The sequence below is a fragment of the Pseudoalteromonas sp. SG44-5 genome (genome assembly GCF_014164175.1).
Classification (GTDB): Bacteria; Pseudomonadota; Gammaproteobacteria; order Enterobacterales; family Alteromonadaceae; genus Pseudoalteromonas; species Pseudoalteromonas nigrifaciens.
Genome location: NZ_JACJES010000001.1, coordinates 54,014 through 95,000 on the forward strand (window position 1 = coordinate 54,014; position 40,987 = coordinate 95,000).

General features: G+C 39.8%; 36 protein-coding genes and 14 tRNA genes. 28 read left to right on the top strand and 22 right to left on the bottom strand.

Going from position 1 to position 40,987, the window contains the following annotated elements:
- Positions 1 to 38: 38 nt before the first annotated feature.
- The 13 genes from H5079_RS00275 to lolB all read right to left on the bottom strand — a co-directional run bounded on the left by H5079_RS00275 (position 39) and on the right by lolB (position 6,249).
- Positions 39 to 123 (bottom strand) — tRNA-Leu (locus H5079_RS00275).
- A gap of 84 nt (positions 124 to 207) precedes the next feature.
- A tRNA-Gln gene (locus tag H5079_RS00280) sits at positions 208 to 282 on the bottom strand.
- A 38-nt stretch (positions 283 to 320) separates the two neighbouring features.
- Positions 321 to 405: transfer RNA gene (locus H5079_RS00285), tRNA-Leu, on the bottom strand.
- A gap of 92 nt (positions 406 to 497) precedes the next feature.
- Positions 498 to 574, bottom strand: a tRNA-Met gene (locus tag H5079_RS00290).
- A gap of 5 nt (positions 575 to 579) precedes the next feature.
- Positions 580 to 654: transfer RNA gene (locus H5079_RS00295), tRNA-Gln, on the bottom strand.
- 36 nt (positions 655 to 690) lie between these two features.
- Positions 691 to 775: transfer RNA gene (locus tag H5079_RS00300), tRNA-Leu, on the bottom strand.
- A gap of 66 nt (positions 776 to 841) precedes the next feature.
- A tRNA-Met gene (locus H5079_RS00305) sits at positions 842 to 918 on the bottom strand.
- A gap of 319 nt (positions 919 to 1,237) precedes the next feature.
- A complete protein-coding gene (ychF, locus tag H5079_RS00310) occupies positions 1,238 to 2,329 on the bottom strand; it encodes a redox-regulated ATPase YchF (RefSeq protein WP_011327737.1) in 1,092 nt (363 codons plus the stop codon).
- Positions 2,330 to 2,381: 52 nt separating this feature from the next.
- Complete coding sequence (gene pth, locus H5079_RS00315; RefSeq protein WP_011327738.1) at positions 2,382 to 2,966, bottom strand: aminoacyl-tRNA hydrolase; 585 nt, start codon at positions 2,964 to 2,966, stop codon at positions 2,382 to 2,384.
- Between the two features lie 18 nt (positions 2,967 to 2,984).
- Positions 2,985 to 3,599: a 50S ribosomal protein L25/general stress protein Ctc gene (locus H5079_RS00320; RefSeq protein WP_011327739.1), complete on the bottom strand. Its 615-nt coding sequence runs from the start codon at positions 3,597 to 3,599 to the stop codon at positions 2,985 to 2,987.
- A 170-nt stretch (positions 3,600 to 3,769) separates the two neighbouring features.
- Positions 3,770 to 4,717 carry a ribose-phosphate pyrophosphokinase gene (locus tag H5079_RS00325; protein WP_011327740.1) on the bottom strand — a complete coding sequence of 316 codons (948 nt, stop codon included), beginning with the start codon at positions 4,715 to 4,717 and terminating at the stop codon, positions 3,770 to 3,772.
- An 87-nt stretch (positions 4,718 to 4,804) separates the two neighbouring features.
- On the bottom strand, positions 4,805 to 5,659 hold the full coding sequence (gene ispE, locus H5079_RS00330) for a 4-(cytidine 5'-diphospho)-2-C-methyl-D-erythritol kinase (protein ID WP_011327741.1): 855 nt from the start codon (positions 5,657 to 5,659) through the stop codon (positions 4,805 to 4,807).
- A gap of 2 nt (positions 5,660 to 5,661) precedes the next feature.
- Positions 5,662 to 6,249, bottom strand: coding sequence for a lipoprotein insertase outer membrane protein LolB (lolB, locus tag H5079_RS00335; RefSeq protein ID WP_086998003.1), 588 nt, complete (start codon positions 6,247 to 6,249; stop codon positions 5,662 to 5,664).
- Between the two features lie 83 nt (positions 6,250 to 6,332).
- On the opposite strand from lolB, the gene hemA reads away from it, so the two are divergent.
- The 11 genes from hemA (at position 6,333) to rlmM (ending at position 16,216) form a co-directional block, all read left to right on the top strand.
- Positions 6,333 to 7,589: a glutamyl-tRNA reductase gene (hemA, locus tag H5079_RS00340; RefSeq protein WP_041454381.1), complete on the top strand. Its 1,257-nt coding sequence runs from the start codon at positions 6,333 to 6,335 to the stop codon at positions 7,587 to 7,589.
- 6 nt (positions 7,590 to 7,595) lie between these two features.
- Positions 7,596 to 8,681, top strand: coding sequence for a peptide chain release factor 1 (gene prfA / locus H5079_RS00345; protein ID WP_011327744.1), 1,086 nt, complete (start codon positions 7,596 to 7,598; stop codon positions 8,679 to 8,681).
- A 5-nt stretch (positions 8,682 to 8,686) separates the two neighbouring features.
- Entirely contained in the window at positions 8,687 to 9,526 is an 840-nt protein-coding gene (prmC, locus tag H5079_RS00350; protein WP_086997954.1) for a peptide chain release factor N(5)-glutamine methyltransferase, read from the top strand.
- An 83-nt stretch (positions 9,527 to 9,609) separates the two neighbouring features.
- Complete coding sequence (locus H5079_RS00355; RefSeq protein ID WP_179808147.1) at positions 9,610 to 9,984, top strand: SirB2 family protein; 375 nt, start codon at positions 9,610 to 9,612, stop codon at positions 9,982 to 9,984.
- Between the two features lie 148 nt (positions 9,985 to 10,132).
- Positions 10,133 to 10,963 (top strand): tetratricopeptide repeat protein, encoded by an 831-nt coding sequence (locus H5079_RS00360; protein ID WP_011327747.1) that lies wholly within the window; start codon positions 10,133 to 10,135, stop codon positions 10,961 to 10,963.
- A gap of 14 nt (positions 10,964 to 10,977) precedes the next feature.
- On the top strand, positions 10,978 to 12,231 hold the full coding sequence (locus tag H5079_RS00365) for a DUF819 domain-containing protein (RefSeq protein ID WP_011327748.1): 1,254 nt from the start codon (positions 10,978 to 10,980) through the stop codon (positions 12,229 to 12,231).
- Between the two features lie 9 nt (positions 12,232 to 12,240).
- Positions 12,241 to 13,095, top strand: coding sequence for a 3-deoxy-8-phosphooctulonate synthase (gene kdsA, locus H5079_RS00370; protein WP_011327749.1), 855 nt, complete (start codon positions 12,241 to 12,243; stop codon positions 13,093 to 13,095).
- A 110-nt stretch (positions 13,096 to 13,205) separates the two neighbouring features.
- A complete protein-coding gene (locus tag H5079_RS00375) occupies positions 13,206 to 14,102 on the top strand; it encodes a transcriptional regulator GcvA (RefSeq protein ID WP_011327750.1) in 897 nt (298 codons plus the stop codon).
- Position 14,103: 1 nt separating this feature from the next.
- Positions 14,104 to 14,733, top strand: coding sequence for an alpha/beta family hydrolase (locus H5079_RS00380; protein WP_182683214.1), 630 nt, complete (start codon positions 14,104 to 14,106; stop codon positions 14,731 to 14,733).
- A gap of 19 nt (positions 14,734 to 14,752) precedes the next feature.
- On the top strand, positions 14,753 to 15,121 hold the full coding sequence (locus H5079_RS00385) for a DUF423 domain-containing protein (protein WP_041454382.1): 369 nt from the start codon (positions 14,753 to 14,755) through the stop codon (positions 15,119 to 15,121).
- Between the two features lie 9 nt (positions 15,122 to 15,130).
- Positions 15,131 to 16,216, top strand: a complete 1,086-nt coding sequence (gene rlmM, locus H5079_RS00390) for a 23S rRNA (cytidine(2498)-2'-O)-methyltransferase RlmM (RefSeq protein ID WP_011327753.1) — start codon at positions 15,131 to 15,133, stop codon at positions 16,214 to 16,216.
- Positions 16,217 to 16,288: 72 nt separating this feature from the next.
- Here the strand turns inward: rlmM and cysZ are convergent, their stop codons facing one another.
- Entirely contained in the window at positions 16,289 to 17,002 is a 714-nt protein-coding gene (cysZ, locus tag H5079_RS00395) for a sulfate transporter CysZ (RefSeq protein WP_182676878.1), read from the bottom strand.
- A 352-nt stretch (positions 17,003 to 17,354) separates the two neighbouring features.
- Here cysZ and H5079_RS00400 point away from each other — a divergent pair, with 352 nt between their 5' ends.
- The 17 genes from H5079_RS00400 (at position 17,355) to msrB (ending at position 37,597) form a co-directional block, all read left to right on the top strand.
- Positions 17,355 to 17,708 carry a YkgJ family cysteine cluster protein gene (locus tag H5079_RS00400; RefSeq protein WP_011327756.1) on the top strand — a complete coding sequence of 118 codons (354 nt, stop codon included), beginning with the start codon at positions 17,355 to 17,357 and terminating at the stop codon, positions 17,706 to 17,708.
- A 569-nt stretch (positions 17,709 to 18,277) separates the two neighbouring features.
- Positions 18,278 to 19,843 carry a BCCT family transporter gene (locus tag H5079_RS00405; protein WP_089367978.1) on the top strand — a complete coding sequence of 522 codons (1,566 nt, stop codon included), beginning with the start codon at positions 18,278 to 18,280 and terminating at the stop codon, positions 19,841 to 19,843.
- 1,354 nt (positions 19,844 to 21,197) lie between these two features.
- Complete coding sequence (locus H5079_RS00410; protein ID WP_167376930.1) at positions 21,198 to 21,368, top strand: hypothetical protein; 171 nt, start codon at positions 21,198 to 21,200, stop codon at positions 21,366 to 21,368.
- Between the two features lie 201 nt (positions 21,369 to 21,569).
- On the top strand, positions 21,570 to 22,013 hold the full coding sequence (locus tag H5079_RS00415; protein WP_011327760.1) for a hypothetical protein: 444 nt from the start codon (positions 21,570 to 21,572) through the stop codon (positions 22,011 to 22,013).
- Positions 22,014 to 22,387: 374 nt separating this feature from the next.
- Complete coding sequence (gene speA, locus H5079_RS00420; protein ID WP_011327761.1) at positions 22,388 to 24,301, top strand: biosynthetic arginine decarboxylase; 1,914 nt, start codon at positions 22,388 to 22,390, stop codon at positions 24,299 to 24,301.
- A 2-nt stretch (positions 24,302 to 24,303) separates the two neighbouring features.
- The gene (gene speB / locus H5079_RS00425; RefSeq protein ID WP_011327762.1) at positions 24,304 to 25,227 is read left to right on the top strand and encodes an agmatinase; all 924 of its coding nucleotides are present in this window, start codon (positions 24,304 to 24,306) and stop codon (positions 25,225 to 25,227) included.
- A 244-nt stretch (positions 25,228 to 25,471) separates the two neighbouring features.
- Positions 25,472 to 25,681: a DUF1656 domain-containing protein gene (locus H5079_RS00430; protein ID WP_011327763.1), complete on the top strand. Its 210-nt coding sequence runs from the start codon at positions 25,472 to 25,474 to the stop codon at positions 25,679 to 25,681.
- A complete protein-coding gene (locus H5079_RS00435) occupies positions 25,681 to 26,541 on the top strand; it encodes an HlyD family secretion protein (protein WP_182683215.1) in 861 nt (286 codons plus the stop codon). The genes H5079_RS00430 and H5079_RS00435 overlap by 1 nt, the downstream gene beginning before the upstream one ends.
- Positions 26,541 to 28,592 carry an FUSC family protein gene (locus tag H5079_RS00440; protein ID WP_089367979.1) on the top strand — a complete coding sequence of 684 codons (2,052 nt, stop codon included), beginning with the start codon at positions 26,541 to 26,543 and terminating at the stop codon, positions 28,590 to 28,592. The genes H5079_RS00435 and H5079_RS00440 overlap by 1 nt, the downstream gene beginning before the upstream one ends.
- Before the next feature lie 67 nt (positions 28,593 to 28,659).
- Positions 28,660 to 29,391 carry an RNA methyltransferase gene (locus tag H5079_RS00445; RefSeq protein ID WP_182683216.1) on the top strand — a complete coding sequence of 244 codons (732 nt, stop codon included), beginning with the start codon at positions 28,660 to 28,662 and terminating at the stop codon, positions 29,389 to 29,391.
- 53 nt (positions 29,392 to 29,444) lie between these two features.
- On the top strand, positions 29,445 to 32,858 hold the full coding sequence (smc, locus tag H5079_RS00450) for a chromosome segregation protein SMC (RefSeq protein WP_182683217.1): 3,414 nt from the start codon (positions 29,445 to 29,447) through the stop codon (positions 32,856 to 32,858).
- Between the two features lie 68 nt (positions 32,859 to 32,926).
- Positions 32,927 to 33,673: a cell division protein ZipA gene (gene zipA / locus H5079_RS00455; RefSeq protein WP_179808210.1), complete on the top strand. Its 747-nt coding sequence runs from the start codon at positions 32,927 to 32,929 to the stop codon at positions 33,671 to 33,673.
- Positions 33,674 to 33,754: 81 nt separating this feature from the next.
- Entirely contained in the window at positions 33,755 to 35,776 is a 2,022-nt protein-coding gene (gene ligA, locus H5079_RS00460) for an NAD-dependent DNA ligase LigA (protein ID WP_182683334.1), read from the top strand.
- Positions 35,769 to 36,113 (top strand): DUF3392 family protein, encoded by a 345-nt coding sequence (locus H5079_RS00465; protein ID WP_089367983.1) that lies wholly within the window; start codon positions 35,769 to 35,771, stop codon positions 36,111 to 36,113. Before ligA ends, H5079_RS00465 begins: the two co-directional genes overlap by 8 nt.
- Complete coding sequence (locus H5079_RS00470; protein WP_011327771.1) at positions 36,110 to 36,625, top strand: DUF2919 domain-containing protein; 516 nt, start codon at positions 36,110 to 36,112, stop codon at positions 36,623 to 36,625. The genes H5079_RS00465 and H5079_RS00470 overlap by 4 nt, the downstream gene beginning before the upstream one ends.
- A gap of 2 nt (positions 36,626 to 36,627) precedes the next feature.
- A complete protein-coding gene (locus tag H5079_RS00475; RefSeq protein WP_182683218.1) occupies positions 36,628 to 37,068 on the top strand; it encodes a hypothetical protein in 441 nt (146 codons plus the stop codon).
- An 88-nt stretch (positions 37,069 to 37,156) separates the two neighbouring features.
- Positions 37,157 to 37,597 (top strand): peptide-methionine (R)-S-oxide reductase MsrB, encoded by a 441-nt coding sequence (gene msrB / locus H5079_RS00480; RefSeq protein WP_011327773.1) that lies wholly within the window; start codon positions 37,157 to 37,159, stop codon positions 37,595 to 37,597.
- 5 nt (positions 37,598 to 37,602) lie between these two features.
- Here msrB and H5079_RS00485 read toward each other — a convergent pair whose 3' ends face one another.
- The 8 genes from H5079_RS00485 to H5079_RS00520 all read right to left on the bottom strand — a co-directional run bounded on the left by H5079_RS00485 (position 37,603) and on the right by H5079_RS00520 (position 40,947).
- Positions 37,603 to 39,243 (bottom strand): tetratricopeptide repeat-containing response regulator, encoded by a 1,641-nt coding sequence (locus tag H5079_RS00485; protein ID WP_182683219.1) that lies wholly within the window; start codon positions 39,241 to 39,243, stop codon positions 37,603 to 37,605.
- A gap of 428 nt (positions 39,244 to 39,671) precedes the next feature.
- A tRNA-OTHER gene (locus H5079_RS00490) sits at positions 39,672 to 39,762 on the bottom strand.
- 57 nt (positions 39,763 to 39,819) lie between these two features.
- Positions 39,820 to 39,895: transfer RNA gene (locus H5079_RS00495), tRNA-Val, on the bottom strand.
- A 56-nt stretch (positions 39,896 to 39,951) separates the two neighbouring features.
- Positions 39,952 to 40,027, bottom strand: a tRNA-Val gene (locus H5079_RS00500).
- Between the two features lie 151 nt (positions 40,028 to 40,178).
- Positions 40,179 to 40,254 (bottom strand) — tRNA-Val (locus tag H5079_RS00505).
- Between the two features lie 158 nt (positions 40,255 to 40,412).
- Positions 40,413 to 40,488, bottom strand: a tRNA-Val gene (locus H5079_RS00510).
- A gap of 151 nt (positions 40,489 to 40,639) precedes the next feature.
- Positions 40,640 to 40,715, bottom strand: a tRNA-Val gene (locus H5079_RS00515).
- Between the two features lie 156 nt (positions 40,716 to 40,871).
- Positions 40,872 to 40,947 (bottom strand) — tRNA-Val (locus tag H5079_RS00520).
- Positions 40,948 to 40,987 lie beyond the last annotated feature (40 nt).

Genomic DNA, 40,987 nt, shown 5'->3' on the forward strand with positions numbered 1-40,987 from the left:
ACAAAGAATAATTGATAGTTTTATTTCTTATCAAGAAATGGTGCGGAAAGAGAGACTTGAACTCTCACAACCGAAGTTACTGGAACCTAAATCCAGCGCGTCTACCAATTCCGCCACTCCCGCATCGTTTGTGTAATAAAACACAGTTTGCAATTTTAAGCTCTTAGCTGAGCTATTCTTTAAACAACTTTCCTTGGTAGAAGAAGTTGGCTGGGATACCAGGATTTGAACCTGGGAATGCCAGGATCAAAACCTGGTGCCTTACCGCTTGGCGATATCCCAACAAAGAATAATTGATAGTTTTATTTCTTATCAAGAAATGGTGCGGAAAGAGAGACTTGAACTCTCACAACCGAAGTTACTGGAACCTAAATCCAGCGCGTCTACCAATTCCGCCACTCCCGCATTACTTTGTGTTATTAAACACTAGGTAGTTATTTTAAACTCTTCATTGAGCTGCAATTTAACTCTTGCAGAGCCATTTCTAAAAGAAGAAATGGTGGCTAAGACGGGATTTGAACCTGTGACCCCATCATTATGAGTGATGTGCTCTAACCAGCTGAGCTACTTAGCCATTGTTGGCTGGGATACCAGGATTTGAACCTGGGAATGCCAGGATCAAAACCTGGTGCCTTACCGCTTGGCGATATCCCAACAAAAACAATTGATAGTTTTAATTCTTATCAAGAATGGTGCGGAAGGAGAGACTTGAACTCTCACATCCTAAGATACTGGAACCTAAATCCAGCGCGTCTACCAATTCCGCCACTCCCGCATTACTTTGTGTAATTAAACACTAGGTAGTTATTTTAAACTCTTCATTGAGTAACAAAAAAAATAATGGTGGCTAAGACGGGATTTGAACCTGTGACCCCATCATTATGAGTGATGTGCTCTAACCAGCTGAGCTACTTAGCCATATTTTTTCGTTAGCACTTCATCGCTGAGTGCGGGGCGTATTATGCTGATATGGCCCAAATTCGTCAACACCTTTTTTGCAAAAAAACACTTAACTTGGTTTGTTTGCAGGAAAAGTAAGCTAAGCGGCTAAAATTTAGCATAAATGCTGTTTTTTTAGCTGCATTAAAAACACTAAACTTAAACTTATTCGCAGTTCTTCAATTTTGCTAAACAAATACAGACGTTAAAAAACCACAGCAGGTATTAAAGAAATAAAAAAGGCTCGTAAAAACGAGCCTTTAAAATCATCACCACACTAAATTTGGGTAATGTATATTTATACGTTGAACAAGAAGTTCATTACATCGCCGTCTTTTACAATGTACTCTTTACCTTCTTGGCGCATTTTACCTGCTTCTTTTGCGCCGCTCTCACCCTTAAAGGCAATAAAGTCGTCAAAAGCAATCGTTTGTGCGCGAATAAAGCCACGCTCAAAGTCGGTATGAATTTTACCTGCTGCTTGTGGCGCAGTTGCACCTACAGGAATAGTCCATGCGCGTACTTCTTTTACGCCTGCTGTAAAGTAGGTTTGTAATTGCAGTAATTCATAGCCACCACGAATAACAAGGTTAAGGCCTGGCTCTTCTAAACCAAGATCAGCCATAAACTCAAGCTTGTCTTCTTCATCTAGCTCAGAAAGCTCAGATTCAATAGCAGCACATACAGGAACAACAATCGCATCTTCTGCTGCGGCAATAGCGCGTACAACATCAAGGTATGGGTTGTTTTCAAAACCATCTTCAGCAACGTTAGCAATATACATTGTTGGTTTGATAGTTAAAAAGTTAATAGAGCTGATAGCTGCTTTTTCTTCTTTAGTTAACTCTAAAGAACGTAATGTTAAGCCTTCATCAAGGTGTACTTTTACTTTTTCAAGTACTGCATTTTGCTCTTTTGCGTCTTTATCGCCACCTTTAGCTTTTTTAGCATTACGGAACGATGCTTTTTCAGCGCTGTCCATATCGGCAAGCACTAATTCAGTGTTTATAACGTCAATATCATCAGCAGGGTCAATAGTGCCAGCTACGTGAATAATATTATCATCATTAAAACAGCGAACTACGTGGCCAATGGCGTCAGTTTCACGAATATTAGCTAAAAACTGGTTACCAAGACCTTCACCTTTAGATGCGCCTTTTACTAAACCGGCAATATCTACAAACTCCATACTTGTTGTAAGAATGCGCTGTGGGTTTACAATTTTAGCAAGTGCGTCTAGGCGAGGATCAGGCACTGGTACCACACCTGTATTAGGCTCAATGGTACAAAAAGGAAAGTTAGCGGCTTCAATACCCGCTTTTGTTAATGCATTAAAAAGTGTCGATTTACCCACATTAGGCAAGCCAACAATGCCACATTTAAAACCCATAGTAAGATACCTTGTTTAGATTCGTTTAAACGGCGAACTTGTACCCAAGTTACTAGGGTTTAAACGAATGTAGTCTGTTTTGTGCTTTTAACACACCATCTTTTGCAAGTATTTCCATGCAGCGTACCGCTTCATCAATGGCAGCATCCATTTTTTCTTGGTCTGCTTTGGCCGCTTTTCCTAGCACCCAACCAGTTACCATTTCACGATGCCCCGGATGACCTACACCAATGCGCAAGCGCATAAAGTCTTTTTGATTTGCCATTTTTGCAATAATGTCTTTTAAGCCATTATGACCGCCGTGTCCGCCGCCTTTCTTTAATTTGGCAACGCCAGGTTCTAAGTCTAATTCATCGTGGGCAACTAAAATGCTTTCCACAGGAATTTTGAAAAAATTAGCTAAACTACCGACCGCTTTACCACTTAAGTTCATATAAGTAGTGGGGATCAATAATTTGAATTCTTGATCTTGAATAATCACTTTACCTGTAAGGCCGTGATATTTAGGATCGTGTTTTAGAGTGCAGTTATAGCGTGCAGCGAGTTGCTCAATGAACCAAGCACCTGCATTGTGGCGTGTGTTTGCGTATTCGGGGCCTGGATTAGCCAGGCCCACAAGCATTTGAATAGAATTCAAGGTGTTAAGCCTTAAATATTATTCTGCTGCGTCTTCAGCTTCATCTTCAGTTGGAGCTGATTTGTTAGCTTTAACAATTAGGATAGACTGATCGTGACCAGGACCTTTTGCTAAATCTATTGATGAAACGCCAGCTGGTAATGCAACATCAGAAATATGTAGAGAATCGCCTGCAACTAATTTTGAAACATCTACTGTTACGAAATCAGGGATTGCTTTAGGGAAACAAGAAATTTCGATTTCAGTTAACTGACGAACAACAGTTGTACCAAGTTTTTCTACAACGTCTTCACCAACAAAGTGGATTGGAACAATAGTATGTAGCTTTTGGTTTGCATCGATACGTTGGAAATCAAGGTGTGTAACTTTAGGCTTGAAAGGGTGACGTTGAATATCTTTTAGGATAGTTTCAACAGACTCGCCGCCAATATTAAGTGTAAGAATTTGCGTGTAAAAACCTTCGCTTTCTTGAGCTTTAATCACATCTTTATGATCTAAAGTGATTGAAGTAGCTTCTTTGTTTGCGCCGTAAACGATAGCAGGCACTTTGTCTTCGCGACGTAGGCGGCGGCTCGCACCAGTACCAGTTTGCTCGCGAAGTTCTGCGTTATATACATAAGTTTTGTTTGACATAATAGTTTCCAATAATTAAAAGTATAGGGCCTTTGCGACCAAGGTCCCTAGCCAAAAGGCGCGCTATCATAACATCGCCCCCCAGCAAAATATATAACAGTTACGAAAAAAGCGCCAAAAGGCGCTTTTTAAAATTAAAGTTACTTAGCTTCGCTAAAGTAGATCTTTAATTAATGCTCAAACATTGCTGAGATAGACTCTTCGTTACTAATACGACGAATAGTTTCTGCAAGCATGTCGGCAAGTGTAAGTACTTTAACAATATTAAGTGCTTTAAGCTCTGCAGACAGTGGAATAGAGTCAGTTACAATAACTTCGTCAATCACTGAATTGCGCAAGTTTTCAGCCGCTTTACCCGAAAGAATAGGGTGAGTAGCATATGCAAATACGCGCTTAGCACCGTGTTCTTTAAGTGCTTCAGCTGCTTTACATAATGTACCGCCGGTATCAATCATATCATCAACGATAATACAATCACGACCTTCAACATCACCAATAATATGCATCACTTGAGAAACGTTTGCCTGTGGGCGACGTTTATCAATAATAGCTAAATCGGTATCGTTTAGTAGTTTTGCAATAGCACGCGCACGTACAACGCCACCAATATCTGGAGATACAACAACAACGTCGTCAAAATGACGTGCTTTCATATCTTCAAGTAAAACAGGGCTACCAAATACGTTATCTACAGGTACATCAAAGAAGCCTTGGATTTGCTCAGCGTGTAAATCAACCGTAAGAACGCGGTCAACACCTACACTAGATAAGAAATCGGCAACGACTTTAGCGGTAATGGGTACACGGGCAGAACGTACACGACGATCTTGACGAGCATAACCAAAATAAGGAATAACGGCAGTAATACGACCGGCAGATGCACGACGTAGAGCATCAACCATAACGATAAGTTCCATAAGGTTATCGTTTGTAGGGGCACAGGTTGATTGTAAGATGAAAACATCCGATCCACGAACATTTTCATTAATTTGAACACTGATCTCACCGTCGCTAAAACGGCCAACAACAGCATCGCCTAATTCAATATATAAACGTTTTGCAACTTTTTGAGCTAACTCAGGTGTTGCGTTACCAGCGAAGAGCTTCATGTCAGGCACGGTAGGGTTCCTCAGGCACTGAATTTTTGGACTAACAGGCAATAATTAAACCACTGCGTGTTAACTTATGACTACTTGTACGTTACTTCAATCAAATATGGCGGCTAACTCCGTATGAGCGGGAGAAGTATTAACGCTTGATGCGATAAACCCCTGCCAAGTATGGGGGAGATTAGCAAGTACATCTTGTGCTTGAACTTGCGTAGCAAATTCTACAAAACAACATGAACCTGTTCCGGTCATCTTTGATGGAGCGTATTTTAGCAACCACTGCAGGGTTTTTTCAACCTCGGGACACAGCTTTTTCACTAAAGATTCGCAATCGTTAGTTAAAATATGCTGTTGCCAGTCTCCTGAAATTTTTGGCGTGTCGCGTTTTAGTTCAGGATGAGTAAATATTTTAGCAGTACTTACATGTTGATTAGGGAAGACCACACAATACCACTTTTGCTCAAGCATTACTTGTTCTAATTGCTCACCAATCCCATGCGCTATGGCGCTTTTACCATGTATGAATACGGGTACATCGGCACCTAGTTGTAAGCCTAAATGAGCTAATTCATCTAAACTGAGGGCTGTTTTCCACAACTTATTTAAGGCTAATAATGTGCTGGCAGCGTCTGATGATCCACCGCCAACACCGCCGCCCATTGGCAAACGTTTAATTAAATTTATTTTCACGCCTTGCTTTATTTTGCACTGTGTTTGCAATAATAAAGCCGCTTTATAGATAAGGTTGTCGGTTGTGGCTATGCCATTTGTGTCGCCGGTAACAATAATTGCAGGTAAATCGCTTAACTCAAAACTAAGTTCGTCGCCATAATTTAAAAACGTAAACAGGGTTTCTAGTTCATGGTAACCGTCATCTCGGCGGCCATTAATATGTAAAAAAAGATTGAGCTTTGCCGGCGCAATAAGTGAAAATGAAGTGATATTATTCATGGTTAATTAAACTGCCAATCGTAGAGTTGAATTTTAATTTTAATTTTTTGATGGGTTAAGGTCAGTCTGCTGGGAAGCCAGTAGCCGCTTTTTTGCACAAAGCTAGCGTACTCAATTTGCCATTTTTTACCTGTACTATCAAACCATAATACGCTTTTAGCGCGGCCTAATTGATCAACCTTTAAAGTTTGGTCATCAATGGTGCCTTTTAACCAACTGTCGGCGTTATTTACCGGTAAAGCAAAACCGGTTAAACGTTTTAGTAATGCCGTTGCATTGGTGTCAAAATACTGCTCGCCATCATAGTTTAGTTCTGCCGTATTTGCAGTTTGTTTGAGTGACAATATACGTGTACCAATAAAAGTGGTGAGCACTAAATTATTGTTATTTTGGCTCTGTTGCCAGTTTAAGTTTGCAGATTGGCGCTCATCGGGGCTAATAAAAGCAAGTTTACCTTCTACTTGCCAAATACTTTGCTCAGCAAGATGTGTTTTCCAGTTTTCGTAAGTGGTTGTTTCTAAGTTTCTTTTTTGAGCGCAGCCGGCTAAAAACAAGAAAAACATAGCTAAAATAAAATATTGTCGAATCAAATGTTGCTCCTTACTTTCCATATTCCTGAGATTTTTGATAAAATTGCGGCCTTTAAAGTAGGGCTCATCAATATTTGGCAAATATGACCATAATCGCACTTGGTATTAATCACAAAACCGCTCCCGTAGAATTACGTGAAAAAGTGGCTTTTTCCCCTGAGCAAATTTCAGAGGCGCTACAGCAATTAAGTGGCCACGCCCATTTTAATGAGGCAGTGATTGTTTCCACCTGTAATCGAACTGAAGTGTATTGTAGCCTTGCACAGCAAAATTCCCAAACACTGTTGCAGTGGTTATCTAGTTTCCATGGTTTGGATGAACATGAACTGAGTAAAAACATTTACTGCCATGAAGGTAGTGATGCTATAAATCACTTAATGCGCGTAGCCTGTGGCCTAGATTCACTCGTACTGGGCGAGCCGCAAATTTTGGGGCAAATAAAGCAAGCGTATAACAGTGCTAAAACTCATAATGCTGTGGGCGTGACGTTTGATAGATTATTTCAAAAAACGTTTTCAGTTGCTAAGCAAGTACGTACTGAAACCAACATTGGTGCCAGTGCAGTGTCGGTTGCTTATGCGGCGGTTAATTTAGCTAAACATATTTATGGCAAGCTCGATAAAACCAATGTACTTCTCATTGGTGCCGGTGAAACAATTGAGCTAGTAGCCAAACATTTGTACCAAAATGAGCCGCAAAACATTACGGTTGCGAACAGAACCCTTGAGCGTGCACGTAGTTTAGCGGATCAAGTATCGGGTGATGTAATTGCACTTGCTCAGCTACCTGAGCGTTTACATAAAGCCGATATTGTTATTAGTTCTACCGCCAGCACACTGCCTATTATTGGTAAGGGTGTGGTGGAGCAAGCACTTAAACAGCGTCGTTATAAGCCTATGTTGTTTATTGATATTGCGGTTCCTCGCGATATTGAAAGCCAAGTGGGTGAACTTGACGATGCTTATTTATATTCTGTTGATGACTTACAAACCATTGTTAGCGAGAATATGAGTGCCCGAGAAGAAGCCGCTGAGCAGGCTGAAGTTATTATTACCGAGCGCACTAAAGAGTTTTTAATGTGGATACGCTCACTCGATTCGGTGGATTTAATTCGCCACTATCGAAACGATGTACAAACAATAAAGTCCGAACTTGTAGAGCGAGCAGTGAGTCAGCTCAATACAGGTAAAGATGCCGAAAAAGTTATTTTAGAGCTGGCCAATAAGTTAACCAATCGCTTAATGCACGCGCCTACCCGTGCTATTCAAGATGCAGCGAAAAAAGGTGAAGTGGCTCAGTTAAACCAATTGAAAAAAATGTTAGGTATTGATCAGGAATAGCAGTTAATGAAAGAATCCGTTTATCATAAGTTAGAAATCTTAGTTGAGCGTTATGAAGAAGTACAAGCGCTACTAAGCGACCCATCGGTCATTCGTGATCAAAACCGCTTTCGTGCACTTTCTAAAGAATACTCAGATTTAGAAGAGGTAGTAAAAACGTTTTTAAGCTACCAACAAGCGCAACAAGATGTAATAAGCGCAGAAGAAATGCTGAAAGATTCAGACCCAGATATACGTGAAATGGCGCAAGAAGAATACAAAGAAGCTAAAGCACAAATACTGACCATAGAAGATGAAATTCAAGTATTAATGCTGCCAAAAGATCCTAAAGACAATAATAACGTGTATTTAGAAGTGCGAGCGGGCACTGGTGGCGACGAAGCGGCTATATTTGCCGGCGACTTATTTAGAATGTACAGCCGTTATGCCGAAACTAAAAAATGGAAAGTAGATGTGGTGACCACCAACGAAGGTGAGCACGGCGGCTATAAAGAAATAATTGCTAATATTAGTGGTGAAGGCGTTTTTGGTCAGCTGAAATTTGAATCTGGCGTGCATCGTGTACAACGTGTACCAGAAACCGAATCGCAAGGTCGAGTTCATACCTCTGCGTGTACGGTTGCGGTAATGGCTGAAGTACCAGAAGCTGAGGCAATTGAAATTAATTCGGCCGATCTTAAAGTTGATACGTTTCGTGCATCAGGCGCGGGTGGTCAGCACGTAAATAAAACCGATTCTGCTATTCGTATTACCCATATACCTACCGGTGTGGTTGTAGAGTGTCAGGATCAGCGCTCGCAACATAAAAACCGTGCTAAAGCTATGTCGGTACTTGCAGCGCGTTTGCAACAAGCTGAAGACGAAAAGCGCGATGCAGCAGAAGCCTCTGAGCGTCGTAACTTAGTAGGCAGTGGCGATCGCTCTGAGCGTATTCGTACTTATAACTATCCACAAGGTCGTATTACCGATCACCGTATTAACTTAACCCTATATCGCTTAAACGAAGTGGTAGCCGGTGATTTAAGCTGTATTGTAGAGCCATTAATGCAAGAGCATCAGGCCGACTTACTAGCGGCCATGGGCGACGAGTAATAATAGTGACCCAAACCCTCGAACAAGCAATTGCTGCAGGCGCTAATTTATTAGCACCTAGCAGCGAAAGCGCTAAATTAGACGCGCAAGTTTTACTACTGCATATATTGCAAAAACCTCACAGTTATCTTTTTACTTGGCCAGAAAGCACGCTTAGTACAGAGCAACAGCAGCAATTTGATACATTTTGCCAAAGGCGTTTAAATGGCGAGCCAGTTGCACATATTACAGGGCAACGTGAATTTTGGAGTTTATCGCTAGAGGTTAATGCCACCACTTTAATACCGCGTCCAGATACCGAAACTTTAGTAGAGCAAGCGCTTGAAATGGCGGTGCCAAGTAATGCAAAGGTGCTCGATTTAGGCACAGGGACTGGCGCAATCGCGTTAGCACTGGGGAGCGAAATGCCCACTTGGCAAATTACCGCAGTAGATAGAGTAGCTGATGCTGTTGCACTTGCTACACGTAACCAGCAGCGATTAGCCATTAATAATGTGCAAGTAAAGCAAAGTAATTGGTTTAGCGCGCTTAATGGCGAAAAGTTTCATTTAATTGTATCTAATCCGCCGTATATAGAAACAACCGATATACACCTCAAGCAAGGTGATGTGCGCTTTGAACCGCTCTCAGCACTTGTTGCAGATGATGATGGACTGGCTGATATAAAACAAATAATTACCCAATCACGTGACTATCTTCACGCTAAAGGTTATCTTTTGATCGAACATGGTTTTGAGCAAAGTGGTGCGGTTAGCCAATTTTTTGCACAAATGGGGTTTATAAATATTAAAACAGTGAAAGACTTAGGCAATAACGATCGCGTTACACTTGCACAGTGCTCTTAAACTAAATTACAGCAGTGTAATATTTGCACTGCTTATTCGTTTTTAAAAATAAAAACATTTAACTAAACAGAAGTATTAAAACTATGGATTATTTAGCAGTTAAACATTCACACATGGCTATTGCGATGTTGAGTGTAATTTTATTTTATGTACGCTCATTTTCACGCATGGGTAGTGGTAAGTTGGCAAAAAATAAACTGGTGTTTATTGGCAGCCACGGCATAGACACTTTGTTACTTGTTTCAGCATTAATGCTAATGGGGATCGCTAAAATTAATCCGTTTGAGCAATATTGGTTATTAGAAAAGATAGTGCTAGTGATTATTTATATTGCCGTTGGTATTGTTAGCTCAAAACAAACAAAAACAGCACCAAAAGTAGCATATACCATTTTTAACACTTTGGTTATTTTAGCTATCGGTTATTTAGCAACCGCTAAGTCGGCACTGCTTTTATAAGTAATAATTAGCCCAATTGAGCTTTGTATAATTGTGTACAAAGCTCAACTATTTCTAAACATAAGTTCACATTCAAGCCCCTCTACATTGGTATCTAGCTTAAAAAGTAGTAAACTACGCCTTCGTTTTCTAAAATGTTGTAGTATGAATGACCACCCTCGGGTTTGATGAACACGATGATTCTTATTTTGATGAAGCTTATGATGATTTTTTGCCACCGGCGATTTATCGTTGTATTCAAGCCGAATCTAAATGGGACCCTCAGATTGACTTAACGCCTAGCTATGAAATTTTAACTTCCTTTGAACAGGAAATAGATGCTTTGTGTCTGCAAACATCTGACGAGCATGTGCGTTTAGATAAGCTATTAGATCGCTTTTATAGTGAATGGCTGTTTAGTGCTTCTAGCTTAAAAGTGCCAGAGTACAAATTAAATTGCATAAGCTATACATTAACTATGCGCAGTGGTTCACCAACAACACTTGCTATTTTACTCAGCCATTTTTTACAACATGCCAAACTAGACGCTTGTGTAAGTATTACCCAAGGTGATATTGGTATACATGTAGCTATGAGTGATGAAGAAGGCTATACCATTGAGCCAAGCAGCGGCCAACAAAGCTGGTATATCATTCCTGAAAACGTTGATGAAGATAATGCCCAAGAGCAAGAGCCACTTGAGCTTATTTTTGACGACGAAGTATATAAATTATTTTTAGCCCAGCAAAAGTGGTCGTTTATTAGCGAAAATAAATTTGGTCATGCGTTAAACTGCGTCGAAATGCTGATGGATATAATTGGTGACGACCCTTATGAGCGACGCGACAGAGGGTATTTACTCAATCAATTAGGTTGCCCTAAAATGGCACGTGACGATTTACAGTTTTTTGTAGATGAATGCCCAGACGATCCTGCAATAGAGATTATTCAACACCAAATAGAAGAACTAGAAGACAATAATAATAAAACTCACCATTAAAAATAGGAATAACTATGGTTGAAGCCCAAACTGCATTAATTACTAACGATGCTGTGGTACTTGGTTTACTGGCTATTATTTTAGGGTTTGTGTTTAAAACCTCTAACAGCCAGCACCCAGGTTTTAAAGCATTTTATAAATATGTACCCGCTTTACTGTTATGTTACTTTTTGCCCTCATTACTTAATACCTTTGGTATTGTTGATGGTAATAAATCAAACGTATATTACGTAGCGTCACGCTACTTATTGCCAGCGTGTTTAATACTGCTGACTATAAGTATTGATTTAAAAGCCATTATAAACTTAGGCCCCAAAGCACTCATTATGTTTTTAACCGGTACTACTGGTATTGTTATTGGTGGCCCTTTAGCTATTTTAATTATGAGCGCAGTGTACCCAGAAGCAATTGGCGGACATGGCCCCGATGCCGTATGGCGCGGTATGACCACAGTAGCAGGTAGCTGGATTGGTGGCGGTGCTAATCAAGCATCAATGAAAGAAATGTTTGAAGTTGGCGGTGATATATTTTCGGCCATGGTGACGGTAGATGTCATTGTTGCTAACTTATGGATGGCCGTTTTATTATTAATGGCAGCGAATCATAAAGCCATTGATGCAAGAACAGGTGCCGATACCAGCGCCATTGAAGATCTTAAAAACCGGGTTGAAAAATATCATGCTGAGCATGCGCGCATGCCAACGCTTAACGATTATATGATGATTATTGCCATTGCCTTTGGTATTACCGGCTTGGCACATTTTTGTGCTGACTTTTTAGGCCCTTACTTTGGTGCTAATTTCCCATGGGCACAAGAGTACAGCTTAAACAGTAAGTTTTTTTGGTTAATCGTGATCTCAACCACTATTGGTATTAGTTTATCGTTTACTAAAGTACGCCATATAGAATCGTTTGGCGCGTCGAAAGTTGCTTCTACATTTTTGTATATTTTGGTTGCATCAATCGGCTTACACATGAATATAACGGCGATTTTTGAAACACCAATGTATTTTGTAATTGGCATTATATGGATGCTTACCCATGCGAGCTTAATGTTAATTGTAGCTAAACTAATTAAAGCACCGTTATTTTATATGGCGGTAGGCTCACAAGCCAACGTAGGCGGCGCGGCATCTGCACCCGTTGTTGCCGCTGCATTTCACCCGTCGCTTGCTCCTGTAGGTGTATTATTAGCGGTACTTGGCTATGGCGTAGGTACTTATATGGCTTATATTTGTGGATTAATGATGCAAGCAGTTGCACCATAAGGAATAAAAATGAACAACCAAATTATTAAAATTAATGACATAGAACTTGCAAACAACAAACCGTTTGTATTGTTTGGCGGTATTAATGTATTAGAGTCTCGTGATTTAGCCATGCGTGTTGCAGAGCATTACGTAGAAGTAACCACTAAATTAAATATCCCTTATGTATTTAAAGCGTCGTTTGATAAAGCTAATCGCTCATCAATCAACTCTTACCGCGGCCCGGGTTTAGACGAGGGTTTAAAAATATTTGAAGAAATTAAAAAAACATTTAATATTCCGTTAATTACCGACGTACACGAACCACATCAAGCAGCACCTGTTGCTGAAGTAGTTGACGTTATTCAGTTACCGGCATTTTTAGCCCGCCAAACAGATTTGGTTGTTGCTATGGCAAAAACCGGCGCAATTATAAACGTAAAAAAACCACAGTTTTTAGCCCCACACGAAATGCGCCATATTATTACTAAATTTAACGAAGCAGGTAATAACAACGTGGCACTGTGTGAGCGTGGTTCAAGCTTTGGATATAATAACTTAGTGGTTGATATGCTCGGCATGGACGACATGAAAGTAATGGCACCTGTTATTTTTGATGCTACCCATGCACTACAACGCCCAGGTGGCCGTGCAGATTCGGCTGATGGTCGTCGCGCCCAAGCAGCAGAGCTTGCTCGCAGTGGTATGGCACTTGGTATTGCGGGCTTATTTATAGAAGCACACCCCAATCCAAATGAAGCAAAATGCGATGGCCCATGTGCACTAGCATTGAGTAAATTAGAAGGCTACTTAACACAAATGAAAGCCGTAGATGATTTAATTAAAAGCTTTGCACCGCTTGATACCAGTGCCAGCGATTTATAATTTATAACCTATATATTAGGTAATATTTAAAAAGCGACTAAGGTCGCTTTTTTTACACCTTAAATATATAATTCCATGCATAAGAAAAACTAATTCAAAGCGTGGTTATCATGTCAAGACGGGTCCCTCCATTAAACGCGCTTAAAGCCTTTGAAGCAGCAGCACGTCATTTAAGTTTTACCAAAGCTGCAGAAGAGCTATATGTAACGCAAGCCGCTGTAAGTCATCAAATAAAAACATTAGAAGAACATTTGGGCTTAAAGCTATTTATACGCAGAAACCGCTCGCTATTATTAACCGAAGAAGGGCAGGGTTACTTTCTCGATATAAAAGAAATATTTACCCAACTAATAGACGCCACCGAAAAATTACTAGCACGAGGTGCAAAAGGCTCTTTAACGGTAAGCTTAACGCCAAGCTTTGCGATTCAGTGGCTAGTGCCCAGATTAAGTTTATTTAATGAGTTACACCCAGAAATAGACGTGCGAATAAAAGCGCAAGATCTAGACGAAAACTCTTTAACCGACGATGTCGACGTTGCTATTTATTATGGCCGGGGGCATTGGAGTGGGGTGCAAACTTTTAAGTTACATACCGAGTATTTAGTGCCGCTATGTAGCCCGCTATTATTAAATGGCATTAAGCCACTTAATCAACCCAGTGATTTAGCGCACCATACTTTATTGCACGACACCACGCGTAAAAATTGGAAAACATGGATGAAAACCGCCGGTGTACGTAATGTACAAGTTAACCAAGGGCCTATTTTTAGTCACTCATCTATGGTGTTACAAGCCGCAGTGCATGGTCAAGGTGTGGCTATAGGCAATAGTGTACTCGCTAAGCCCGATATTGACGCCGGACGATTAGTGATCCCGTTTAATCATAGTTTAGAGAGTAAAAACGCTTATTATTTAGTGCTGCGCGAGTCGCAAACTGAAATGGGTAAAATAGTGTCATTTAAAGAATGGATGCTGAGCTTAGTAGAGCAAGAACAAGAGTATTAATATGATTGAATGGTTTAAAAGTACACAGCAGCCAGCTATAGCACAGTTTATTTTTGCCCATGGTGCAGGAGCCGGTAGCGACCATGAGTTTATGCAAAATATGGCACAACTCATTAGTGAGCAAGGGATTGATGTTGGTTTATTTGATTTTGAATATATGCAAATAGCGAAACAAACCAATAAACGCCGCCCACCCGATCGCGCGCCTAAATTGCTTAGCTACTATGAGCAAATACTTAGCCATGCACAGCCAGGGTTGCCGTTATTTATTGGTGGCAAATCTATGGGGGGACGAATGGCGTCAATGCTTGCCTGTACTAGCGAGCATGCTATTTTAGGTGTATTAGCGTTTGGCTATCCGTTTCATCCGCCAGGCAAGCCTGAAAAGCTACGCACCGATCATTTTGCTGATATAGGCTGCCCATTTTTGGTATTACAAGGTGAGCGCGATACGTTTGGTACTCGTGAGGAGCTAGCTACTATGTTAATGCCCAAGCAACCAGAATATTGCTGGCTACCCGATGGTGACCATTCACTAAAACCGCGTAAAAAAAGTGGCGTTAGTGAGGCGCAAAATCGAGCAACTGCAGTACAAAGTGCTGTGCGCTTTATAAAATGCATTGTTAAATAAGTATTCGAGAGAGTAATAAATGATTAAATTATTTTTAATGACCGGGAGCTTTTTTTGTATGCTGTCGGTAATGCTAGGGGCTTTTGCCGCCCACGGTTTAAAAAGCCGACTGTCGGAGTACTCATTAGGTGTGTTTAAAACCGCAGCTGAGTACCAAATGGTGCATGGATTAGCGCTTATAGCTGTGGCGGTGTTAATTAAGTGGGGTATTAACCTCAATTGGGCTGGCGGTTTTTTTATTGCGGGCACACTGCTTTTTAGTGGCAGTTTATACTTACTTGCCATAACAGGTATGAAGTGGCTAGGCCCAATAACCCCATTGGGTGGTTTATGCTTTATTATTGGTTGGATTGTTATTTTAGTGCAAGTTGCACGATTTAAGTTTTAAAGGGTTAATATGTCTAGTGTTGTAATTTACTGTCGTAGTGGGTTTGAAAACGATGCCGCTGCTGAAATAACGTTCCACGCTGCCGAGCAAGGTTTTGCCGGTTATGTTAAAGCAAAGCCAAATACCGGTTATGTTATTTATGAGTGTTTTGACGCGCAGCATGGCGACGAAATAATTAAAAAAGTTGATTTTAAAAACATGGTGTTTGCTCGTCAATGGTTTGCTGGTACGCTGATCGAAAACATGCCAGTAGAAGATCGTGTAGGGGCCGTTGTAGAGGCTGCTAAAGATTTTACCTTGTGCTCTGAGCTACGTGTAGAAACCCCCGATACCAACGAAGGCAAAGAGCTTTTAACCTTTTGTAAAAAAATATCAACGCCCCTTAAAAAAGCCCTCGAAAAACGTAATATTGTACTGCGCGAGCCAAAAGCAAACCGCCCAGTAATGCATGTACTGTTTTTAACTAACAACACAGCTTATGTGGGTTACTCGTATAGCTTTAATAACTCGCCATTTTTTATGGGTATTTTACGTTTACGTATGCCAAGTGATGCGCCAAGCCGCTCTACTTTAAAATTAGATGAAGCATTTAATGTGTTTATTCCAGAACAACAACGCGAGTCACGCGTTGCAGCCGGAATGCGCAGTGTTGACTTAGGGGCGTGTCCAGGTGGCTGGACTTATCAGTTAGTGCGCCGTGGTATGTTTGTAAGCGCGATAGATAATGGCCCAATGAACGATGATTTAATGCAAACAGGGCAGGTAAAGCACTTTAGGGCCGATGGCTTTAAATATCGCCCAGAAAAACGCAACATTACTTGGTTAGTATGCGACATGGTAGAAAAGCCAACTAAAGTAACCAGCCTAATGATTGACTGGGCAGTAAATGCATATGCTAAAGAGCTTATTTTTAACTTAAAGCTGCCAATGAAAAAACGCTTTGATAGTGTTTACGAGTGTTTAAGCATGATCAGAGCTGAACTAGAAAAATACGGTATAAGCTATGAGTTACAAGCTAAGCATTTATATCATGATCGCGAGGAAGTGACCGTGCATTTAAATGTGACCAAAGTGCCACAAAGCTTGTATAGCTAATGATGAATTAGTAAATAACCAGAGTTAAGGTTAAATAAAAAATGGGTCAAGTGACCCATTTTTTATTTCATATTATTGAGTTCGGTATTGGCTGCGAAAGTTATCAACCCATAACTTGGTGCCACCACAAACAGCAACAGGCATTACAATTAAATTTACCAACGGAATGGCTGTTAGCAACATTACTGCAAAACCAAACCCGTACGATAAACCTTGCTTGCTTTGTAAATCGGTTTTCATTTGCTTAAAGCTGATTTTATGATTATCGAACGCGTAATCTTGGTATTGCACGGCAAACATCCAACACGAAAAAAGCACCCACAGTATTTGCCCTATAACCGGCAACACCCATAACAATATAAAAAAGCCAATGGCGCGGGGAAGGTAATAGCAAAGTTTTGTCCACTCTCGGCCAAGCATGCGTGGCACATCTTTTAATAATTCAGCCAAGCCATCATCATTAATTTTTTGACCTGTTAAATGCAACTCAACTTTTTCACTGAGTAAACCATTAAAAGGTGCGGCAATAAAGTTTGTGATTACAGTAAATAACATACTGTAGCTAAACAGCACTATTAACAGGGCAATGGGCCACATTAACCACTCAAGCCAGCTTAACCACTCGGGTAGCATATTATTTATGTAGCTAAAACTGTCGCTTAACCAGCCAAATAAAAAAAACAACGAGCTACCAAAAAGTAAAATATTAATTAACAACGGAATAAACACAAAACGCTTTAATCCCTTTTGAGTAATTAATTTAAAACCCGAAAAAAAATACTCCATACCTTGTATGATCTGCACAACTACCTCAAAAAATATTTTTCATTTGCACTAGTATAAATAGCTGAGTAATTTTAAACAGTATTTTTAGGTAACAAAGTGTTTAAGTAAAATAATAACAACGGCCAGCTTACTACTTTATTCATCCTGCTTAATAAATAATATTTAGTTTATAAGCTGTGTATATTAGCGCTATGGCGTAACTAAATGCTAACTTAGCTTGATTTTTGGGCAGTGCAAAGCGTACTATAGCTGATCTAGCCACTCTAGGCTTAGGCATCGCTTTGATGCATTGTGGAGAAATTAGTAAAGTTGCCGCGTCAGTGCGTTGCAAAAATAAAGGGTATAAATAGTGATGTACAAAAATCAGGAAGTAATTTTACGATTACGCGCTAATATTCCAGCGTTTGAATGCGTAAAAGGATGCCACGACTGCTGCGGGCCAGTAACAACGTCTTCAGAGGAAATGTCGCGCTTACCGGTAAAAACAGATGCTGAGCATGAAGCGGCGTTAAACGAGTTCAATTGTGTACATCTTGGTCCCAATGGCTGCACTGTATATGACGAGCGTCCATTAATTTGTCGCTTATTTGGTACTACGCCAAGAATGCCTTGCCCGAATGATCGTCGACCAGACGAACCTGTTGACCCTAAAATTGAGCGTGAAGTACATCACTTTATAGCAAACACGCGTCAAGTATTAGTGTAAGTATCGGTATTTATTAAAGTAATAGAGCGCTTATTAAGCGCTTTTTTTATGTGTGTTATACGCGTTGCTAATAATTTAAAAACCATCAATAAGTTTATTCCAAACACTCTCTTAGTTATTTTACAAAAATACTATCAATACATATTAAATTTATTACGAGATTGATTATGCATTTGACTATTAATAAACTTAGCCTTATGTACCCTTTTTTATCGCAGTACTTTTGCATCTCTTTATTTATATTGCCATTTCTGTTTGCCTAGCCCCTTCAAAATTGTTGTTTTATATTTGTTTATTATTAAAAATAGCTGTAAGCAAGGCTTTGCTATTGTGTAAATTCACTATTAATAATTAGAGTACCGTTGGATTAGGTTGCTGAAAAGGGTAAAATATTCACAAATTGGCAGTTAAGATATTTGTTATGGCATTTTCTAAACTCGAAATAAAGCAAGATCGAAAGATAATTTAACCTTTTGATTAGCGTCGCTTCATTGTGTAATTTCGTATTTAGGGTGGGTGTTGTGGTATGTCGCTATGTCGGTAACTAAAAATCCATCAGGAGACGATAAATGAGTACCACTGGAGTAACAAAACAACATGAGGATGAGCATTCATCTACAATAAAGTATTTGGCAGGGGTTGATATACCGGTATTTTTAATCAGTGGTGGCATCCTTGTGCTATTTGCTGTGCTAGCACTTTATGATATTGATTTGATGTCGGGTTGGATCAATACCGCCTTTGCTTTTTCTACTAAAACGTTTGGTGCCTTTTGGCAAATATTATTGCTTTCGACCTTTATAATTGGGTTGTTTTTAGCCTTTGGACGTACCGGGAAAGTGGTATTAGGTGGCTTAAAAAAGCCAGAGATTACTACCTTTAAGTGGATCAGCATTATTATGTGTACACTCCTTGCTGGTGGCGGGGTGTTTTGGGCTGCTGCTGAGCCAATGGCACATTTTATTTCGCCGCCGCCAATTTTTGGTGGTGAATCAGGCACTAAAGAGGCTGCATTTAATGCTTTAGCGCAAAGCTTTATGCATTGGGGTTTTTTAGCCTGGGCTATTTTAGGCAGCCTGACTGGCATAGTGTATATGCATTTACATTACGAAAAAGGTTTACCGCTTAAGCCGCGTACTTTGTTGTATCCGGTATTTGGCGATCGCGTAATGAAAGGCGCATTTGGTGCTATTGTCGATTCGTGTTGTGTTATAGCTGTAGTAGCAGGCACGGTAGGCCCTATTGGCTTTTTAGGCTTGCAAGTAAGTTTTGGTTTAGAAAAACTATTTGGTATTCCAGATACTTACACCACTCAAGTGGCCATTTTATTTAGTTTAATTGCAATTTATACTCTATCTGCCGTAAGTGGTGTTACTAAAGGAATTCAATTACTCAGTCGCTTTAATGTGATTTTAGCCGTGGCGTTAATGCTGTTTATTTTGCTGATGGGGCCTACAGCCTTTATTTTTGATAGCTATATTCATTCGTTTGGGCTTTATATTAATAACTTTATTCCTATGGCCACTTTTCGTGCCGATACCGCTTGGTTAGACTGGTGGACAGTATTCTTTTGGGGCTGGTTTTTAGGTTACGGACCTTTAATGGCTATGTTTGTTGCACGAATTTCGCGCGGCCGTACTATTCGTGAAATGATCACACTTATCTCAATAATTGCTCCTGTTATTACTTGTTTTTGGTTTACGATAGTGGGTGGTTCAGGAATATTTTTTGAGTTAGCAAACCCGGGTGTTATTTCAGAACCCTTTGCGGGCTTAAATTTACCCGCTGCGCTGTTGGCCATTACTGAGCAGCTGCCTATGGGCTTTGTTATATCGGTGTTGTTTTTAATTTTAACCACAATATTTGTAGCAACCACGGGTGACTCTATGACCTACTCGGTATCTATGGTAATGACAGGTAACGATCATCCGCAAACACCCATTAGAGTGTTTTGGGGCATTATGATGGGAGTTATGGCAGCAATATTAATTTCGATAGGTTCTGGTGGTATTTCTGCACTGCAATCGTTTATTGTAGTAACCGCCGTACCAGTGTCTTTTGTGTTGTTACCATCACTTTGGACGGCTCCACAAATTGCGAAAAAAATGGCTACTGAGCAAGGTTTATATAAATAATACAGCTAATATTAGGGCATAAAAAAGGGCGCCAATATTATTGGCGCCCTTTTTTGTTATTACTTAGATTTTCTCTTTCTTGGTTTTGCAACTTCAACAGTATTTGATTCTTTCAGTTTACGTTTTTCTTTTAACGATAAAGCGGGTTTTTTCTTATCATTTTTAGACATATTCACCACCTAAACAATAAATAATAGATTAATTTAAAATGCTTTTTTCACAAACTAAAAACCTAACAACAATCAAGGTAAGTTACCTCCAGACTTTGTCGAAAATAAACGTTAGTTACTTATAAATTATTCGCATTAAAAGTGGAGCGGGGTTAGTTTCCTTCTACCGATAAGCCGGCTGATCCACGTTCGGCTTCATCGTAAATAACCACCGCAGCTCACTTTATTTGCCTAATTAAAGGCATAGCTAATAACATTAAAAGTTAGCGTTACTTAAAGTAACTTAAGCCTTTCTCTTTTTCCTTGGCTTTGCTACTTCTGTTGTATTCGATTCTTGTTTTAACTTACGTTTTTCTTTTAACGATAACTGTGGTTTTTTCATATCATTTTTAGACATATCATCACCTATTAATAAATAACAAATTAATTACTTCTGCTTTTAGTAAACTAAAAATTAAAGAAACAATATCAATCGGCTATTCACCTCCTTTAATAAGATTAAATAATTACTGATCTTCGTTTATATTGCTTAAAACTAAACGAAGAAACTTTATGCTTTTACTGTATTTAATAACCAAATTTGCCACACGCTAAACAATAGCGCATAAATAATATTGATAATAAAAACACAGTAATATTTAAATCTCACTTTAATCTAGGCGATAGAAAGCTTGCCGAGAATGGCCTAAATTAAAAGTTAAATTAAAAATTAATAGTAAATTCTGTGAAACAGATGGACGCAGAGAAGCGTCCGCTTAAGCGGGGAATTTTAGGGCGAAGCTCCCCAAACAAATAATATAATTAAATAAAAAAATATATGTTTTCATAGCTCCAATATAGCAGCTTAAATAATAACTTCAAGCTCTCTTAGATGCTTTAATTAAAGATTAAATTTATGGGTTAAATAACCATTATTTTTAAACTGAAAGCAGTACTCATTTAAGTATTAATTTAGTTAAGGTATTGTTTTAAATTGGTTTATATTCTACGCGTTTGGCTTGTAAGGGGGCGGTAATATTAACCAACACTTTTAAAGAGTATGACGGCCTTGAATGTAATACGTAATTATAGCGGAAAAATATTTTTAGATTATTTAAAAATGATTACGTAGCAATACTTTAAGTTATTTGTTAAAACTATTAAATTATTATCCTAGGTATAAATGTGAGTATAAGGAGTATTTTATGTCGAAAAAAGTAGTAACTTTTGAATACGAAAAAGAAACAAAAAACAGTGTTCGTTACAAAGAAGTCCCAGATGAAGGCGTTGCCCCTATTGTTGGATCTTTGTATGTTCAGAAGTGGTTTGCTGGGAATAGCAAAACGCTTGAAATAACGATAGATAAAAAAGACTAATTAGCGGCATTATTTTTGCGCCATGTGTTTGTTTAGGTAAAAGCGACTAATAAATACTACGTTTTATTTAAGGGCGCATAATATATTTTTAAACTAATAAAGTTGCTTATAGCGTATTATAGTAGCTCATTTATTGTTAATATTAGGCTTAAGTAAAAGTACGCTAGCCTCACAAATTTGATTAACAAGGAAGTTGTATAGATGAAGTATTTTGTTTTAATTTCTATTTTAATTCTTAGTGGGTGTACATCAACACCTAAAGTTATATCTAACTCGGATATAACCAGCACTATGAATTTAATTGCCCTCACCGAAGAAGTCGCTCCTGCAGGAATAAAAGGCGTATTTAAGTTATCAATAAAGGCGGCGGGCATTCAAAACAGTGGTATCTATTTAAATACAGAATTGGATTATAGAGATAGAAGAAATGTGAGTGTCGCTATTCACCCTAGAACAGTAAATGCTTTTATAAAAAAGTATGGAACTTCGCCCGATTTATATTTTATTAATAAAACAGTTGAAGTTACGGGCGAGGCTAAACGTATGATAATTGATTTTTACGCTATGGGTAAAAAAACAGGAAAGTACTATTTTCAAACGCATATAAATATAACATCACTCAATCAGATAAAAGTATTGGACTAGGTGAGTTATTAAATAAGCTATAATTTGTCGGGTGGCGCTGCGTTTATCCGACTTTAGCTTGTACCCTGTTTTTATTTTAATATCGCTAATATTGGCTTTTCAAGCCGCAATTTAGCAACTAATTTTACGCTATATATCTGCAATCCTTAATAACAAAAGTTGTAATAAAAGCCGTATATTAAGCGCAATTTAGATTCTTCCTTTATGTTACCTGCCTCTGAGGCGCTATGATCTTTAGCGTTACTTTGTTTCTAATTTTTAACATTAAAATTTACTCGTTACGAGTAAAAATTCTTGTTGGACTTAAACCGCTATTTTTCTTTTAATGCGCGCAATTAGCCAGTTCGGCATTTCTAAATAAAAGAGAAAGATAAATGAAAGAAACAACATCACTAGAACAAGCTCGTACGAGCTACAATGTTCGTCATTGGAGCCAAGGTTTTTTTGGTATTAATGAACAAGGTGATGTATATGTTGCCCCTAAAGCCGATGCGCCAGAGCAAACTATTGCACTGACGGACATTGCTAAGCAACTAGAAGATAAAGGCTTAAGTTTGCCTGCATTAGTACGTTTTCCGCAAATATTACATCATCGTGTGCACAGCTTATGTGCTGCATTTAATACCGCGATTGCAGATTACGGCTACCCTAAAGATTATTTATTAGTTTACCCAATTAAAGTAAACCAACAGCGTGAAGTGGTTGAAGAAATTGTTGCCAGCCAAGCACAACTAGAAAAAAAACAACTAGGTTTAGAAGCAGGTAGCAAACCAGAGTTATTAACCGTACTTGCATTGGCTGAAAAAACCAGTGCGGTGATTGTATGTAACGGTTACAAAGACAAAGAATATGTACGCTTAGCGCTAATAGGCGAAAAGCTAGGCCATAAAGTATACATAGTGCTTGAAAAGCTCTCTGAACTCGACATGGTTCTTAGCCAAGCTAAAGAATTAAATGTAAAGCCACGCATTGGTATTCGCGTGCGCTTGGCATCGCAAGGTAAAGGTAAATGGCAAGCAAGTGGCGGCGAAAAATCAAAATTTGGTTTATCGGCATCACAAGTTTTGCATGTGGTTAATCGTTTGAAAGAATCGGATCAACTTGATTTAGTCCAGTTGGTGCATTTTCACTTAGGTTCGCAAATGGCGAATATTCGTGATGTACGTTTAGGTGTAAGCGAAGCAGCACGTTTTTACTGCGAGTTACGTAAACTAGGTGCAAAAATTGAGTGTCTTGATGTGGGCGGTGGTTTAGCTGTTGACTACGATGGTACTCGTAGCCAGTCACATAACTCAATGAACTATAGCTTAGCTGAATACGCTAACAATATTGTGTACACCATAGGCGACATTTGTAAGCAGTATGAACAGCCGTTTCCAACTATTATTTCGGAGTCGGGGCGGGCATTAACCGCGCACCATGCTGTGCTTATTTCAAATGTGATTGGTACTGAAAGTTATACACCTGAAGAAATTGAAGCACCGGCTGATGATGCCCCGCAGTTACTTAAAAATATGTGGATGTCGTGGCAGCAATTGCATGTATTAACTGATGACCGTGCATTAATTGAGATTTATCACGATAGCCAAGGCGATTTAGCCGAAGCACATAATCAGTTTGCAATGGGGTTACTAAACTTAACCCAGCGTGCGTGGGCTGAGCAAACAAATTTACGCGTGTGTTATGAGCTTAATAAGCACATGGACAACAAAAACCGTTTTCATCGGCCAATAATTGACGAGCTTAATGCACGTTTAGCCGATAAGTTTTTTGTAAATTTCTCGTTGTTTCAATCACTGCCAGATGCGTGGGGAATTGATCAGGTGTTTCCGGTGTTGCCATTAAGTGGCTTAACCGAAGCGCCAAAAAAACGTGCAGTATTACTGGATATTACTTGTGATTCTGACGGTGCACTTAATCATTATGTTGATGGTCAAGGCATTGAAAGTACACTACCAGTACCTGAGTTTAGTGCAGATAAACCATATTTAATGGGGTTTTTCTTGGTGGGTGCTTATCAAGAAATATTAGGTGATATGCATAATTTATTTGGCGATACGCACAGCGCTATGGTGAATATGGATGAGCACGGCGTAGCCAGCATTACCGAAATAAACCAAGGCGATACAGTAGCCGATATGATGCGTTACGTGCATTTAGACGTTGAGAGTTTTCAGCAGTCGTATCAGCAGTTGGTAAGTAGCAAAATTGCAGAACACGAACAGCAAAGCGTTTTAGATGAATTGCAAAATGGCCTTGATGGCTACACTTATTTAGAAGAGCTATAAGTATGTCGACTTTGTTTGATCATCCAGATCACTCATTGTATTCCAATGGGATGACCTTTTTACGTTGTCCTATGGTGCAAAATATTACCGCGATTGACGCTGATGTAGTAGTGCTTGGTTTACCATTTGATATGGCGACCTCGGGTCGCCCAGGTGCACGTTTAGGCCCAGACGCGATTCGTCGTGCATCGGTGCATTTAGCGTGGGAAGGCACTAAGTATCCATGGACGTTTCCATTATTTGAGCATTTAAAAGTGGCCGATGCTGGAGACTTTACTTATCCGGTAGGCGATGCTGAGTATTTTACGGCGCAGCTTGAACAAGCCGCGAGTAAAATATTAAGCCAAGGTAAAACCTTGTTAGGGCTAGGTGGCGATCATTTTGTGACTTTACCATTGCTACGTGCGCATGAAAAACAACATGGCAAAATGGCTTTGGTGCACTTTGATGCGCACACAGATACTTACAGTAATGGCTCACGCTACGACCACGGTACCATGTTTTATCATGCACCAATGGAAGGGTTAATTGATTTAGAGCACAGTATTCAAATTGGTATTCGCACCGACTTTGATCAAAGCAAGCATGGGTTTGCAGTGATTGATGCCATGCAAGCCAACGATTTATCGGCAAACGATATTGCTGCGCAAATAATTGCGCGAGTAGGTGATTTACCGGTTTATTTAACCTTTGATATTGATTGCCTTGATCCTGCGTTTGCACCTGGTACAGGCACTCCCGTGTGTGGTGGTTTAACATCAGACAAAGTACTTAAAATATTACGTGCTTTAAAAGGCATTAATATGGTAGGTATGGATGTAGTAGAAGTATCGCCAGCGTATGATCAAAGTGAAGTAACCGCCATTGCTGCAGCAACCATTGCGCATGAGCTTTTGCACTTATGGGCATATAAAAATAAGTATTAAACTAAATTAAACTAAAGAAAATACTAATAAATAGGGCACCCTTAAAGCGTGCCCTATTTTTTTGCGCCCCATAAAAGTAGTATAATTTTTTAGTCGTGTTTATTTAATACCGTTATGCAGTAATTTGGTGTTATTTAACCTGAATTTAGGTTATTTACATATCATTCTATTATAAGCTCGTCAGGCTCAGTCTATACTGAGCTTAATTATCCACTTATAAAAACTAAAATAGGATACCTTTTTTATGCTTCAGGCTGTTGTTTTAGGAGGGCTAGAATTTAGTCCTTTGGTTGTTTATTTTCCCATAGCATTTTTATTAACAGCGCTGAGTCGTTTTATTTTGCACCGTTTAGATTGGCACGATCGCATTTGGCGGGTTGCCTGGTTTGAGGTGTCTTTATTTGTATGTTACTTAGCATTAACCGTATATTTATTAAGTGGAAGAATAATTTAATGGCCAAATATTTACGTATTTTAGTTACAGTACTGGTTATTTTTATGGCCGTATTTGCAGGGCGTTGGGTATGGAATGATTACATGCATACACCATGGACCCGCGATGGCCGCATTAGAGCCAATATAGTTACGGTAGCGCCAGATGTGTCTGGTTGGGTAACTGATTTAAACATGATTGACGGGCAAAGTGTAAAGCAAGGGGATCTGCTTTTTAGTGTTGATGCTAAGCGTTATCAGGCAGCGCTAGAGCGCAGTAAAGCCAGTACCGAAAATGCATTATATACCTGGGAGCTTGCTAAGCATAAATACGAGCGTCGAATAGCATTAAACAGCCAACAAGCAATTAGTGAAGAAAGTTTAGAAGCAACGCGAATTAATACAAAAATAGCAAAAGCAAACTATGAACTCGCTAAAACAGAACAAGCAGTAGCGCAGTTAAACCTTGATAGAACCCAAGTTGTTGCACCTGTGTCGGGTTACATAATTAACTTAGATTTACGCCAAGGCAATTATGTTGCTCAAGGCGTGTCGGTATTTGCCATTGTACAAGCCGACTCTTTTTATGTAACAGGCTACTTTGAAGAAACCAAAATCCCTCTTATTCATTTAAAGCAACACGCAAATGTAGCTTTGTTAAGTGGTGGTAAACCTTTAACTGGTCAGGTAATGAGTATAGGTAAAGCAATTGCTAATACTAATACGCAAAGTAATGGCCAGCGTTTACCACAAGTTCAGCAAACCTTTAACTGGGTACGCTTATCGCAGCGCATTCCGGTGGATATTAAATTAGACGCGTTTCCTGCAGATACTCAGCTTAGTGCCGGAATGACCGCAACTATTCGACTTGTTGAGCGCTAATGGAGGCTGTGCTGCGTAACCTATTTTTACCTAAAAAGCAGGCTGTTATTTTTGCACTAAAAGGCGTAATTGCTATGGCAATGGCGCTTACAGTTGCTTTGTTTCTTAATTTAGATCGCCCTTACTGGGCTTTAGTTTCAGCGGTGTTTTTACAAATACGCCCAGAGAGTGGCTTAGTGGCCGAAAAAGCTCTGTGCCAAATAGTAGGCACTGTTATAGGCGGCTTGTTTGGCATATTACTATTAACGCAGCTTATATCTTACCCTTACTTAGCACTGGGCATACTGGGGTTGTGGTTGGGTATTAACTCAACGTTATCGGCTTTGGTTAGGCAAACAAATTTTATTTATGGGTTTGCTATGGCGGCGGTTACCGCCGAAATTATAGTGTTACTGGTAATAGCAAGCCCTACCACCGTAAGTAGCCAAGCTGTATTTAGTATTGCCCAATCGCGTATGAGCGAAATTATAATTGGCTCAATTTGCGCCGGCATTGTGAGCCATTTATTTTGGCCAGTAAAAGTGAAGAATGGGCTGCAAATTCAGGCAAAGTCATTAATAAACCAAACCCTTAATTACCTAGTTACTGAGCTAAACATACAAGGCTCGCACGAAGAACGACACCAGCAAATAGATGGCATTTTGGCAACCTTAGGCGCAGTTAACGAAGATTCTAGCGCGGTGCGTTACGAAGGCCCTAAAGGTCCTGGGCGCGCTCGTGCAGCAAATCAACTGTCGCAAAAAGTATTATCTTTACTGGCGTTAATTCAAATATTTGGCCGTTTACAACGTAGCCATACAAAATTGATGAGCCCGCTACTGACTCAATTATTTACTCAGCTCAAACAGGTTTTAGCAAATATAGCGCAAGCAAACAGTGTTGATGATTGCATAGAACAAGTAAAAAACTTGCGCCGAGAGTTAACCGAATATCGTGCGAATAACAGCAGTGAGCTGCCCTTTGAATCGCATATGCTCAATGTTAGTGTTGATATAACCACAGAGTTAACAGTGTTGCTGCGTGCTTATCGCGCCCTTGAAGAGCGCGATACAAGGCTGCTAAATGCACCTAGCACAGTAACTTACCGTGATCCGTTAGCGGCAATAATTGTTGGGTTTCGCACCGTTATGGTGTTTTTTATTGGCGCGTGTATTTGGGTAAGCACAGGATCGCCGGCAGCAATAATGATTATGATTTTACCGGTGATATTTTCAATTATGTTAGCGCGTTTTCCACTCATTGTTTTGCGTGTGGTGTTAAAGCGGATAATGATTGGAGTTGTGGTTGCTAGTTTTGTCAGTATTTTTTATGCACTTAACTTATTAGCCTACAGTGGTGGGCAATTAGAAATACTCATATTGGTATTAGCTGGCCCTTACTTTATTGGTTTATTACTACTTGCCGATAGAGAAACCCTGCCTTACGGATTAGGCTTTTGTATACCGTTTTCTATTTTGGTGAGCCCAAGTACCGATATGAGCCGAGCATTTTCAATTGATTATACGCTGAGTGCGGCAATGGCTATTTTTACTGGGGTAGCTATTTTATTTTGGGTTTTTCATTTAATTACAGGGCCAAGCGCCCAGTTATTAGTGCATAGAATTTTTAAAGCAACCCATCAAGACCTGCTCGATATTAATAAACACAGTGCGCCTATTGTTTGGTATAACCAGCGGATGGCCGACCGATTATTACGACTCACTCATTACGACCAAGGTTCGCAGTCTCGCGCTATTACTGACTTGGCATTAACCGCATTAAATTTAGGCCACGCAGCAGTGCGATTACGCTCTGTGTGCGAAAACGTAGCAGGTAAAGATCTAAAATATTTTGCACTGTGGCAGCATGCTCTTGCCGATGCATTTTTGCTGGCAAGTAAAGGTCAAGTTGATCAGCGGTTTAAACATGCATGCGACGCGTTATATCAAGAGTTAGTGTGTATATTAGGAGAGTCGCAGCAGGTTGAGGCAATACAAGGAATGTTTATGCGGATTAACTTAACCTTTGAGCGCAGCGCCAATAGTATTAAGACCCCAAACTCACTACTTTAGCTATTTTTCGAGTTCAGAAGTAGGTATGAGATCTGCTATACTGTGCGCATCATTTTATGGGGCTGTTATGATTTCAAAAAACCAACTCAAACTTATTCGCCAACTTGGCCAAAAAAAGTACCGCAAGCAATTTAATCAATACCTTGTACAAGGTGAAAAAAACGTACTTGAGTTATTAAACAGCCCATTAAAGGCGGTTGATATATTTGCTACCGAGGCATTTATAAATACCTATCAAGCACAGTATCTGGGTATTAATTTTATTTGCGCCGAGGAAGAGCTGCTAACAAAAGCAAGTACGCTGGTTAGTAACAATGCCGCCATTGCTATTGTAAATATGCCACAAGCAGCACAACTACAAACCAGTGGCTTAATATTAGCACTTGATGGTGTATCTGATCCGGGCAATTTAGGCACTATTATTAGAGTTGCTGATTGGTACGGTATTAAACATATTGTAACCAGTACAGATAGCGCCGATGCATACAACCCTAAAACAATTAGTGCCACTATGGGCTCGTTTGTAAGAGTGTCGGTAAGCCAAGTCGATTTGCCTGCGCATTTAGCCACATTAAAATTACCAATTTATGGTGCCTTTTTAGACGGGGAAAATGTGCACAACACTCAATTTACAGGTTCAGGCGTGTTATTAATGGGCAGTGAGTCGCACGGTATACGCGAAACGTGTGCCAAATTAGTAACTGATAAAATAACCATACCGGCTTTTGGTCAGGCTGAGTCGCTGAACGTGGCTATGGCAACCGGTATTATTTTAGATAATTTTAAACGCCAAGCTTAAAACTAAAGCAAGGTTAATGTTTATAACCAATAATATTCGGTAATAACAAAAAGATGCGCTTAAGCACTATAAAATTGGCAGGCTTTAAATCGTTTGTAGAGCCAACTAAAATTCCATTTCCTGATCAAATGACCTGTGTTGTAGGCCCTAATGGCTGCGGCAAGTCTAATGTTATTGATGCAGTGCGCTGGGTGCTTGGCGAAAGCTCGGCTAAAAATTTACGTGGCGACGCAATGGCCGATGTTATTTTTAATGGCTCAACTAATCGTAAAGCTATTTCGCAGGCCTCGGTAGAGCTTACTTTTGATAACGACAAAGGCGACTTTCCTAATACCTTTGCCGATCGTAATCAAATTGCTATAAAGCGTTTAGTTACTCGCGATGGTCAGTCGTTGTATTTTTTAAATGGCAGTAAATGCCGCAAACGCGATATTACCGATATATTTTTGGGCACAGGCCTTGGCCCACGTAGTTACGCAATTATTGAGCAAGGCATGATCTCGCGCTTAATAGAGAGTAAACCGCAAGAGCTTAGGGTGTTTTTAGAAGAAGCCGCCGGGGTATCTAAATACAAAGAGCGCCGCCGCGAAACGCAAACTCGAATAAAAAGCACCCGTGAAAACTTAGAGCGCTTACTCGATGTACGCAAAGAGTTACAAAGTCAACTTACTAAGTTAGCGGTGCAGTCGGTTGATGCTAAAAAATACCGCGAGTTAAAAGCGCAAGAGCGAACGTTAAAAGGGCAAATTGCCGTTTTAAAATGGCAAAAACTACACCAACAACAACTCGAAAAAAGCCAACAAATAAATAAATTAAATGAGCAAGTTACGTTTTTTAAAACGGCTCATTCTGGTCACGACGACGTACTTGCAAGCTTAGAAACCCAAGTACAAGCCTCGCAAGAAAGCGTAAGTGATGCGCAACAGCAACAACATGTAATACACACTGAGCTTACGCGATCTGAGCAACAACAAATAAGCATAAAGCAACAAATTCAAACGCTTAAACAAAATCAGATTAAACTACAGCAGCGCCAAACGCATAGTTTAGAGCTTAAAACGCAGCAGCAAACAGTGTGCGAACAACTAGAACACGCTTTGCAGCAGGCAATAGAAAACAACTTAATGCGCAACGAGCAAGTAAGTGAGTTAAGCCAAGAGCTTGAGAGTGCTTTAGAGCTAAAGCAGCAACACACTGAGGATTGGCAATCGCTTAGCGAGCAACTGCAGCAACTTAATAATAAGTTGCAGATGCAAGCAAATAATATTGAGCAAACTCAGCAGCAAAGCAAACACGTTAATGAACAAAGTGAGCAGTTAAATAAGCAAATTACACACCTAAAAAGTAGCGATGTTGAACAGCAGTTAGCTTCTCAAAAACAACAAAGGCAAGTGCTTACTCAAGAGTTAGCAACTAAGCAAACGGCGCACAGTAAAGGCCAAATGCTGCTTTTAGAGCAAAGTTCGCAGTTAAACAATGCCGAGCAGCAATATAAGCAACTTAGCCAGCAAGCTAACGAGCTAAAAGCCAGTATCGCAGGACTAAGCAGTACATTAGGGCTCGATAATGAGAGCGAGCACCACAACACCTTATTTAACCAATTAAAGGTTAAAGACGGGTTTGAGCACTGTATTGAACAAGCACTTAAATCGCTTGAGCATTTAAATGTAAGTGAGCAGTCGGCAAATAATAGTGTGTGGCATAACGAATCAACAAAAAGCAATCAGGCAAATGTAAAAAATAGCTTAGCGGCATTTATAACTCAGGGGGTTTACCCTGAAGTATTGAGCCGTATTGTTTATAGTAAAAGTGGCGAACTTAAAGCATTAGAGGATAATTTTTATATTGCCGTAATGGATGAAACCGCCGCTTTGCATGGTCGGAACTGGCATATAAGCTCAGATCGAAATGCTGAAAACTCATTACTGGTAAAGCACAAGCAATTGCAGCTTAAAACAGCGCAGCTAAAAAATGTAGAGGGTGAGTTACAACTCGCAGCCCAAGTGCTTGAGCAGCAAAAAGCACTGCAAAGTGAGCTTAGTACGCAGCAAAGTGAACTTAAAGAAACCATACATCAGCTGGCTCAAAATATTGCCGTAGCGAGTACGCGCAACGATATGTTAAAAGAGCAAGTAGCGCAGTACCAGCAGCAATTGCAACAGTACCAAACGCAACAACAGCAATTAGTTACGCAGTTAGCACAAATAAAAGGGGTGCTTAAAGATCAAACAGTGCAGTTTGAAACACTTAAGCAGCAACAGTTAAGTTTAAGCAGTGATCTTGCTACTGCAAATAACAAGCGCACCCACAGTGATACAAATTATAGCCAAGTATTAGCTAGGCTTGAGCAATATAAAACGCAAGCTCATCAAGCAACGCTTGCAGAGCAACAGTCACGTAGCGAGTGGCAATTAAGCCAAGCTAAACTAAGCCATGCAGAGCAAGCGCATTTAAGTGCAGAGCAGGGTGCAAAAGAATTACACGATCAATTAACCCAGCTGCTAATACCCGAGCAAGAACTACTTGAAAAAATAGCCCAGTTACTTAAACAGCATGCGCAAGGCGAGAAAAACTTAAACACATTACAAAATAAATTAAACCAAGCAAAAGAGAGCTTAAGCACGAAGCAAGCGAGTCTTAAAAGTTCACAAGGTGAGCTGGTGGCGCTACAAGAGCAGCATCAAAAATTAAGCATAGAAGAGCAAAGTTTATTAATAAAAGCACAATTGGCGCTTGAACCGCTAGAAGAGTTAAAGCAAAACCTAAAGCAGGTGCTTGATGAGTTACCAGAAACACTCATTATAAGCACAGCACAAAATAAACTCGCAGATATTGTTAATCAGTTGGAGCGCTTAGGTGCGGTAAATTTAGCCGCTATTGATGAGTTTGATCAAGCCAAAGCGCGCAGCGAATATCTTGATAATCAATTAGATGACTTAACAAAAGCGCTGAGTACCCTAGAAGGGGCTATTCGTAAAATTGATATAGAAACCAAAACTCGCTTTAAAGCGACCTTTGATCAAGTTAACCAAGACTTTGCAAAGCTATTTCCAAAGGTTTTTGGTGGTGGAAGTGCTTATTTAGAATTAACCAGTGACGATTTACTCGAAAGTGGTGTTAGTATAATGGCACGACCACCAGGTAAAAAAAATTCAACAATTCATTTGTTAAGTGGTGGAGAAAAAGCGCTGAGCGCATTATCATTAGTGTTTTCTATATTCAGGCTCAATCCAGCTCCATTCTGTATGCTGGATGAAGTAGATGCACCGCTAGATGATGCCAACGTGGTACGTTTTTGCCGTTTGGTTGAAGAAATGTCACAATCGGTGCAGTTTATTTATATTAGTCATAATAAAATTGCGATGGAAATGGCTGGTAGATTAACAGGTGTTACCATGGCTGAGCCAGGTGTATCGCGCGTAGTGGCTGTAGATATTGAACAAGCTGTGCAACTTGCACACGCATAGTTAAATTAAACGTATTAGGTTTTAACTAATACACAGGTTTAGGCATATAAAATAAAAAAGGTGAGGGGATGGCCGAAGAATTAAGATGGGTTTTAATCGTGATCAGTGTATTTGTCATAGGTGGCTTATTAGTACACGGTTTATGGTCAGTGCGAAAAAAAGACAACCCAGAAATACCTGCTAACGAGCGGGTCGAACCACAACACACAGCTCACTCTCATTCGCCAAGTGCAGAGCCCGCACAGAGCGTTGCCTTTGAGCAAGAAGAACCACAATTTGGTGAACTAAATTTTGATGCCAACGAGCCGCAAATAGATACTAGCGTGCCAGAAGTGCCAATTGAAGATGACCTTAGTGTAATTGAGGCAGAGCATGACCTTGAGCCAAGCGAAGAGCCTGCAGAGGTTTCAGACTTTGTGATTGTGCATATTCAAATGCCAGATGGAATGAGCATGCAAGGCAGTAAATTACTGCCCGCGGTAAACACCTTAGGGTTTAAATACTCAGAGGAAGGCTTTTTTAATCGTCATTTAGATCCAGCAGGCCAAGGCCCGGTATTATTTAGACTAGTAAATATGTATAACCCAGGTACCTTCGATATTGATAATATGGAACAATTTAGTACCGCAGGCGTTAGCTTATTTATGACCTTACCGTGTGAAGGTGATGGCTTAGCAGCATTTAATATGCTGCACAGTGCAGCTAAAAAGCTTAGCGACGAATTTGGTGCGCAAATTTTAGATGCGCAGCGTGAAGAAATGACCGTAGATCGCGTTCGTCAATATGTTGAACAGGTACGTGCATTTTCTGCGTAATTAACGCAATAGGTTAAATTTTTATAAGCCACTGGGCGTTGACTCGTCAAAGTGGCTTTTTTTATGTTTTTTGAGGTCAAAATGGCAAGCAGCATTAGTGAGCAAATAAACCATCTTCGTAGTACGCTTGAACAGCACAGTTACAATTATTATGTACTTGATACCCCCAGTATTCCTGATGCTGAATACGACCGTTTATTACAACAACTCAGCGCACTAGAAACTCAGCACCCAGAATTAATAACTGCCGACTCACCAACCCAAAAAGTGGGCGGTGCTGCGCTAAGTAAATTTGAGCAAGTAGCGCACCAAGTGCCTATGTTATCGCTTGATAACGCCTTTAGCGAAGATGAGTTTATTGCCTTTAATCGCCGTATAAAAGAGCGTTTAATGAGTACCGAAGAGCTTACATTTTGTTGTGAGCCAAAACTAGATGGCTTAGCTGTGTCGATTATTTATCGTGATGGCGTACTAGTGCAAGCCGCGACCCGAGGTGATGGGTTGACGGGAGAAAATGTAACTCAAAACGTTAAAACAATTCGTAATGTGCCACTTAAATTACGAGGTAGCGATTATCCTGCTGAACTAGAAGTGCGCGGCGAAGTGTTTATGGATAATGCAGGCTTTGAAAAGTTTAACATTGAAGCTGAAAAACGTGGTGAAAAAGTATTTGTAAACCCACGCAACGCCGCCGCAGGTAGCCTGCGCCAGCTTGACTCTAAAGTTACGGCTAAACGCCCACTGATGTTTTATGCCTACAGCACAGGTCTTGTAGCCGACGGTAGCATTGCAGAGGATCATTATCAGCAATTAGAAAAATTGACTGATTGGGGGTTACCACTTTGCCCTGAAACAAAATTAGTAGAAGGCCCACAAGCTGCACTGGCTTATTATACTGATATTTTAACGCGCCGTGGCGAGCTTAAATATGAAATAGATGGCGTGGTAATAAAAATAAATCAAAAAGCCTTACAAGAGCGTTTAGGCTTTGTAGCACGCGCTCCGCGTTGGGCTATTGCTTATAAGTTTCCGGCCCAAGAAGAAATAACCAAATTACTCGATGTAGAGTTTCAGGTGGGGCGTACGGGAGCAATTACACCCGTTGCACGCTTAGAGCCGGTATTTGTTGGTGGTGTTACTGTATCAAACGCTACCTTGCACAATGGCGATGAAATAGCGCGCTTAGGCGTAAAAGTGGGCGACACGGTAATTATTCGCCGTGCAGGGGACGTAATTCCACAAATAACGCAAGTAGTACTTGAGCGCCGCCCTGATGATGCCCGCGATATTGAGTTTCCGGTAACTTGCCCAATTTGTGACTCCCATGTAGAAAAAGTAGAAGGTGAAGCCGTAGCGCGTTGTACTGGTGGTTTAGTGTGCCCGGCGCAACGTAAACAAGCGATTAAACACTTTGCTTCGCGCAAAGCACTCGATATTGACGGCCTTGGCGATAAAATTGTTGATCAACTCGTCGACAGAGAGCTGATTAAAACCCCTGCAGATTTGTTTATTTTAAAGCAAGGACATTTTGAATCGCTTGAGCGTATGGGGCCAAAGTCGGCTAAAAATTTGGTTACTGCGCTTCAAGACGCTAAAGCAACAACTTTGGCTAAGTTTTTATACTCATTGGGTATTCGTGAAGCAGGTGAGGCAACCACACAAAATTTAGCTAATCATTTCTTAACCCTTGAAAACGTAATAAATGCCAGCATTGATAGTTTAACTCAAGTAAGTGATGTGGGCGAAATAGTAGCAACCCATGTACGTAGCTTTTTTGCCGAACAGCATAATTTAGATGTTGTAAATGCGCTGGTAGAGCAAGGTATTAATTGGCCTGAACTTACTCCACCTTCAGCGCAAGAGCAGCCATTAGCTGGCCTTGTTTATGTGCTTACCGGTACCTTAAACACATTAAACCGTAATGACGCCAAAGCACGTTTGCAGCAGTTAGGTGCTAAAGTGTCGGGTAGTGTGTCGGCTAAAACCGATGCGTTAGTAGCAGGCGAAAAGGCCGGCTCTAAACTAACTAAGGCACAAGACTTAGGTATAGATGTACTGACAGAAGAAGATTTAATTAATTTATTAGAGCAACATAATGGCTGATTTATTAAATATATTAAATTCACTTTTAATTAACGTAGGGCAGTGGCTGCATAGTTATTTATATCATTTATCTATGCTGATAATGGTGTGCTTAGTGTCTTTATACGCAGGCGATATTATAAAGCTAACCAAAGGGCTGGTTGCACGTCGTCATTTTATAGTAAGAGTGCTGTGCTTTGTATTGATCACCGCCTTTGGATTTGGTTTTGTGGTTGTGTGGCTTAGCCCGCTACTGATTAAGGCGTTATTGTTTTTTGGCACTAAGTGGTTAGGTGTTACCTTGTTAGCAGCATTTTTTATATTGGGCACTATTGCCGATAGGAAAAATCAATTATGAGCCGCTATGGCCCAGAGTACTGGGATAAGTACGGCAGTTACCGTACACCCATCGCCTTTCATTTAAGTGTGCTGGTATTGTTACGAGCTTACTTTATTTGGATAGTGGCAGGGTTAAGCCGACGCCCAGAATTGGATTTGATGTCGATATTTTTTAAATCTAAAAACGATTTTTTTATTGCTATTGCCATTGGCGCTATAGCCATAGTACCAATTATTTTATTTTGTTTGCGTCGACCCCGCGAGTCTCATAAAAGTAGTGAACGCTTAGCTAAGATTTGGCGTTATATGCGCTGGCCTCTTATTTTGTGTGCGGTAATAGACTTAACTTGGTTAAGTATTCAAGCGGCTCATAGCTATTATCATTTTTCGTTATTTTTAGCGATTCAAATGGTGGTTGTATTATGGGTGCTGTGGTACTTAGCTAAAAGTCGTTATTTAACAGTGTTTTTTAATGATTGGCCTGAGCCTACCGAAAAAGCCGCAGCAGAAAAACGCCTTAATAAGGATTAAAAGTGGACGCTATAAATAAAAAAATAGCGGTGGTGGTGCTGTTTATAGGTGTGGCGCTTAGTGTGCAAATGCTAACTACAAAGCTTACAGAGCAGCCTTGGTTTATATTTTTATTTGTCTTATGGGTATTTGTTTTTTGCTCTTGTTGTTACCGATTAACCCCACTGTTTAAAACACGAAACCAAGTTAATGATTTTATTAAGCGCGATGCAAAACATTTAGTATTGTTTAGCTTAGCGGGATTTTTTGATAAAAAATCTGGCCCGCAGTGGTTAGCAATTAAAAATATTAAGCACCTTTCAACCCGCAATAATGAACTGCTAGTACACAGCTACCAGCAAACGCAATTTAGTATTAGTTTACCTGCGTCAAAAGTAGAGCTAGATGCTTTTTTACAGCAGATACTGACTAATTCAGAAAGACGAAGTATTACATTTGATTAAGTTGATCTTAAGCAAATGTAATAACATAATAATTAACCAATAAAGCTAAATACGATTTATAGCTAACCAAGCATTTAAAGAGGCTGTTATGTTGAAGTGGAATGATGTTATTAATTTTGCCAATAATGGCAATCCAACGCCGCCGAAAAAGGTTATTAAAACCGACGCTCAGTGGCAAGAGTTATTATCTGAAGATACCTATTACGTTACTCGTAAAAAAGGCACTGAGCGACCGCACAGCTCCGGTAGCTGCACATTGTTAGAGCCAGGCAAGTATATATGTATATGTTGCGATAACTTATTGTTTGACGCAGATGAAAAGTTTGATAGCGGTACGGGTTGGCCTTCGTTTACAAAACCCGCAACAATAGAAGCTGTTGCCTATATTAGTGATAACACTCATGGGATGCAGCGTATTGAAGCAGTATGTAATGTGTGCGATGCGCACTTAGGTCATGTGTTTCCTGATGGCCCATTACCGACTGGCCTGCGATACTGCGTTAATGCCGCGTCAATGAAAAAGCTTTAACGCGTTTAGTCGACTTGAATATCTAGCTGCATATCTTTTGCTTTATGCAAAATATTATTTAAACGCTGCGCCTGATCTGCAGGTAGTTTAGCTTTGCTCAGTAAGGCGTAGCATTTTTTAGCAAGCCCCATATTAAACGAATCCCCCCCTTGTTGCTTGGTCGAATCAAACAAGCACTGTAATAAGTTAAGTGCGATACTCTGATTACGAGGCATCACCCTAAATGCTTGAGTAAATGCTTCTAGTGCCGTATTTAATTGCCCTCTATTAAATTGATTCACAGCATGGTTGTTTAACTCTTTAGGCCCCATTTTAATATCACGACGCTCGCTTTGTTGTTGTTGAATATAACGTAAATAGGTTGTGTCGCTTACACTTGGATGACGCTGGCAATGCGTAATTATTTGGGCAAATAAATTTTGGGCTTTTTGATGAAAGCCAAGTTCGTGAAATGCTTTTGCTTTATCGAGTGCGCCGTCTACAGAGCGAATTTGTGTATCATCTTCATCAAGCTGCTCTATTAGTCGCTTAGCTTTTTGATGTTCATCTTTTAAGTAGTGTAGGCGTGCGTTTAATACATCGATTTGCGCCTGGTTTACATTATTAGGAAACTGCTTTTTTAAATCATTAATATATTGATTAGTTTGGCGAGAAATTCGTTGTATTTGATCCGTTTGATCTGTGGTTAGCGCAAAGTCGATACCGGCACGCGCCGCATTTAAATAAATATCTGGGCTATCGTGAATTGAGTATTTTGCATAGCTTGCAATATCTTTTTGGGTTAAATAGCTCTTTTCATAATCGTGATTAATTAACGATACATTACTCAAAGACTTTTGACGCATAATATTAAGAGGAGCAATATCCGCAGCCTGGCTTAAAAACTCTTGTGCGAGCTCAAATTGATTAAGTTTTATTTCTAAACGACCTAATAAATCAAGCGCGATTAAACGAGTTTCGTTGCGCTCTAACATGGTTTTAAGCATGCGCTGGGCTAAAATATGTTCATTATTTTCTATCAGTGCTTCTACTAAACCTACTTTAGCCCATGCAAATTTTTGGATATCGAGTACCGACTTAAAAAAGTCTTTGGCCTCTTGGTTACGATTAAGGCGTAGTAGGGCATCACCTTTTAATCGCAGTAAAATAGGGCTGTAGTTGTTGTTTTTATTTAATGCTGCACTTATGTACTTAAGTGCTTTGGAATCATTACCGTCATCAATAAAGTTGTAAACTGTTTGTAAATCACGTTTACGTTTTAAAATACGCTCTATACGTATTTTAAGCTCTTGTGCTGTAAATGGTTTAACCAAAAAATCATCGGGTTGTAATTCAAGAACACTATGTACAAGCGAGCCACTTGTTTCTGCAGAAATAAAAATAAACCCAGTGGAGCTTTTAATTAACTGCTTTATTCGCAATTCCTCATAAAGCTGATAACCATCTTGATGCTTATTTAGATTGAATGAGCATACAATTAAATCAAATTGCTCGTTTATACACTGCTCTTTTGCCGAGTTAGCATGATCTGCAAATCGTAACTGTCCAAAGCCAAGCTTTTCTAGCGATTGTTTCATATAGCTTTGGGCGAGCGGTTGCTCCTCCACTATAAGTATTTTGGCTGTTGAATAGATCTTTGTTGGCATTTGGCTTAACAGTGATTACGTGTAACACAGACTATAATCAACAGTTTAGCTGCTTACAAGGGAATTTAGGTTATTACTCAACTTTATTAAGTACTTAATATGCATTCATAGGCTTATATGTGGTGGGTAATACTTAGCTTGATACCTGCGACCCTTGCCATTCGTTATAAAGGGCGGCGATGCTCTTTTTCTTTCAACTGAGCTAATTGCCCAAAAGGATTTATATATTATTTAAGTATTTGATGGAGATATTACGAGATACTAAGAAGTGTTTATATGTGGTGGGTAATACTTAGCTTGATACCTGCGACCCTCGCCATTCGTTATAAAGGGCGGCGATGCTCTTTTTCTTTCAACAGAGCTAATTTCCCAAAAGGACTTTTATATTATTTTAGTATTTTATGGAGATATTAAGAAGTGTTTATATGTGGTGGGTGATACTGGACTTGAACCAGTGACCCTCGCCATTCGTTATAAAGGGCGGCGATGCTCTTTTTCTTTCAACTGAGCTAATTACCCAAAAGGACTTTTATATTATTTTAGTATTTAATGGAGATATTAAGAAGTGTTTATATGTGGTGGGTGATACTGGACTTGAACCAGTGACCCTCGCCTTGTAAGGGCGATGCTCTCCCAACTGAGCTAATCACCCACATATAAAATAGGTATAACGCTTAATTAAATGCTTTAAACATTTAAGCTGTAATTTGGTGGGTGATACTGGACTTGAACCAGTGACCCTCGCCTTGTAAGGGCGATGCTCTCCCAACTGAGCTAATCACCCAAATTACATTATTAACTATCAAGGGTGATAGTTAATACTGGATTTTAACCAGTGAACACTGCCTTTACTTGTAAATAGCGGCGATGCTCTCTTTTTTCTAACTGAGCGAATCACCCATTTAGATTTTTGTAATATGCACCACTGTAAATAGTGGTGGGTCGTACTGGACTTGAACCAGTGACCCTCGCCTTGTAAGGGCGATGCTCTCCCAACTGAGCTAACGACCCATATTACATGCTACTACCTATACAGATAGTACTGGACTTTAACCAGTGAACTTCGCCATTACTTGTAAGTAGCGGTGATGCTCTCTTTTTGTAACTGAGCTAACGACCCATATTAAAATTTTAAAACGCGACTATTATATAATAATAGATTTTATATGTGGTGGGTGATACTGGACTTGAACCAGTGACCCTCGCCTTGTAAGGGCGATGCTCTCCCAACTGAGCTAATCACCCACATATAAATTAAAACGCTACTATTAAAATAAATAGTACTGGATTTTAACCAGTGAACACTGCCTTTACTTGTAAATAGCGGCGATGCTCTCTTTTTTCTAACTGAGCTAATTACCCATTTAGATTTTTGTAATATACACCATTTTAAAAATGGTGGGTCGTACTGGACTTGAACCAGTGACCCTCGCCTTGTAAGGGCGATGCTCTCCCAACTGAGCTAACGACCCATATTACATGCTACTATCTATAGATAGTACTGGGCTTTAACCAGTGAACTTCGCCATTACTTGTAAGTAGCGGTGATGCTCTCTTTTTGTAACTGAGCTAACGACCCATATTACAATTTTAAAACGAGACTATTATATAATCATAGGTTTTATATGTGGTGGGTGATACTGGACTTGAACCAGTGACCCTCGCCTTGTAAGGGCGATGCTCTCCCAACTGAGCTAATCACCCACATATAAATTAAAACGCTACTATTAAAATAAATAGTACT

Coding starts and splice junctions, on each gene's coding strand:
- H5079_RS00430 (WP_011327763.1), top strand. CDS start 25,472: ATGCTTCAGGCTGTTGTTTTAGGAGGGCTAGAATTTAGTCCTTTGGTT.
- H5079_RS00360 (WP_011327747.1), top strand. CDS start 10,133: ATGACCACCCTCGGGTTTGATGAACACGATGATTCTTATTTTGATGAA.
- cysZ (WP_182676878.1), bottom strand. CDS start 17,002: ATGGAGTATTTTTTTTCGGGTTTTAAATTAATTACTCAAAAGGGATTA.
- H5079_RS00410 (WP_167376930.1), top strand. CDS start 21,198: ATGTCGAAAAAAGTAGTAACTTTTGAATACGAAAAAGAAACAAAAAAC.
- H5079_RS00485 (WP_182683219.1), bottom strand. CDS start 39,243: ATGCCAACAAAGATCTATTCAACAGCCAAAATACTTATAGTGGAGGAG.
- ychF (WP_011327737.1), bottom strand. CDS start 2,329: ATGGGTTTTAAATGTGGCATTGTTGGCTTGCCTAATGTGGGTAAATCG.
- rlmM (WP_011327753.1), top strand. CDS start 15,131: ATGTCTAGTGTTGTAATTTACTGTCGTAGTGGGTTTGAAAACGATGCC.
- hemA (WP_041454381.1), top strand. CDS start 6,333: ATGACCATAATCGCACTTGGTATTAATCACAAAACCGCTCCCGTAGAA.
- H5079_RS00365 (WP_011327748.1), top strand. CDS start 10,978: ATGGTTGAAGCCCAAACTGCATTAATTACTAACGATGCTGTGGTACTT.
- H5079_RS00465 (WP_089367983.1), top strand. CDS start 35,769: ATGGCTGATTTATTAAATATATTAAATTCACTTTTAATTAACGTAGGG.
- H5079_RS00320 (WP_011327739.1), bottom strand. CDS start 3,599: ATGTCAAACAAAACTTATGTATATAACGCAGAACTTCGCGAGCAAACT.
- H5079_RS00375 (WP_011327750.1), top strand. CDS start 13,206: ATGTCAAGACGGGTCCCTCCATTAAACGCGCTTAAAGCCTTTGAAGCA.
- H5079_RS00380 (WP_182683214.1), top strand. CDS start 14,104: ATGATTGAATGGTTTAAAAGTACACAGCAGCCAGCTATAGCACAGTTT.
- H5079_RS00405 (WP_089367978.1), top strand. CDS start 18,278: ATGAGTACCACTGGAGTAACAAAACAACATGAGGATGAGCATTCATCT.
- H5079_RS00470 (WP_011327771.1), top strand. CDS start 36,110: ATGAGCCGCTATGGCCCAGAGTACTGGGATAAGTACGGCAGTTACCGT.
- smc (WP_182683217.1), top strand. CDS start 29,445: ATGCGCTTAAGCACTATAAAATTGGCAGGCTTTAAATCGTTTGTAGAG.
- H5079_RS00445 (WP_182683216.1), top strand. CDS start 28,660: ATGATTTCAAAAAACCAACTCAAACTTATTCGCCAACTTGGCCAAAAA.
- H5079_RS00440 (WP_089367979.1), top strand. CDS start 26,541: ATGGAGGCTGTGCTGCGTAACCTATTTTTACCTAAAAAGCAGGCTGTT.
- speA (WP_011327761.1), top strand. CDS start 22,388: ATGAAAGAAACAACATCACTAGAACAAGCTCGTACGAGCTACAATGTT.
- zipA (WP_179808210.1), top strand. CDS start 32,927: ATGGCCGAAGAATTAAGATGGGTTTTAATCGTGATCAGTGTATTTGTC.
- H5079_RS00435 (WP_182683215.1), top strand. CDS start 25,681: ATGGCCAAATATTTACGTATTTTAGTTACAGTACTGGTTATTTTTATG.
- msrB (WP_011327773.1), top strand. CDS start 37,157: ATGTTGAAGTGGAATGATGTTATTAATTTTGCCAATAATGGCAATCCA.
- H5079_RS00385 (WP_041454382.1), top strand. CDS start 14,753: ATGATTAAATTATTTTTAATGACCGGGAGCTTTTTTTGTATGCTGTCG.
- H5079_RS00415 (WP_011327760.1), top strand. CDS start 21,570: ATGAAGTATTTTGTTTTAATTTCTATTTTAATTCTTAGTGGGTGTACA.
- prfA (WP_011327744.1), top strand. CDS start 7,596: ATGAAAGAATCCGTTTATCATAAGTTAGAAATCTTAGTTGAGCGTTAT.
- ligA (WP_182683334.1), top strand. CDS start 33,755: ATGGCAAGCAGCATTAGTGAGCAAATAAACCATCTTCGTAGTACGCTT.
- H5079_RS00400 (WP_011327756.1), top strand. CDS start 17,355: ATGTACAAAAATCAGGAAGTAATTTTACGATTACGCGCTAATATTCCA.
- ispE (WP_011327741.1), bottom strand. CDS start 5,659: ATGAATAATATCACTTCATTTTCACTTATTGCGCCGGCAAAGCTCAAT.
- kdsA (WP_011327749.1), top strand. CDS start 12,241: ATGAACAACCAAATTATTAAAATTAATGACATAGAACTTGCAAACAAC.
- speB (WP_011327762.1), top strand. CDS start 24,304: ATGTCGACTTTGTTTGATCATCCAGATCACTCATTGTATTCCAATGGG.
- H5079_RS00355 (WP_179808147.1), top strand. CDS start 9,610: ATGGATTATTTAGCAGTTAAACATTCACACATGGCTATTGCGATGTTG.